At 63.3% G+C, this 56,325-nt stretch carries 53 protein-coding genes and 2 pseudogenes (1 of these 55 only partly in view); 36 read left to right on the top strand and 19 right to left on the bottom strand.

Going from position 1 to position 56,325, the window contains the following annotated elements; translation table 11 throughout:
* The first annotated feature begins 163 nt into the window (after positions 1 to 163).
* From gatC to FJ940_RS24270, 4 genes are read left to right on the top strand one after another with little or no spacing between them, the layout of a single operon-like run.
* Entirely contained in the window at positions 164 to 451 is a 288-nt protein-coding gene (gene gatC / locus FJ940_RS24255) for an Asp-tRNA(Asn)/Glu-tRNA(Gln) amidotransferase subunit GatC (RefSeq protein WP_140498745.1), read from the top strand.
* Positions 452 to 458: 7 nt separating this feature from the next.
* Complete coding sequence (locus FJ940_RS24260; protein WP_140525253.1) at positions 459 to 917, top strand: GNAT family N-acetyltransferase; 459 nt, start codon at positions 459 to 461, stop codon at positions 915 to 917.
* The gene (locus FJ940_RS24265; RefSeq protein ID WP_140525252.1) at positions 917 to 2,482 is read left to right on the top strand and encodes an amidase family protein; all 1,566 of its coding nucleotides are present in this window, start codon (positions 917 to 919) and stop codon (positions 2,480 to 2,482) included. Before FJ940_RS24260 ends, FJ940_RS24265 begins: the two co-directional genes overlap by 1 nt.
* Before the next feature lie 27 nt (positions 2,483 to 2,509).
* Positions 2,510 to 3,307, top strand: coding sequence for a YdcF family protein (locus FJ940_RS24270; RefSeq protein WP_140525251.1), 798 nt, complete (start codon positions 2,510 to 2,512; stop codon positions 3,305 to 3,307).
* Here FJ940_RS24270 and FJ940_RS24275 read toward each other — a convergent pair.
* Positions 3,256 to 3,999: a DUF599 domain-containing protein gene (locus FJ940_RS24275; protein ID WP_140525250.1), complete on the bottom strand. Its 744-nt coding sequence runs from the start codon at positions 3,997 to 3,999 to the stop codon at positions 3,256 to 3,258. The two genes, FJ940_RS24270 and FJ940_RS24275, sit on opposite strands and share 52 nt — an antisense overlap.
* A gap of 174 nt (positions 4,000 to 4,173) precedes the next feature.
* Here FJ940_RS24275 and FJ940_RS24280 point away from each other — a divergent pair, with 174 nt between their 5' ends.
* From FJ940_RS24280 to FJ940_RS24290, 3 genes are all read left to right on the top strand, one after another.
* The gene (locus FJ940_RS24280; RefSeq protein WP_140525249.1) at positions 4,174 to 5,577 is read left to right on the top strand and encodes an L-serine ammonia-lyase; all 1,404 of its coding nucleotides are present in this window, start codon (positions 4,174 to 4,176) and stop codon (positions 5,575 to 5,577) included.
* A gap of 69 nt (positions 5,578 to 5,646) precedes the next feature.
* Positions 5,647 to 6,084 (top strand): DUF1489 family protein, encoded by a 438-nt coding sequence (locus FJ940_RS24285; RefSeq protein ID WP_140498734.1) that lies wholly within the window; start codon positions 5,647 to 5,649, stop codon positions 6,082 to 6,084.
* A 376-nt stretch (positions 6,085 to 6,460) separates the two neighbouring features.
* Positions 6,461 to 7,159 carry a DnaJ domain-containing protein gene (locus FJ940_RS24290; RefSeq protein ID WP_181169991.1) on the top strand — a complete coding sequence of 233 codons (699 nt, stop codon included), beginning with the start codon at positions 6,461 to 6,463 and terminating at the stop codon, positions 7,157 to 7,159.
* 47 nt (positions 7,160 to 7,206) lie between these two features.
* Here FJ940_RS24290 and FJ940_RS24295 read toward each other — a convergent pair whose 3' ends face one another.
* Entirely contained in the window at positions 7,207 to 8,640 is a 1,434-nt protein-coding gene (locus tag FJ940_RS24295) for a D-alanyl-D-alanine carboxypeptidase (RefSeq protein WP_140658166.1), read from the bottom strand.
* A 283-nt stretch (positions 8,641 to 8,923) separates the two neighbouring features.
* Here FJ940_RS24295 and FJ940_RS24300 point away from each other — a divergent pair, with 283 nt between their 5' ends.
* From FJ940_RS24300 to clpA, 3 genes are all read left to right on the top strand, one after another.
* Positions 8,924 to 9,253 carry a phasin family protein gene (locus tag FJ940_RS24300; RefSeq protein ID WP_140498728.1) on the top strand — a complete coding sequence of 110 codons (330 nt, stop codon included), beginning with the start codon at positions 8,924 to 8,926 and terminating at the stop codon, positions 9,251 to 9,253.
* A gap of 270 nt (positions 9,254 to 9,523) precedes the next feature.
* Positions 9,524 to 9,853, top strand: a complete 330-nt coding sequence (clpS, locus tag FJ940_RS24305; protein ID WP_027051901.1) for an ATP-dependent Clp protease adapter ClpS — start codon at positions 9,524 to 9,526, stop codon at positions 9,851 to 9,853.
* Between the two features lie 6 nt (positions 9,854 to 9,859).
* Entirely contained in the window at positions 9,860 to 12,328 is a 2,469-nt protein-coding gene (gene clpA / locus FJ940_RS24310; protein WP_140525247.1) for an ATP-dependent Clp protease ATP-binding subunit ClpA, read from the top strand.
* A 59-nt stretch (positions 12,329 to 12,387) separates the two neighbouring features.
* Here the strand turns inward: clpA and FJ940_RS28565 are convergent.
* Positions 12,388 to 12,684, bottom strand: a pseudogene (locus FJ940_RS28565) (hypothetical protein); the annotation flags it as partial.
* A gap of 26 nt (positions 12,685 to 12,710) precedes the next feature.
* Positions 12,711 to 13,175, bottom strand: a pseudogene (locus FJ940_RS24315) (response regulator); the annotation flags it as partial.
* A gap of 115 nt (positions 13,176 to 13,290) precedes the next feature.
* Here FJ940_RS24315 and FJ940_RS24320 point away from each other — a divergent pair.
* Positions 13,291 to 13,932, top strand: a complete 642-nt coding sequence (locus FJ940_RS24320) for a chloramphenicol phosphotransferase (protein ID WP_140584615.1) — start codon at positions 13,291 to 13,293, stop codon at positions 13,930 to 13,932.
* Between the two features lie 199 nt (positions 13,933 to 14,131).
* Here the strand turns inward: FJ940_RS24320 and FJ940_RS24325 are convergent, their stop codons facing one another.
* From FJ940_RS24325 to FJ940_RS24340, 4 genes are all read right to left on the bottom strand, one after another.
* A complete protein-coding gene (locus FJ940_RS24325) occupies positions 14,132 to 14,566 on the bottom strand; it encodes an HIT family protein (RefSeq protein WP_140498719.1) in 435 nt (144 codons plus the stop codon).
* A gap of 158 nt (positions 14,567 to 14,724) precedes the next feature.
* Positions 14,725 to 15,939 carry a GNAT family N-acetyltransferase gene (locus FJ940_RS24330; protein ID WP_140633226.1) on the bottom strand — a complete coding sequence of 405 codons (1,215 nt, stop codon included), beginning with the start codon at positions 15,937 to 15,939 and terminating at the stop codon, positions 14,725 to 14,727.
* Between the two features lie 55 nt (positions 15,940 to 15,994).
* Positions 15,995 to 16,723: a glycerophosphodiester phosphodiesterase gene (locus FJ940_RS24335; protein WP_140515351.1), complete on the bottom strand. Its 729-nt coding sequence runs from the start codon at positions 16,721 to 16,723 to the stop codon at positions 15,995 to 15,997.
* A gap of 11 nt (positions 16,724 to 16,734) precedes the next feature.
* Entirely contained in the window at positions 16,735 to 17,199 is a 465-nt protein-coding gene (locus FJ940_RS24340) for a RidA family protein (RefSeq protein ID WP_140515352.1), read from the bottom strand.
* A 138-nt stretch (positions 17,200 to 17,337) separates the two neighbouring features.
* Between FJ940_RS24340 and FJ940_RS24345 the strand changes: the two genes are divergently transcribed.
* The 4 genes from FJ940_RS24345 to tsf all read left to right on the top strand — a co-directional run bounded on the left by FJ940_RS24345 (position 17,338) and on the right by tsf (position 20,622).
* Positions 17,338 to 18,165, top strand: coding sequence for a cell envelope integrity EipB family protein (locus FJ940_RS24345; RefSeq protein ID WP_140557709.1), 828 nt, complete (start codon positions 17,338 to 17,340; stop codon positions 18,163 to 18,165).
* 165 nt (positions 18,166 to 18,330) lie between these two features.
* A complete protein-coding gene (locus tag FJ940_RS24350; protein ID WP_140584613.1) occupies positions 18,331 to 18,609 on the top strand; it encodes a DUF4031 domain-containing protein in 279 nt (92 codons plus the stop codon).
* A 202-nt stretch (positions 18,610 to 18,811) separates the two neighbouring features.
* The gene (gene rpsB / locus FJ940_RS24355; protein WP_140498708.1) at positions 18,812 to 19,594 is read left to right on the top strand and encodes a 30S ribosomal protein S2; all 783 of its coding nucleotides are present in this window, start codon (positions 18,812 to 18,814) and stop codon (positions 19,592 to 19,594) included.
* Between the two features lie 107 nt (positions 19,595 to 19,701).
* Positions 19,702 to 20,622: a translation elongation factor Ts gene (gene tsf / locus FJ940_RS24360; protein WP_140498706.1), complete on the top strand. Its 921-nt coding sequence runs from the start codon at positions 19,702 to 19,704 to the stop codon at positions 20,620 to 20,622.
* Positions 20,623 to 20,649: 27 nt separating this feature from the next.
* On the opposite strand, the gene FJ940_RS24365 is transcribed toward tsf, so the two are convergent.
* The gene (locus tag FJ940_RS24365; protein ID WP_140498704.1) at positions 20,650 to 21,576 is read right to left on the bottom strand and encodes a LysR family transcriptional regulator; all 927 of its coding nucleotides are present in this window, start codon (positions 21,574 to 21,576) and stop codon (positions 20,650 to 20,652) included.
* Positions 21,577 to 21,687: 111 nt separating this feature from the next.
* On the opposite strand from FJ940_RS24365, the gene FJ940_RS24370 reads away from it, so the two are divergent.
* From FJ940_RS24370 to lpxB, 13 genes are all read left to right on the top strand, one after another.
* Complete coding sequence (locus FJ940_RS24370) at positions 21,688 to 22,215, top strand: nuclear transport factor 2 family protein (protein WP_140658168.1); 528 nt, start codon at positions 21,688 to 21,690, stop codon at positions 22,213 to 22,215.
* Positions 22,216 to 22,244: 29 nt separating this feature from the next.
* Entirely contained in the window at positions 22,245 to 23,354 is a 1,110-nt protein-coding gene (locus FJ940_RS24375) for an aldo/keto reductase (protein ID WP_140498700.1), read from the top strand.
* A 147-nt stretch (positions 23,355 to 23,501) separates the two neighbouring features.
* Positions 23,502 to 24,224, top strand: coding sequence for a UMP kinase (pyrH, locus tag FJ940_RS24380; protein ID WP_140498986.1), 723 nt, complete (start codon positions 23,502 to 23,504; stop codon positions 24,222 to 24,224).
* A gap of 110 nt (positions 24,225 to 24,334) precedes the next feature.
* On the top strand, positions 24,335 to 24,889 hold the full coding sequence (gene frr, locus FJ940_RS24385; protein ID WP_140498698.1) for a ribosome recycling factor: 555 nt from the start codon (positions 24,335 to 24,337) through the stop codon (positions 24,887 to 24,889).
* Between the two features lie 33 nt (positions 24,890 to 24,922).
* The gene (locus FJ940_RS24390) at positions 24,923 to 25,657 is read left to right on the top strand and encodes an isoprenyl transferase (protein WP_140498696.1); all 735 of its coding nucleotides are present in this window, start codon (positions 24,923 to 24,925) and stop codon (positions 25,655 to 25,657) included.
* Positions 25,654 to 26,469 (top strand): phosphatidate cytidylyltransferase, encoded by an 816-nt coding sequence (locus FJ940_RS24395; RefSeq protein ID WP_140498694.1) that lies wholly within the window; start codon positions 25,654 to 25,656, stop codon positions 26,467 to 26,469. The genes FJ940_RS24390 and FJ940_RS24395 overlap by 4 nt, the downstream gene beginning before the upstream one ends.
* A gap of 100 nt (positions 26,470 to 26,569) precedes the next feature.
* A complete protein-coding gene (gene rseP, locus FJ940_RS24400; RefSeq protein WP_140498692.1) occupies positions 26,570 to 27,712 on the top strand; it encodes an RIP metalloprotease RseP in 1,143 nt (380 codons plus the stop codon).
* Between the two features lie 217 nt (positions 27,713 to 27,929).
* On the top strand, positions 27,930 to 30,302 hold the full coding sequence (bamA, locus tag FJ940_RS24405) for an outer membrane protein assembly factor BamA (protein ID WP_140560947.1): 2,373 nt from the start codon (positions 27,930 to 27,932) through the stop codon (positions 30,300 to 30,302).
* Positions 30,303 to 30,378: 76 nt separating this feature from the next.
* Complete coding sequence (gene lpxD / locus FJ940_RS24410) at positions 30,379 to 31,437, top strand: UDP-3-O-(3-hydroxymyristoyl)glucosamine N-acyltransferase (RefSeq protein ID WP_140498688.1); 1,059 nt, start codon at positions 30,379 to 30,381, stop codon at positions 31,435 to 31,437.
* Complete coding sequence (fabZ, locus tag FJ940_RS24415) at positions 31,430 to 31,894, top strand: 3-hydroxyacyl-ACP dehydratase FabZ (RefSeq protein ID WP_140498686.1); 465 nt, start codon at positions 31,430 to 31,432, stop codon at positions 31,892 to 31,894. The genes lpxD and fabZ overlap by 8 nt, the downstream gene beginning before the upstream one ends.
* A gap of 13 nt (positions 31,895 to 31,907) precedes the next feature.
* Complete coding sequence (lpxA, locus tag FJ940_RS24420; RefSeq protein ID WP_140498684.1) at positions 31,908 to 32,741, top strand: acyl-ACP--UDP-N-acetylglucosamine O-acyltransferase; 834 nt, start codon at positions 31,908 to 31,910, stop codon at positions 32,739 to 32,741.
* Positions 32,713 to 33,627 (top strand): LpxI family protein, encoded by a 915-nt coding sequence (locus FJ940_RS24425; RefSeq protein ID WP_140658170.1) that lies wholly within the window; start codon positions 32,713 to 32,715, stop codon positions 33,625 to 33,627. The genes lpxA and FJ940_RS24425 overlap by 29 nt, the downstream gene beginning before the upstream one ends.
* Positions 33,620 to 34,798 carry a lipid-A-disaccharide synthase gene (gene lpxB, locus FJ940_RS24430; RefSeq protein ID WP_140515357.1) on the top strand — a complete coding sequence of 393 codons (1,179 nt, stop codon included), beginning with the start codon at positions 33,620 to 33,622 and terminating at the stop codon, positions 34,796 to 34,798. The genes FJ940_RS24425 and lpxB overlap by 8 nt, the downstream gene beginning before the upstream one ends.
* A gap of 77 nt (positions 34,799 to 34,875) precedes the next feature.
* Here lpxB and gltA read toward each other — a convergent pair whose 3' ends face one another.
* Positions 34,876 to 36,204, bottom strand: coding sequence for a citrate synthase (gene gltA, locus FJ940_RS24435; RefSeq protein ID WP_140498678.1), 1,329 nt, complete (start codon positions 36,202 to 36,204; stop codon positions 34,876 to 34,878).
* Positions 36,205 to 36,386: 182 nt separating this feature from the next.
* The gene (gltX, locus tag FJ940_RS24440; protein WP_140515358.1) at positions 36,387 to 37,811 is read right to left on the bottom strand and encodes a glutamate--tRNA ligase; all 1,425 of its coding nucleotides are present in this window, start codon (positions 37,809 to 37,811) and stop codon (positions 36,387 to 36,389) included.
* A gap of 103 nt (positions 37,812 to 37,914) precedes the next feature.
* Here gltX and FJ940_RS24445 point away from each other — a divergent pair, with 103 nt between their 5' ends.
* The gene (locus tag FJ940_RS24445) at positions 37,915 to 40,365 is read left to right on the top strand and encodes a ComEC/Rec2 family competence protein (RefSeq protein ID WP_140658172.1); all 2,451 of its coding nucleotides are present in this window, start codon (positions 37,915 to 37,917) and stop codon (positions 40,363 to 40,365) included.
* On the opposite strand, the gene lexA is transcribed toward FJ940_RS24445, so the two are convergent.
* On the bottom strand, positions 40,359 to 41,102 hold the full coding sequence (gene lexA / locus FJ940_RS24450; protein WP_140498674.1) for a transcriptional repressor LexA: 744 nt from the start codon (positions 41,100 to 41,102) through the stop codon (positions 40,359 to 40,361). The genes FJ940_RS24445 and lexA overlap by 7 nt on opposite strands.
* 452 nt (positions 41,103 to 41,554) lie before the next feature.
* Between lexA and FJ940_RS24455 the strand changes: the two genes are divergently transcribed.
* Positions 41,555 to 42,232: a TetR/AcrR family transcriptional regulator C-terminal domain-containing protein gene (locus tag FJ940_RS24455; RefSeq protein WP_181171810.1), complete on the top strand. Its 678-nt coding sequence runs from the start codon at positions 41,555 to 41,557 to the stop codon at positions 42,230 to 42,232.
* Complete coding sequence (gene kynU / locus FJ940_RS24460; protein WP_140658176.1) at positions 42,229 to 43,476, top strand: kynureninase; 1,248 nt, start codon at positions 42,229 to 42,231, stop codon at positions 43,474 to 43,476. Before FJ940_RS24455 ends, kynU begins: the two co-directional genes overlap by 4 nt.
* Positions 43,477 to 43,539: 63 nt before the next feature.
* Here the strand turns inward: kynU and kynA are convergent, their stop codons facing one another.
* Together kynA and FJ940_RS24470 are read right to left on the bottom strand one after the other, a co-directional pair.
* Entirely contained in the window at positions 43,540 to 44,376 is an 837-nt protein-coding gene (gene kynA / locus FJ940_RS24465) for a tryptophan 2,3-dioxygenase (RefSeq protein ID WP_140498668.1), read from the bottom strand.
* Positions 44,373 to 45,998, bottom strand: coding sequence for an AMP-binding protein (locus FJ940_RS24470; protein ID WP_140658178.1), 1,626 nt, complete (start codon positions 45,996 to 45,998; stop codon positions 44,373 to 44,375). The genes kynA and FJ940_RS24470 overlap by 4 nt, the downstream gene beginning before the upstream one ends.
* Positions 45,999 to 46,165: 167 nt before the next feature.
* Between FJ940_RS24470 and FJ940_RS24475 the strand changes: the two genes are divergently transcribed.
* The gene (locus FJ940_RS24475; protein ID WP_140625115.1) at positions 46,166 to 46,996 is read left to right on the top strand and encodes an alpha/beta hydrolase; all 831 of its coding nucleotides are present in this window, start codon (positions 46,166 to 46,168) and stop codon (positions 46,994 to 46,996) included.
* A gap of 15 nt (positions 46,997 to 47,011) precedes the next feature.
* Here the strand turns inward: FJ940_RS24475 and glp are convergent, their stop codons facing one another.
* From glp to FJ940_RS24500, 5 genes are read right to left on the bottom strand one after another with little or no spacing between them, the layout of a single operon-like run.
* Positions 47,012 to 48,217: a gephyrin-like molybdotransferase Glp gene (gene glp / locus FJ940_RS24480; protein ID WP_140658180.1), complete on the bottom strand. Its 1,206-nt coding sequence runs from the start codon at positions 48,215 to 48,217 to the stop codon at positions 47,012 to 47,014.
* The gene (gene moaC, locus FJ940_RS24485) at positions 48,217 to 48,717 is read right to left on the bottom strand and encodes a cyclic pyranopterin monophosphate synthase MoaC (protein ID WP_140498660.1); all 501 of its coding nucleotides are present in this window, start codon (positions 48,715 to 48,717) and stop codon (positions 48,217 to 48,219) included. The genes glp and moaC overlap by 1 nt, the downstream gene beginning before the upstream one ends.
* Positions 48,718 to 48,719: 2 nt before the next feature.
* Positions 48,720 to 49,532: an indole-3-glycerol phosphate synthase TrpC gene (gene trpC, locus FJ940_RS24490; protein ID WP_140515366.1), complete on the bottom strand. Its 813-nt coding sequence runs from the start codon at positions 49,530 to 49,532 to the stop codon at positions 48,720 to 48,722.
* A gap of 4 nt (positions 49,533 to 49,536) precedes the next feature.
* A complete protein-coding gene (trpD, locus tag FJ940_RS24495; protein ID WP_140515367.1) occupies positions 49,537 to 50,547 on the bottom strand; it encodes an anthranilate phosphoribosyltransferase in 1,011 nt (336 codons plus the stop codon).
* Positions 50,544 to 52,436, bottom strand: a complete 1,893-nt coding sequence (locus tag FJ940_RS24500; protein ID WP_140658182.1) for a SurA N-terminal domain-containing protein — start codon at positions 52,434 to 52,436, stop codon at positions 50,544 to 50,546. The genes trpD and FJ940_RS24500 overlap by 4 nt, the downstream gene beginning before the upstream one ends.
* Before the next feature lie 143 nt (positions 52,437 to 52,579).
* Between FJ940_RS24500 and tpiA the strand changes: the two genes are divergently transcribed.
* The 4 genes from tpiA to FJ940_RS24520 all read left to right on the top strand — a co-directional run.
* The gene (gene tpiA, locus FJ940_RS24505; RefSeq protein ID WP_140498652.1) at positions 52,580 to 53,347 is read left to right on the top strand and encodes a triose-phosphate isomerase; all 768 of its coding nucleotides are present in this window, start codon (positions 52,580 to 52,582) and stop codon (positions 53,345 to 53,347) included.
* Between the two features lie 171 nt (positions 53,348 to 53,518).
* A complete protein-coding gene (gene secG / locus FJ940_RS24510; RefSeq protein ID WP_140658184.1) occupies positions 53,519 to 53,995 on the top strand; it encodes a preprotein translocase subunit SecG in 477 nt (158 codons plus the stop codon).
* 330 nt (positions 53,996 to 54,325) lie between these two features.
* Positions 54,326 to 55,450, top strand: coding sequence for a L,D-transpeptidase (locus tag FJ940_RS24515; RefSeq protein ID WP_140560957.1), 1,125 nt, complete (start codon positions 54,326 to 54,328; stop codon positions 55,448 to 55,450).
* Between the two features lie 212 nt (positions 55,451 to 55,662).
* Positions 55,663 to 56,325, top strand: partial view of a CTP synthase gene (locus FJ940_RS24520; protein ID WP_140498648.1) — the start only. The gene runs 975 nt beyond the window's last position; only the first 663 of its 1,638 coding nucleotides appear in the window; its start codon is at positions 55,663 to 55,665; its stop codon lies off the right edge, out of view.

The raw sequence follows: 56,325 nt of genomic DNA on the forward strand, positions 1-56,325 counted from the left end.
GTCCGCTTCATCCCCAGCCTCCATCCGCTGGCGATAAAACCGGACAACTCACGTGCTACCTAATCCGGACAACTCATGTGCTTACGACATTGTGGGCATGCACATGTTGCGCGCCGCGCGCGGCGCCGCTATAGGCCGGGGCTGGTTTTCCCGAGGCACAAACATGTCCGTTGACGTCAAGACAGTGAAGCGCGTCGCGCGTCTCGCCCGCATTGCGGTGAGCGAGGAAGATGCCGAACGCATGACCGGCGAGCTGAATGCCATACTGGGCTTCGTCGAACAGCTGAACGAGGTCGATGTTTCCGGGGTCGAGCCGATGACTTCGGTAACTCCGATGGGGATGAAGAAGCGCCAGGACGTCGTCACCGACGGCAACAAGGCTGCCGACATCGTCGCCAACGCGCCTGCCACGGAAGAGAACTTCTTCCTCGTGCCGAAGGTCGTGGAGTAACAGGCCGATGGCCATCGAAATCGCCATCGAGACGCCGCTGCAGGACGATGTGCGCGGCTTGGTCGCGGAGCTCAACGAGACGCTGCTCGAACTGACGCCGCCGGAACACTGCTATCACCTGACCGTCGAGCAGATGGCCGGCCCGGACACCACGGTCTTCGTCGTCCGCGACGACGGTTTTGCAATCGGTTGCGGGGCGCTGAAGCGCCATGACGGCGCCGTCGGCGAGGTCAAGCGCATGTACACGCGGCCCACGCATCGCGGCCAGAAAATCGGCGCCAGGATCGTGGAGCGTGTCGAAGCGCTGGCGCGCGAGGAAGGATTGAAGCGTCTGGTGCTGGAGACGGGCGATCGCCATCCTGCCGCCTGGGCTGTCTATGAACGTTCCGGCTTCTCGCGTTGCGGTCCGGTGCTGGATTATCCCGATTCCGAGTGGTCGGTGTTTTACGAAAAGAGCCTTGCCTGATGAGCGACCTGACCCGACTGACGATTTCGCAGGCCCGCGCCAAGCTGCGCGCCAAGGAAATCACCGCGACCGAGATCGCCGACGCCTATCTTGCTGCGATCGAGCGCGCCAATCCGGCGCTCAACGCCTACGTCGTGGTGACCGGCGACAAGGCGCGCGACATGGCCAAGGCCTCCGACGCCAGGCTGGTCAAAGGCGAGGGCGGTGCGCTGGAAGGCATTCCGCTCGGCATTAAGGACCTGTTCGGCACCGAGGGCGTGCACACCCAGGCCTGCAGCCATGTGCTCGACGGTTTCAAGCCGCATTACGAATCGACCGTCACCTCCAATCTGTGGGCTGACGGGGCGGTCATGCTGGGCAAGCTCAACATGGACGAGTTCGCCATGGGCTCGTCCAACGAGACGTCCTATTACGGGCCGGTGGTCAACCCGTGGCGGCGTTCGCGCGTCGATACGATGGTGATGCCGACCACGCATCAGGGCGATGGCGGCTTCGTTTCGGCCGGCGGCACCAGGACCGCGCGCACCCTGGACAATGCGCAGCTGGTGCCGGGTGGCTCGTCGGGCGGCTCGGCCTCCGCCGTCTCGGCTTTCCTGTGCGCGGGCGCCACGGCCACCGACACTGGCGGCTCGATCCGCCAGCCGGCCGCGTTCACCGGCACGGTCGGCATCAAGCCGACCTATGGCCGCTGCTCGCGCTGGGGTATCGTCGCCTTCGCCTCGTCGCTCGACCAGGCCGGGCCGATCGCGCGCGACGTGCGCGATGCCGCGATCCTGCTCAGATCGATGGCCTCCGTCGATCCGAAGGATACGACCTCGGTGGACCGGCCGGTGCCGGACTACGAGGCGGCGATCGGCAAGCCGATCAAGGGCATGAAGGTTGGGATTCCCCGGGAATACCGCGTCGACGGCATGCCGGAGGAGATCGAGGCCCTTTGGCAGAAGGGCATTGCCTGGCTCAGGGATGCTGGCGCCGAGATCGTCGACATCTCCTTGCCGCACACCAAATACGCGCTACCGGCCTATTACATCGTGGCGCCCGCCGAAGCCTCGTCCAACCTTGCGCGCTATGACGGCGTCCGCTACGGCCTTCGCGTGCCGGGCAAGGACATCGTCGAGATGTATGAGAAGACCCGCGCCGCCGGCTTTGGCCGCGAGGTCAAGCGCCGGATCATGATCGGCACCTATGTGCTGTCGGCGGGCTATTACGACGCCTACTATCTGCAGGCGCAGAAGGTGCGCAATCTGATCAAGCGGGACTTCGAGAACGTCTTTGCCGCCGGCGTTGATGTCATCCTGACACCGGCGACGCCATCTGCCGCCTTCGGCATTGCAGACGAGGACATGGCTTCCGATCCGGTGAAGATGTACCTGAACGACATCTTCACCGTCACCGTGAACATGGCGGGCCTGCCGGGCATTGCGGTGCCCGCCGGCCTAGACCCCAAGGGCTTGCCGCTCGGCCTGCAACTGATCGGCAGGCCGTTCGAAGAAGAGACGCTGTTCCAGACCGCTGCCGTCATCGAGCAGGCGGCCGGAACGTTCCAGCCGGAGAAGTGGTGGTAGGATCGTTTCTCATCTAAGGGGTGAGGGATGTTCTTTTATCTTTCGAAAATCTTCTGGTTCTTTATCCAGCCGCTCAACCTGACGATCTTCCTGCTGCTGGCGGGGCTGGTCTCGGCATTTTTCGGCCGCCCGCGGCTGGCAGCCACCGGCGGCGTGCTGGCGTTTTTGGTTCTGGCGCTTTCGGCCTGGACCTCGCTCGGCGCATTGCTGCTCAACCCGCTGGAGGAACGCTTTCCGCGCCCGCCGCTGCCGCAAAAAGTCGATGGCATCGTCGTGCTCGGCGGCGGCTTCGAGGGCGGCATCAATCTGGTGCGCGGCGGTTATGAGCTGAACAGCGGCGGCGACCGGATGGTCGAGACGGCCGTGCTGGCGCGGCGCTTTCCCGACGCCAAGGTGGTCGTCTCCGGCGGCAATGGCGAATTGTTCCTCGACGGCGAGGGCGATGCCGCCACCGCGCCGCGCCTGCTTGGCGCGCTTGGCGTGACGCCGGAGCGCCTGATCCTCGAGGGCAAATCGCGCAACACCTATGAGAATGCCGTCTTCACCAAGGCCTTGATAGCGCCGAAGCCGGGCGAAACCTGGCTGCTGGTCACCTCTGCCTACCATATGCCGCGCGCCAAGGCGCTGTTCGACAAGGCCGGCTTCGCGACCGTCCCCTGGCCGGTCGACTATCGAACGTCGGGAGACGAAGGCATCGGCCTGTTCCGCGACAATCCGGCCGATGCGCTGCAGGCGGCCACCATGGCGATCCGCGAATGGATAGGGCTGTTCGCCTATTGGCTGTCCGGCCGCATCGATCGGCCTTTTTCCGCACCTGGCGGCTGACCGATCACGGCGCGGCGCGCCGCCGAGAAGAACTGGCGCCGCACCAGAACGGCCAGGAGCAGAAGCGTCGACAGCACGAACACCACCGGATCGACGAACCAGCCGAGATAGCCGATCGAAAAGAACACGCCGCGCAGGCCGGAGTTGAAATGCTTGCCTGCCAGCATGTTCATCTGCGCCGCCCTCCACACCGCCGTTTCGGTGACCGGGTTGCGCGAGGCTTCGCCATGTGGGATCGGCACAGCACCGATCAGGATCGAGCAATAGTTGAACAGACGGTAGGCCCAGCCGAACTTGAAGAACGAAAACGCCAGGATCAGCACCAGTCCCAGCACCTTGATCTGAAAAGCCGGGCGCGACGGGGCGCCGCCCAGAGGCAGGGTGCTCAACACCTCGAGGACGCGGTCGGAGGCACCGAGCAAGGCAAAGCAGCCGCCAAGCGCGATCAGGGAGCTGGAGGCGAAGAAGGCGGTGCCTTGCTGCAGGCCACCCATGATGGCTGTGTCGACGATGCGGATCTCACGCTCGGCCATCCGGTGCATCCAGGCTTGCCGCTGCGCATTCATCGCCGTTGTCAGGGACATGCGGCTGACCAGCACACCGTCCGAGGCGAGCGTATGCAAAACCCACGCAATGAGGAAGAACGCCAACGCCGCGAGATCGGCTGTCGAAAGATCGAGGGAATCGCCCATTGGCGAATCCTATCACATCCAGTGCGATTGCTTCGATCGTCCGCGGCAGCGACGGATATGTCGCTGCCGGAGCAAACAAGGTCGGCAGGCGCTGCGCCGCGCCGTTCAAAACAGCGGAAACATCGCAGGAGTTCCTATATGTAGTCCCAGAGCGGCTTCGGGAGATTGTGGCGCGTGTTCCTTTCGGTTTTCGACCTGTTCAAGATCGGCATCGGACCATCGAGTTCGCACACGATGGGACCGATGACGGCCGCCCGCCGTTTCCTCGACGAGATCGCCGGAGACGACTGGCCGCGTCCGGCCGGCGCCAAGGTTGCTCGCATCGGCGCCAGCCTGCACGGCTCGCTCGCCTATACCGGCATCGGCCATGGCAGTGACCGTGCCGTCATTCTCGGCCTTGCCGGGCAGACGCCGCAGACGGTCGACCCTGACCAGGCGGACGGCATTGTCGCTCGTATCACCGCCGACAAGCTGGTTTCACCGCCCGGCCACCCCTCCTACCGTTTCGATACGGCCGGCGACCTGGTGCTCGACCGCAAGACGCCGCTCACCGGCCACGCCAACGGCATGGCGTTTTATGCCTATGATGCCGGCGACCGCCTGCTGCTCAAGCGCATCTATTATTCGATCGGCGGCGGCTTCGTGGTTTCGGAAGAAGAGCTGCAGCGCATGAAAGCCAAGGGTTCGGTGACGACCGAAGGCAAAAAAGTCCCTTATCCCTTCAAGAACGCCCTCGAGATGCTGAAGATGGCTGGCAAGAGCGGCCTTTCCATTGCCGAGATGAAGCGGGTCAACGAGGAAACACAAATGTCGCGCGATGAGCTCGACGCCGGCCTCGACGCCATCTGGGGTGCCATGAAGAGTTGCATCGAGCGTGGCCTGTCGCAGGACGGCATCATGCCGGGCGGGCTGAAGGTGCGCCGCCGGGCCAGGCAATTGCACGACAAGCTGCAGGAGCAGTGGCAGCAGAACCGGCCCAATCCGCTGCTCGCCAATGACTGGCTGTCGATCTATGCCATGGCCGTCAACGAGGAGAATGCGGCCGGCGGGCGCGTCGTCACCGCGCCGACCAACGGCGCGGCCGGCACCTTGCCGGCGGTGCTGCGCTACTGGCTGCATTTCCATCCCGAGGCCGACCAGCCCAGCATTCGCGATTTCCTGCTCACGGCAGCCGCCGTCGGCGGCATCATCAAGTCCAATGCGTCCATCTCCGGCGCCGAGGTCGGCTGCCAGGGCGAAGTCGGCTCGGCTTCGGCCATGGCAGCGGCCGGCCTGTGCGCCGTCATGGGCGGCACGCCCGAACAGGTCGAGAACGCCGCCGAGATCGCGCTGGAGCACCATCTGGGCATGACCTGCGATCCGGTCGGCGGGCTGGTGCAGGTGCCTTGCATCGAGCGCAACGCGCTGGGCGCGGTCAAGGCGGTGACGGCCGCCTCGCTTGCCATCAAAGGTGACGGCACCCATTTCGTGCCGCTGGATGCGGCGATCGAGACGATGCGCCAGACCGGCCTCGACATGAACGAGAAGTACAAGGAGACCAGCCTCGGCGGACTGGCGGTAAATGTGGTGGAGTGTTGAGCCCGCTGGCACTGTGGAGAACTTGCTCAGGCCGTTGACGCATCCGTGCGACGGATTAAATCTTGGGCGATGGCTCTCAACCTCCTAAAGCTCTGCGTCGGCTGCGACAGCGTCGAGGATCTCGAAGAATGGATCGCGTTCCGCCTCGACGAGCGGCGCCGTGCCGGCGAACCGGCCGAGCATTGGCACACCACCCGCATGGTGCCGACGCGCGCCGATGAGGTTACCGACGGCGGCTCGCTCTACTGGGTGATCAAGGGAAGTGTGCAATGCCGGCAGTTGATCACCGAGATCCGGCCATTCACTGATGACGAGGGCATCGGCCGCTGCCATCTGATGCTGGATCCGCAAGTGGTGCGCACCGACTGGCAGCCGCGCCGCGCCTTTCAGGGCTGGCGCTATCTAAAGCCATCGGATGCACCTGCCGATCTCGGCAAGGGCAAGCCGGGGCAGGTCGAAATGCCGCCGAAACTCCGGCGCGAGCTCGCCGATCTCGGCCTGCTCTAAGTCACAATCGGCTTGTTCCGAGCCGCCCATTGGCTTTCTCCGAGCCGCCAGTTGGCTTGCTCCGGGGCAATCTGGCGGCATGGTCGGCCCGTATAGGCGGACTGCGGTTGCTGGCCCTCAATGTTGCTGTCCGTTGGACTTGCAAGCGTCGCGACAACGCCACATCTTGAAAATCATGAGCGATAGGAACCATCCGGTTTCGATATCTGACGCATTCGCGCCGACCACATCGCGCCGCGGCGTGGTGGGATGCGGACCATGTGTCGCGCAAGGTCATGATTTGCGGCTCAGAAATAACACCCGGTGGCGGCATGCTCGTGTTCAGGAATAGTCTGGAAAACCGGCCGATCGCCGGGCACTCACGGGGCAGTGGAATATGATAGGCGCGATCATCGCTGTCGTCGCATTGCTGCTGGTGCTGATGGGCCTGGCAACGGCTTTCGTGCAGGCCGACCCGAGCAGGCTGGCAGGCGACATGAGGAAGGTTGGGCCGGTTTTGCTGGCATTGGTCGGCGGCGCCGTGCTGCTGGTCGGGCGCGGAGGTCTCGGCGGTATCATCCTGCTCGCAGCGATCGCCTGGTACGGCTCGATGCGGCTGAACCGGCGAGCCGTGATGCCGGCGCGGAGACGCTCGACCGTACGCACGGCGGCGCTGGAAATGGACCTCGATCACGATACAGGAGGCCTTGAAGGCCTTGTCCTGGCAGGCCGCCATGAAGGCAAGATGCTTGGTGCGATGGGCAAAGCCGAATTGCTGCAGCTGTTTCGCGAACTCTCCGGTGACCCGGAGAGCCGGCAACTGCTAGAGACGTATCTTGACGGCAGATTTCCCGTCTGGCGCAAAAACGCTGAGGCGCACAGTGGCGAAGGGCTGGGTATTGCGCCAGGTCCGGGCGCCATGACTAAGGAGGAGGCCTACAAGGTCCTTGGTCTTGAAGCGGGGGCCGCCGCGGCGGATGTCCGCAAGGCGCACCGCCGCCTGATGCAACGCCTGCACCCCGATATCGGCGGCACGTCTTTCCTGGCGGCGCGGATCAACGAAGCCAAGGACGTCTTGCTCTCCAATCACAACTAGTCTCCTTCGACGCAGAAATTTTCCGGGAGATATCTTCTACGCCGTCCCTACTGCTGGACGGCGTAGCACTCGATTTTCTTCTTCTTGAGGGCGGTGCAGGCCTTCCAGGCCGCGGTCTTGGAACCGAAGCCGCCGAAGCGGGCGCGGTAGTACGTGACGCCGTCCTTGTCGAAGGCGACGGTGAAGCCGGAGGCATCTGCCAGCACCTTGGGCGCCTGCTTGGTGGTCTTGTCGAGGAAGGCCTGGGCTTCGGACTGTTTCGGCGACGAGGCGACCTGAATGGCCCAACCCGACGGCACCGACGCGGTATTGACCGGGTCGACGGCCGGCGCGGGCTCGGCATAAGCGGACACCACCTGTGCCGTGGCGACCTTGGGGGCGGAGACGATAACCGTCTTCACCTTCTTTGCCGGAACAACCACTTTGGTTTCTTCTGCTGCGTTATCGTCGGCGTCCTCGCTGTCGCCCTGGGCTACCGTCGCGTCGTCGGCAACGGCCTCGTCCGCGTCATCGGCGCTGGCCACCGCCATCGGCTTCTCATCCGGAGTCGGTGCGTCGTGCTTGGGCAACAGCACCTTGGCCAATGCCGTCACCGGGTTGCCGCTATCGGCCTTGGCGACCAGATCGCCGCCGCCTCGGGTCGATGCCCGCGGCAGATAGGTGTTGATCAGGGCCGCCATCTGATTGTCGCGGCTGCTGCCCGAGGTGCCGCCCATGACTACGCCGACAATGCGACGGTTGCCGTCCGAAACCGATGAAACCAGGTTGAAGCCCGAAGCGCGGGTGTAACCGGTCTTGATGCCGTCGACGCCCTTGATGCGTCCAAGCAGGCGGTTGTGGCCGTTGATGCGCTGGCGGCCATAGAGGAAGGAGCGCTGCGAGAAATAGCCGTAATATTGCGGGAAATGTTCGCGCAGCGCGATGCCGAGCGTTGCCATGTCGCGCGCAGTGGTGAACTGGCCGGGATCGGGCAAGCCGTTGGCGTTGCGGAACACGGTGCCGTTCATACCGAGCTGCCGCGCCTTGGCAGTCATCATGCGGGCGAAGTTGGTCTCGTTGCCGCCGAGCATTTCGCCGAGCGCGGTGGCCGAATCATTGGCCGATTTGGTCACCATCGACAGGATGGCGGTCTCGACCGCCACCGATCCGCCCGGCTTCACGCCGAGCTTCGTCGGCGGCTCTGCCGCGGCATGAGCCGAGAAGACGACCGGCGAGTTCCGGCTGATCTTGCCCTTGGCCAGAGCCTCGAAAGTCAAATAAAGCGTCATCATCTTGGTGAGCGAGGCGGGATAACGCCGGGCGTTGGCATCCGAGGAGTAGAGCACCTTGCCGGTCTTGGCGTCGACCACGATGGCCGCGGACTTCGCGGCGAGCGACGAGGCCGCACTTGCAACGACGATGGTCATCGCCACGGCGATGATCATGACCGTTTTGAAAGGGGACGCGGATTTGGAAACGATGCCCGACAACGCCTGACGCACTGATAGTTCCTTTGAATTTCTTGTTGCGCTGGAGGCGGCAAAGGGATCCTGCCTCACTTCCGGGCAAGCTATCGGGGCAGCGTTACCAATCCGTTTATGGTAACCGCCGCGTTCACCATTTTCTGGTGGTTTGAGCCTCTGTTTATTCGAATTTTAGCCATTGCCCACACCGGCTAGGACGGAAGCTGGCGATTTCTTGACTTTTGTGCGTCGCACAATATATTCGAGTGCATTGCACAAGGCGCTCGGGGCAGGGCGCATCAACCGTCCAGGGAGAATTGAAATGACGCAGACCTATGAGGACTTCAGCAAATACGGCAAAGAGTTCGCCGACACCGGCTTGAAGAGCTTCGCCTCCTTGTCCAAGGGCGCGCAGGCAATTGCGGCCGAGGCCGGCGAATACACCAAGAAGAGCTTCGAAGCCGGCAGCGCCGCTTTCGAGAAGATTGTCTCGGCCAAGTCGCTCGACAAGGCGATCGAGGTCCAGTCCGACTATGCCAAGCAGTCCTATGAGGCGTTCGTCGCCGAGGCCACCAAGATCGGCGACCTCTATGCCGAACTCGCCAAGGAAGCCTACAAGCCGTTCGAATCGATCGTTGCCAAGGCGAAGTAATTTCGTTCGGCAGTACGAGATCTGGGCCCATTGGGCCAAGACAGAGCCCGGCCGCGCCAGCGTGGCCGGGTTTTTTCATGTCAATTTCCGATCAGGGGCCTGGCTCGCCTTCACGATTGCGAAAATCCGCCAAGTTGGGCACCTAGCCATATTGTCAGCTAACCAGAAGGGCTTAAAATCGTCCATCGAACACCTACATGTCGAACTCGCATGAGGATTCGAAAGAGGCAGGATTACGTGACGATCGGTTTGACTGCCACCAGGGCACGGATGCAGAACGGCAGCGGCGACGGCAATGAGGCCGGCCGCGGCACGGCGGTCATCACGCGCACAAAGACCAAGACCAAGAAACCCAGCCTCTATCGGGTCCTCATCCTGAACGACGACTACACACCGATGGAGTTCGTGGTTCACGTGCTGGAGCGTTTTTTCCAGAAGGACCGCGAAGCCGCCACACGCATCATGCTTCATGTTCACAATCATGGAGTGGGCGAGTGCGGGGTCTATACATTCGAGGTGGCCGAGACCAAAGTGTCCCAGGTCATGGATTTCGCCCGACAAAATCAGCATCCGCTGCAATGCGTGATGGAGAAGAAGTGAGGTAACATGCCGGCTTTCTCCCAAGGCCTGGAAAAGGCGCTTCACCAAGCGCTGACGCTCGCCAACGAGCGGCACCATGAATATGCAACCCTTGAACATCTGCTGCTCGCCCTGATCGACGACACCGAGGCGGCCGCCGTCATGCGCGCCTGCAATGTCGATCTCGACGAGTTGAAGCACACTGTTCTCACCTATATCGACACCGAGCTCGACAATCTGGTTACCGGCTATGACGAGGATTCCAAGCCGACCGCCGGCTTCCAGCGCGTCATTCAGCGTGCGGTGATCCATGTGCAGTCGTCCGGCCGCGAAGAGGTCTCCGGCGCCAACGTGCTCGTCGCCATCTTCGCCGAGCGCGAGAGCCATGCCGCCTATTTCCTGCAGGAACAGCAGATGACCCGTTACGACGCGGTCAACTACATCTCGCACGGCATCGCCAAGCGTCCGGGCGCGTCGGAGACGCGTTCGCCGCGCGGCGCCGATGACGAGCAGGGTGGCGCGAACGGCGCCGAGCCGCAAGAGGAAGGCGGCAAGAAGAAGCAGCAGCAGGACGCGCTGACCGCTTATTGCGTCAATCTCAACAACAAGGCCAAGGCCGGCAAGATCGATCCGCTGATCGGGCGCGAGTCCGAGATCAACCGCACCATCCAGGTGCTGTGCCGCCGTTCCAAGAACAATCCGCTCTATGTCGGCGATCCCGGCGTCGGCAAGACGGCGATCGCCGAGGGCCTCGCCAAGCGCATCGTCGAGGGTGATGTTCCGGAAGTCTTGCACAACGCCACCATCTTCGCGCTCGACATGGGCACGCTTTTGGCCGGCACGCGCTATCGCGGCGATTTCGAGGAGCGGCTGAAGCAGGTCGTCAAGGAGCTCGAGGATTATCCGGGCGCTGTGCTGTTCATCGACGAGATCCACACCGTCATTGGCGCCGGCGCGACGTCGGGCGGCGCCATGGATGCGTCCAACCTGTTGAAGCCGGCACTGTCTTCGGGTGCGATCCGCTGCATCGGTTCGACAACCTACAAGGAGTTCCGCCAGTTCTTTGAGAAGGACCGCGCGCTCGTACGTCGCTTCCAGAAGATCGACGTCAACGAGCCGACCATCGAGGACGCCATCGAGATCATGAAGGGCCTGAAGCCCTATTTCGAGGAGTTCCACAAGGTCCGCTACACGACGGAAGCCATCAAGGCTTCGGTTGAGCTGTCGGCGCGCTACATCAACGACCGCAAGCTGCCGGATAAGGCGATCGACGTGATCGACGAGACCGGCGCCTCGCAGATGCTGGTGCCGGAGGCCAAGCGCAAGAAGACCATCGGCATCAAGGAGATCGAAGCGACGATCGCCACCATGGCGCGCATCCCGCCGAAGACTGTTTCGGCCGATGACGAGAAGGTGCTGCAGGGTCTCGACATCGAGCTGAAGCGCGTCGTCTACGGCCAGGACACTGCGATCACCGCGCTGACCTCGGCGATCAAGCTGGCGCGTGCCGGCCTGCGCGAACCGGAGAAGCCGATCGGCTCCTATCTGTTCTCGGGTCCGACCGGCGTCGGCAAGACCGAAGTCGCCAAGCAATTGGCCGCTTCGCTCGGCGTCGAGCTGATCCGTTTCGACATGTCGGAATATATGGAACGCCACACGGTCTCTCGGTTGATCGGCGCGCCTCCCGGCTATGTCGGTTTCGATCAGGGCGGCCTTTTGACCGACGGCGTCGACCAGCATCCGCATTGCGTGCTGCTGCTGGACGAAGTCGAGAAGGCGCATCCGGACCTGTTCAACATCCTGTTGCAGGTGATGGACCATGGCAAGCTGACCGACCACAACGGCAAGCAGATCGACTTCCGCAATGTGATCCTGATCATGACCACCAATGCGGGCGCGTCGGATGCGCAGCGCGCGGCGATCGGTTTCGGGTCGACCAAGCGCGAAGGCGACGATGTCGAGGCGATCAACCGGCTGTTCACGCCGGAGTTCCGCAATCGTCTCGATGCGATCATCCCGTTCGGCTCGCTGCCGGTGCCGGTTATCCATCAGGTGGTGCAGAAGTTCGTCATGCAGCTGGAGGCCCAGCTCTCCGAGCGTGGCGTCACCTTCGACCTGTCGCCGGATGCGATCGCCTGGCTCGCCGACAAGGGCTATGACGAGCGCATGGGTGCGCGTCCGCTCGGCCGCGTGATCCAGGAGCACATCAAGAAGCCGCTGGCAGACGAAGTGCTGTTCGGAAAGCTCAAGAAGGGCGGCACGGTGCGCGTCAGCGTCGAGAAGAAGGAAACCGGCGAGACCGGCCTGAAGCTCGAATCGCTCGCCGACGAGGCACCGGTGAAGCCCAAGAAGGAAGAACCGGAAGACGCCCCCAAGCCGCGCAAGGCAGTGGCCAAGAAGCCGGCGGCCAAGAAGGCCGTCGCGCAGAAGCCCGAGCCCAAGGGCAAGGACGGTGGCAAGCGCAGCCTGGTGCCGCAACTGCCGCGCAAGAGCTGATAGTCACTCCCTCGAAAAAGCCCCGGAGACGGGGCTTTTTCATTGGCACAAAGCGACGATCACTGAAGCGCTGCTGTCGGCCCCTGGACAGCAAGCGGCGTTGGGCGGGTTTTGGCTGATTTGTCCGTCCAGGACGGTGGTGCTCCCACGTTGGCGCCGACCATGCCGAACAGGCCGGGCGCGCGGCCAAAGACCTCGCAGGCCGCGTATTTCGGCTTGCCGCCGAGGAACGATTTTATGCGTTGGCCTGACGGTATCGAGATATGCAATCCCGACGGCGCCTTGCCGGTGACGAGCATGCGCGAAAAGTCGTTTCCGAAAGTAGCGCCCAGACTGTACGCATCGCCGATCTCGGATGACGGTCTTTCCGCGCCGCTTGCCAGGCGAGCAGGACGGACAGTTCGCGTCTCGGTATATCGACGGAGCTGGACCCGACCGTCACGCTGAAATTCAGCGGGTCGATGGTGACCATGCCAACGGTAATCCGCGGCTCCTGCGCAACACCGCCCGCAGCCGCGCCATCAGTTCATCGATCAGGAAGGGTTTGCCCAGATAGTCGTCGGTGCCGGCATCGAGCCCCTCAATGCGCTCTTTCGGCTCGTTGCGGGCCGTCAGGACGATTACCGGCGCATCGACACCTGCCGCCCGCAGCCTGGGAATGAAGCTCAGTCCCTCTCCATCCGGCAATGTTCGGTCGAGCAGGATTGCCCTCATAGACGTGCTGGCACGACAGTTCGATAGCATCGCCAAGCAGCATGGTGTGATCGACAACGACGCCTTGTTTGCCAAGCGCCCTGGTGAGCGCGTCAGCCATTTCTCTTTCGTCCTCGATCAACAGAACCCGCATTGCACGTCCACGTCTCGCCGGTGCCTTGTCATCCGTCAGGATTACAGCAGCATTGCGAACAACAGCCGTTCGCCAGATGGCTGCGTGCGTTCATTTCCATGGGATGGGGAATTTTATGTCCGGACCAGGCCAGATCATCATCCTCAACGGCGCACCGCGATCGGGGAAATCGAGCATCGTCCAGGCAGTTCAGGAGAGCTTCGAGGGCCCATGGATGAACCTGGGGGTCGACACCTATGAGCAGGTCACGCCGCTGCGCTGTCGCCCGGGGATAGGTTTGCGGCCCGGCGGCGAGCGCCCGGATATCGAGGGTCTCGTGCCGAGGTTCTACGCCGCGCTCTACGAATCGATCGCCGCCCACAGCCGAGTGGGGTTGAATGTCGTGGCCGATCTCGGTCATCACGACAGCTATTCGCGACCCCTTGATTGCCTTGTCGATTGCGCCCGGCGCCTCGCAGGCCTGCCGGTTCTGTTTGTCGGTGTCCGCTGCCCGATCGAAATCATCATGCAGAGGCGCGCCGACAGTCCGGCGGGGAGGGGATATGTGACGGGATCGCCTGACGACCCTGTACCGTTGGCGGTGCGTCTGTGGCAGGAGGAGGTACACCGGCCTGGCGTGTATGATCTGGAAGTGGACACATCGCTGCTGACGCCGGCACAATGTGCGGATGCGATCCGCGGGCGGCTCAGGCAAAATGTAGAGCCTCCGACGGCGTTTGAGAGGCTTTTGGCGTTCTCCGCAAACAAGCTGTCCTGATCGCGCGCTCAGCGGCGATGAGAATGAATCTCAGCCGCGCGGCCCGCTCCTCATCTACGGCGGGCATAATCTGATTGATGTGCTCGGCGGAATGGCGATCACGCTGATGTCCCGGCGGCTCGGATCCATGATTTTCGATGCGCAACCGCGTAACCTTCCCAGACGGCCGCAGCTGCTGGGAACCACTGAAAGCCAGGCGTCAGGATAGTGGCATGGCCGCCTTTATCCGGCCGGCATTCTCGGCCAGCACCTCGGGTTTCTCCATCTGGCCCGTATGCGGCTTCAGCGCGATGCCTTCGAAGCGCGGAATGACGTGGACGTGAAGGTGATAGACGGTCTGCCCGGAAGCCGGCTCGTTGAACTGCATCACGGTGACACCATCGGCCTTGAATGCCTCGCGGACGGCGAGCGCCACCTTCTGCACGACCGTGAAAAGCGGGCCGAACGTTGCCGGATCGGCGTCGAGCAGATTGCGCGACGGCGCCTTCGGCACCACCAGCGTATGGCCCGTTCCCTGCGGCATCACATCCATGAAGGCAACGACCGCTTCGTCCTCGTAGACGCGGTGCGAGGGAATTTCACCGCGCAGGATCTTGGCAAAGATGTTGTCGGTGTCATAGGCGGTTTCGGCCATGGCGAACGCTCCGGATTGTGCCTCGCTAATTGGTGTAGCGAAGCCTCTCGTGAGCGGCAAGACGATCGGGCGAGATCGATGAAGCCGATCTCGACAGGCGTGCACTGCCAACCCAGGGATGCCGAACCTGACATATGCTCCTGCCCTGCAGGATGGGCCTACTCCTCGAGATCCTTGCGGAACGGTGTGTGCTCTTCCAGGTATTCGCCCATGCGTTCAACCTCGCGCCGTTCGCGCCTGAGATAATCGGCGACGGCGTTGCGCAGGCCGGGATGGGCGATGTAATGCGCGGAATGCATGGTCACCGGCCGGTAGCCTCGCGCCAGCTTGTGTTCGCCCTGTGCGCCCGCCTCGACCACCTTCAGCTTGCGTTCGATGGCGAAGTCGATGGCCTGGTGATAGCAGACCTCGAAATGCAGGAACGGATGATCCTCGATGCAGCCCCAGTTGCGGCCGTAGAGCGCATCGGAGCCGATGAAGTTGATAGCGCCGGCAATGTAGCGGCCGTTGCGCCTGGCCATCACCAGCAGGATGTCCTCGGCCATGCGCTCGCCGATCAGCGAGAAGAATTCGCGGTTCAGATAGGGCCGGCCCCATTTGCGGCTGCCGGTGTCCATGTAGAAGGCGAAGAAGTCGTCCCAGGCCCGTTCGGTGAGGTCCTTGCCGGTAAGCCAGTCGATGGAGATGCCGTCGGCAAGCGCCTCGCGGCGCTCCTTCTTCATGGCCTTGCGCTTGCGGGAGGCCAGCGTGGCGAGGAAATCGTCATAGGTCGAGAAGCCCTCGTTGACGAAGTGGAACTGCTGGTCGGTGCGATGCAGGAAGCCCGCCGCCTCCAGCACGTCCACGTCGCTCTCCTGCGCGAAGGTGACATGCGCGGAAGAGACGCCGAGCTTTTCCGCCACCGCCTTCAATCCCGCGGCGAGCCCGGCCTTGACGGTGCCGGAATGCTGGCCCCTGCTCACCAGCAGGCGAGGGCCGGTGACCGGCGTGAACGGTACCGAGCATTGCAGCTTGGGATAATAACGGCCGCCGGCGCGCTCGAAGGCATCCGACCAGCCGTGATCGAACACATATTCGCCCTGGCTGTGTGACTTGAGATAGCAAGGGACCGCGCCGAGCAGCGTGCCTTGACCATTCTCCAGCCTGAGATGATGACCTTGCCAGCCAGTGCGCCGCACGGCGCAGCCGGAATCCTCGAGTGCGCTCAGGAAAGCATATGAAACGAGGGGGTTATAACCGTTTTCGGCATCACTGCGCGTAGTCCCGGCGAAACCGTCCCACTCTTCGCAGGTGAAGGCGCCGATGCCCGCCGCAATGCGGATCGCATACTCCGCATCAACCGTTTGCCCGTCGCCGTCGTCGCCCTGATCCATGAGGCTTATTTAAGCTCCATCCGGACCGCTACAAGTCACGTTCTAGGCACCCATATCAAGCGACCTTGACCAGATCGGGCTCGAACCCTTCGAACGTCATCTGGTCCGCATATTTGAATGTAAGATCGACCGCCGGCTGGTCATGCACCGTCCAGGTGATGACCGGCATTTTGAGCCGTTCACGGACAAAGCTGACGAATGGATTCGGCAGGTCGCCCGCTGCGTAGGAGGTGAAGGCGATCTGATGCGCCAGCATGGCGAAATGCGCTTCAATCAGCCTGTCGTCCTTGCCATAGGCGGTCAATCCAGCCGGGATGCCCGGCGCATCCCTGGCGAAATCGCGGATCAGCCAGTGGTCGAACGACATGATCGCCACCTTGCCTTTGTAGCGCTTGAGCAGCCTACCGACGCTCGCCACAAGGCCATTGTCGTATCCAGCCACGCCTTTTAGTTCGACCACCAGCGGCACCCGCCCGTCGATCAGATCGAGCGCCTCGCGCAGCGTCGGCACATGATCAGACGTGCCGCCGACCTTGAGCGCTGCCAGTTCGGCCGCCGTGCGCTGCCAGACGAAACCGTCGTGCCCAGTCAGCCGCTGCAAGTCGCCATCATGGATAATGACGGGAACTCCGTCCGACGACAGGTGCACGTCGCATTCGATGGCATAGCCGCGTTCGGCCGCGGCGGCAAAGGCGGAGAGGGTGTTTTCCCAGCGCGTCTTGTTCATGTCGTGAAAGCCGCGATGGGCGACAGGCCGGGCAATCAGCCAGGAAAGGTCGGTCATGTCAGGCTCGCTCACTCGACTTCGAAGATCGCTTCGATTTCCACCGCGGCATTAAGCGGCAGCGAAGCCGTGCCGACGGCGGAACGGGCATGCTTGCCGCGCTCGCCGAGCGCCGCCACCAGGAAATCGGAGGCGCCGTTTGCGACCAGATGCTGCTCGAGGAAATCCGGCGCCGAGGCGACGAAGACGGTGATCTTGACCAGCCGGCGTATCTTCTCGAGATCGCCAAGTGCCGCCTTGGCCTGCGCCAGAATGTTGATCGCGCAGTATTTTGCCGCTTCCTTGCCGGTTGCTGTGTCGACGTCCAGGCCAAGCAGTCCGCTCGCCTGCAGCTTGCCGTCCTTGAGCGGCAACTGTCCGGCGGTGAAAAGCAGGTTTCCGGTCCTGCAATAGGGCACGTAGTTGGCGGCAGGCGCCGCGGCCGCGGGAATGGTGACCCCGAGGTCGCTTAGCCGCTTTTCGATTGTTTCACTCATTGCTTTTCCCTATTGCTGGAAGGTGCCGCGCCGGCCGGGCCGAAATTGCTATTTTTGCCTCGCTTCCGCCACGACTTTTTTTAAGCTGGACCATCTTTCCCTGCGGCCTGCCATCAGCCGCGATGATCGGAGCCTCTCATGCGCGCAACGCGCCTTGTATTCCATGCCGTCCTGTTGTCGGCGGTCTTTTCGATAGGTCCCGCTTTCGCCGTGCCGGCGCTGCAGGCGCATCGCGCCGTTTACGACCTTACGCTCAAGAAGGCGGACGACCGCTCCGGGATCACCGGCATTACCGGCCGCATGGTCTATGAATTCAACGGCTCGGCCTGCGAAGGCTATACGGTGAAATTCCGCTTTGTCACCCAGATTGCCACCAGCGACAACACCAAGCTGACCGACCAGCAGACGACGACGTTCGAAGACGCCGAAGGCAAGACCTTCTCGTTCGTGACCAAATCCTTCGTCGACCAGAACCTCGACAAGGAGGTCAAGGGTGTCGCCACGAAAGAAACGCAAGGGCTAAAGGTCGACATCGACAAGCCCGAGAAGAGCAGCCTGGAACTTGCCGCCACCCAGTTTCCGACCCAGCATCTGGTCGAATTGATAGACAAGGCCGAGAAAGGTGAAAACTTCTATCAAACCAATCTGTTCGACGGCTCCGAGGACGCCAACAAGGTGATGTCCACCACCGTCGTCGTCGGCAAGAGGACCGATGCCGACAAGGCCGATCCGGAAGCACCGGCGCTGGCCAAGCTTGCCACCGACAAATACTGGCCGGTCGACATCGCCTATTTCGACGACAGTGCCAAGAACGGAGAAGAAACGCCGGAATACCGGATCAGCTTCAAGCTGCACGAGAACGGCATCACCCGCGATCTAACCATGGACTATGGCGATTTCTCCATGACCGGCAAGCTGGTCAATCTGTCGCTGTTCGACCAGACGAAGGCCTGCCCGACGAAATAAGCTCCGATTTGCCTCGACGCAGCGCCGTCGTGTCCACGGCTTGACGGCGCCGAGGCGGCTTCTCATCTTCTCGAGGCCGCCGGCCGCTTCATCTTCTGTGCGAATCCCTTCTATCATCGCTCGTCGCGGGCACCTGTCGGCGAAAGAAGGAATGCGGCGAGCCTCATGGCGGTCTATGTCGACGCGGCGATCTGGAAATGGGTTGGCCATCGCTGGTGCCATCTGATGGCCGACGACACCGATGAACTGCATCGTTTCGCCACGCAACTCGGTATCAAGCGCTCATCCTACCAGGGGCCGCCGAAGACATCGGCGCCGCATTATGACATAACCGGTTTCGAGCGCGACCGCGCGGTGCGGCTCGGCGCCATCGAGTGCAGCCGCGAGGAGATCGTCGCGATCTTCCGGCGGGTGAGGGTGCCAAAGGGTAAGATAAAGCGTTGAGGGCACGCGCGGATCGCCGCAGGCGCACCGCAATGCGTCGTTGCGCTTGCGTTTGGAGCACTTCCCCTCTATATGCGCGCTCATTCCACACACGGACTTTGGTGTCTGCCCGGGAGAAATCCGGCTGAAACCTCCGGTGGCGTCGAGGACTTCGTCCGAAAATGCCTGTGTCCGTGGAGGCTAACCGGAAAGGAAAATGAGAATGGCTCTGCCTGATTTCAGCATGCGCCAGCTTTTGGAAGCTGGCATTCACTTCGGCCACCAGACCCACCGCTGGAACCCGAAGATGGCGCCCTATATCTACGGCGCCCGCAACAACATCCACATCATCGACCTCAGCCAAACGGTGCCGTTGCTGCACCAGGCGCTGAAGCAGGTTTCCGACACCGTCGCCAAGGGCGGCCGCGTGCTGTTCGTCGGCACCAAGCGCCAGGCGTCCGACATCGTCGCCGATGCCGCGCAGCGTTCGGCCCAGTACTATGTCAACTCGCGTTGGCTGGGCGGCATGCTGACCAACTGGAAGACGATCTCGAACTCGATCCAGCGCCTGCGCAAGCTCGACGAGATGCTGGCCGGCGAGGCGCAAGGGTTGACCAAGAAGGAGCGTCTCAATCTCGACCGCGAGCGCGAGAAGCTCGACAAGGCTCTCGGCGGCATCAAGGACATGGGCTCGACGCCCGACCTGATGTTCGTGATCGACACCAACAAGGAAGCGATCGCCATCCTCGAGGCCAAGCGCCTTGGCATTCCGGTCGTCGCCATCATCGATTCGAACTGCGATCCGGACAAGATCGACTTCCCGATCCCCGGCAATGACGACGCCGCGCGCGCCATCCAGCTCTATTGCGACCTCATCGCGAAGGCTGCCATCGACGGCATCGCCCGCCAGCAGGGCGCGCTGGGTGTCGACATCGGCGCTTCGGTGGAAGCTCCGGTCGAGCCGGTGCTCGGCGAAACTCCGGCGGCGGAAACTCCGGAAGCGTGATAGCGAGGGCCGGTCACGGCCTTCATCTTTCTAATATTTTGACGCGTTAAACGGACGCACCGTCGAGATTCGATGGTGCGTCGGCGCATTTGAACAAAGAGGCGACAATGAGCATTTCGGCTGCACAGGTCAAAGAACTCCGCGACTTGACCGGCGCGGGCATGATGGACTGCAAGGCGGCGTTGAACGAGACCAACGGCAACATGGAAGAAGCCGTCGACTGGCTGCGCAAGAAGGGTATCTCCAAGGCCGACAAGAAGGCAGGCCGCACCGCGGCCGAGGGCCTGATCGGCGTCGATTCCGGCGTGCGCGAGGCCGCGGTCGTCGAGGTCAATTCCGAGACCGACTTCGTCGCCCGCAACGCCGCCTTCCAGGAGATCGTCGCCAACGTCGCCAAGGTGGCACTGGCCTATGGCACGAGCGAGGCCGTGGCTGCCGCGAAGTACCCGGGTTCGGACAAGTCGGTCACCGACACCATCAAGGACGCCGTCGGTACCATCGGCGAGAACATGGGCTTCCGCCGTTCGGCCAAGCTCACCGTTCCGCACGGCGCCGTCGCGACCTATGTTCACAACGCGGTTGCCGACGGCCTTGGCAAGCTGGGCGTCCTGGTCGCTATCGAGACCACGGGCAACGAGCACGCGGCCAATGCATTCGCCCGCCAGGTCGCCATGCATGTCGCCGCCACCAACCCGATGGCGCTGACCACCGAGGAACTCGATCCCGCGGCAGTCGAGCGCGAGAAGGCGATCTTCGCCGACCAGGCGCGCCAGTCCGGCAAGCCGGAGGCGATCATCGAGAAGATGGTCGAGGGTCGGCTGCGCAAGTTCTACGAGGAAGTCGTGCTTCTGAAGCAGGCCTTCGTGCTCAATCCCGACATTACCGTCGAGAAGGCGCTGAAGGATGCCGAGAAGGAGATCGGCGCTCCGGCCAAGATCTCGGCCTATCTGCGTTTCGCGCTCGGCGAAGGCATCGAGAAGGAAGCGACCGATTTCGCGGCGGAAGTCGCGGCGGCGGTCAAGAAATAGCCCGAAGAACAAGTAAGGCTAAACGGCTCAGGCAACTCGGCCGGGTGTCCGCATGGATGCCCGGCCGATTTCTTGTGCGGCGTCGATGAAGGCCCTCAGCTTCGGCGCCATCGAAGCCCGGCGCGGAAAGTAAAGGAAAAGGCCGGGCTCCTCGATTGCCGTCTTTGGCAGGACCTGGACGAGGCGTCCTGCGGCAAGATCGGCGCGTACAAGCGGCTCGAACACATAGGCGAGCCCGACCCCTGCAAGCGCAAGATCGATCGCCGCCAGCGAATCGGTCACGACGGCCGTGCCACGCGTCTCGACGACGACCTCCTTGCCATTGTCGTTCAGATCCCAGCGATAGAACGCGCCGGAGCGGAGAAGCCTGTAGCCTATGCAATTATGGTTCGCGAGGTCGGCCACGTCGCAGGGACGGCCGTGCCTTCCGATATAGTCCGGCGAGGCGACGAGCACGGCCTTGAAGGGCTGCGTCAGCCGTATGGCGGTCATGTCCTGCGCGATCATCTCGCCCAGCCTAATGCCGGCGTCAAAACCTTCCCCGACGATATCGACCAGGGCTTGATCGGCGAAAACCTCGACCGTCACATCCGGATAGCGATCGGCCATGGCTGCGATCACAGGCGTCACCGCCAAAGGGATCGCGATGTTGGAGGCATTGATCCTGAGCAGGCCAGAGGGCCGCCCCTTGACGCCGCGGATGCGGTCCATCCGCTCCGCGATGTCCTGGAGGGCAGGGCCCGTTGTCTCCACCAGTGCCTTGCCGGCTTCGGTCAGCGAGACGCTGCGCGTCGTGCGTGCAAACAGCGGCTGGCCGATGCGCTCTTCCACCAGCCGCACAGCATGGCTGACCGCCGACGGGCTCATGCCGAGCTCGGCCGCGGCAAGCGCGAAGCCGCCCCGTCGCGCCACGGCAACGATGACGGGCAGGTGGGTAAGCAGGTCCCGGTCCATTCATGAATGATATCGCATAGTCTTTGCGAACAATGCAATCTTATCGATGGCGGCCCGTTGACCCACATTGTCCTCGACACAGCGGGCGGGCTGATTTCCTGGAGACGAGACATGAACGCTTTGAAACACGTTCCCTTCGCCGCAGGATTGGCGCTGGCGCCGATCGATGCCGGTGGCGCCGAACCGGCCAGATGGCAGGTGCTTGCCGACGAGCGCGCGGTCATCCGCATCGCCGATGCCATCGACCGCGCCGTCGATGCACAGGACTGGAAACTTGCCCGCAGCTATTTCGCGGATCGGGTTACCGCAGATTTCAGCAGCCTGTCCGGACAGCCGGCGGCCAACATTGCCTCCGACGACCTGATCGGCGCCTGGGCCGGCAACCTCAAGGGCAGCAAGACCAGCCTGCATCTGCGCACCAATTACCAGGTCGTTCTCGAAGCGGACACGGCGACCGTCCTGTCGAACGGCTATGCCTGGAACCGGATGGAAGGCGATGGCGACCCGCTTTGGGAAGTCTGGGGCACATATGAGCACCACCTGACCCGCTCCGGCGCGGGTTGGAAGGTCGACGGCTTCACCTTCCGCGTGACCCATGAGCGCGGCAATCCCTGGGTCAAGACGACACCCGGCCAATAACCCAACATCAAACTCGATCGGAGAATATCATGACCATGAACTACTACACGCTTGGCAATAGCGGCTTGCGCGTCAGCCGGTTGGCGCTGGGCACCATGACCTTCGGCACCGAATTGGGCTGGGGCACTGATAGGGATACAGCCCGCGCAATCTTCGACGAATATGTCGAGGCGGGCGGCAATTTCTTCGACACGGCCGATCTCTATACCGGCGGCACCGCCGAGACCTGGCTCGGCGAATTCGTCGCCGAGCGCGGATTGCGCGACAAGGCGGTGATCGCCACTAAATTCACCTTCAATTCAGAACCGGGCAATCCGAACGCCGGCGGCAATGGCCGCAAGAACATAATGCGCGCCGTGGACGCCTCTCTGAAGCGGCTCGGAACCGACTATATCGACCTCTATCTCATGCATGTGTGGGACAGGCTGACGCCGGCCGAGGAGGTGCTGCGCACGCTGGACGACCTGGTGCGCGCGGGCAAGGTGCGCCACGTCGGCCTTTCCGATGTGCCGGCCTGGTATGCGGGGCGGGCGCAGGCGATCGCAGAATTGCGCTGCTATGAGCCGATCTCGGCCCTGCAGCTCGAATATTCGCTGGCCGAACGCTCGATCGAGCATGAGTTCGTGCCTTTCGCCACGCATCATGGCGCCGGCGTCATGGTTTGGAGCCCGCTGGCCAGCGGCTTGCTCAGCGGCAAATATCGCCCGACGCAAGCCGGCAATGCCGGCCGGCTCGACGGTTTCCGCAACACCACGCATCCGAGCTTCCGGAAATTCAGCGACCGCAATTGGGCGATCGTGGCCGAGCTCGAAAAGGTGGCCGCCGAACTCGGCCGCAGCATGGCCCAGGTGGCACTCAACTGGGTGGCGACGCAGCCCGGCGTCGCAACCGTCATCCTGGGCGCGACCAAGCTCGCGCAACTGCAGGACAACCTCGCGGCGCTGGATTTTTCGATTGCCCCCGAACTCCGCAAGCGGCTGGATTCGGTGAGCAGCATGCCGGCGCCGTTCCCGCATTCCTATTTCGGGCCCGAGATCCAGGTCAGGGTGGCCGGCGGTGTCGTGACCGGCGACAAGCCCTCCGGCTATTCGCCGCAGGTTCTGGTGGAAGGCGAGGCGGTCAGCATCAGCAGCAACTGATCGAAAAAGCCTGGGATTTTGCGCAAGGGCGCGGCGTGACATCGCCGCGCCCTTCGTGTATCGGGTCGAACCATCATGCCAGCGCCGCCAGGCGAAGCGGGGCAGTTTCGCCTCCTGATTTGCCGCGCCGAGATTTTCGAGGACCAGATGACGGTGAAGCCCCTCTACCGACGTGTCTTGCTGAAAGCGTCTGGTGAAGCGTTGATGGGCGAACAGCATTTCGGCATCGACGTCTCGGTCGTCGACCGCATCGCCGGCGACATCGCCGAAGCCCGCGCGCTCGGCATCGAGGTTGGCGTCGTCATCGGCGGCGGCAATATCTTTCGCGGTGTGGCGGTTGCCTCCAAGGGTGGCGACCGCGTCACCGGCGACCATATGGGTATGCTCGCCACCGTCATCAATTCGCTAGCGCTGCGCACCTCGCTGAACAAGATCGGCGTCGATGCGGTGGTTCTTTCCGCGATCGCCATGCCTGAGCTTTGCGAGAGCTTTTCGCAGCGCCAGGCAACCGCCTACATGAACCAGGGCAAGGTGGTGATCTTTGCCGGCGGCACCGGCAATCCGTTCTTCACCACTGATTCGGCCGCGGCACTTCGCGCCGCTGAAATCGGCGCCGACGCGCTGTTCAAGGGCACACAGGTCGACGGCGTCTATTCTGCCGACCCGAAGAAGGACCCGAACGCGACGCGTTTCGAGCGCATCAGCCATGCCGAAGTGATAAATCGCGGCCTTTCCATCATGGATACGGCAGCGATTGCACTTGCGCGCGAAAACAACATTCCGATAATCGTCTATTCGATCCACGAAAAAGGTGGTTTCGGCGATATTCTAAGGGGCGGCGGCCGCTGCACGGTCGTCGCGGACGATTGATCCGGGGCCTGATCGCGGAAAAGGCGAAAACCGGTTTCGAAATCAGGCTCGAACACGGGGCCTTGCCCCGAAAGCAGTGAACCCGCGTCAGACGGGTCGAGGAGACTAAGATGAGTGGTGAGTACGACGATCTCAAGCGGCGCATGGATGGGGCAATCGCCGCGTTCAAGCATGACCTGGCTTCGCTGCGGACCGGTCGCGCTTCCAGCAACCTGCTCGACGCTATCCAGGTGCAGGCCTATGGCACCAGCATGCCGATCAACCAGGTGGCCAATGTCACGGTGCCTGAGCCGCGCATGATTTCGGTGTCGGTCTGGGACAAGTCGATGGTGGGCGCGGTCGATCGCGCCATCCGCGAATCCAATCTGGGCTTCAACCCTATCGTGGACGGCACCAATCTCAGGATTCCGCTTCCGGAACTCAACGAGCAGCGCCGTAAGGAACTCGTCAAGATCTCGCATGGCTACGCCGAGAACGCCCGTGTCGCAGCGCGCCATGTGCGCCGCGACGGCATGGACTTCCTGAAGAAGGCGGAGAAGGACGGCGTCATCAGCGAGGACGATCAGCGCAAGCGCTCCGACCAGGTCCAGAAGCTTACCGACGAAACGATCAGCACCATCGACCACCTGCTTTCCGACAAGGAAGCTGAAATCATGCAGGTTTAGGGTCTGGCCGGCGGCTGGCCCGAAAGCGAGATCATGGCAACGCCCGCGCATGTCGCGATCATCATGGATGGAAACGGACGCTGGGCCAAGGCGCGCGGCATGCCGCGGCTCGCCGGCCATCGCGCGGGCGTAGAAGCACTGCGCAAGACGGTGCGCGCCGCGCCCGATCTCGGCATTTCCTACCTGACTGTCTATGCCTTCTCTTCGGAAAACTGGTCGCGGCCGAAATCCGAAGTCAGCGACCTGATGGGCCTGTTGAAGCTGTTCATTCGCCGCGATCTCGCCGAACTGCACCGCAGCGGCGTGCGCGTCAGGATCATCGGCGACAGGGCAGGGCTGCAGCCCGATATCAGGCTCCTGCTCGAAGAAGCCGAAGCGCTGACGTCGGCCAACGAGGCGCTGACGCTGATCATCGCCTTCAACTACGGCGGACGCGACGAGATCGTGCGCACGGCGCGCAAGCTTGCCTCGGCCGTCGCGCGCGGCGAGCTCGACAGCGAGGCGATCACCGCCGAATCCTTTGCCGGCTGCCTCGACACGCAAGGCGTTCCCGATCCCGAACTGGTCATACGCACCAGCGGTGAGCTTCGCCTTTCCAATTTTCTTCTGTGGCAGGCTGCCTATAGCGAGCTTGTGTTCCTGCCCTGCTATTGGCCCGATTTCAGCCGAGAGCATCTAGCCGAGGCCTTGCGCGAGTTCGCCGGGCGCGAACGCCGTTTTGGCGGGCTGGATCCGCAAGATGTCGCTTCGCGGCCGGCCGCGGGATGAGCAATCTCCAGCTTCGCGTTCTTTCGGCGGTCGTGCTTGCCATCGCGACGCTTGGCCTGACCTGGTTCGGCGGCCTGCCGTTCCGGCTGCTTTCAGCCGCGATTTCGGCGGTGATCTTCTACGAATGGACGCGCATGTCTCGCCCTTCCGGGACGACCGGGCTCGGTTTTTTGCCGGAAGCGCTGCTGCTGGTGTTTCTCGGCGCCCTGATCACCGGCCTGCCTGCCTTGTGGCTGCTGCTTCTAGTGGCTGCACTGGTCGCCGTCACGGCCATCGCTGCCCAACTGCGCGGGGCCGGGCAGTGGGATGCCTCCGGCCTTGCCTATGCAGCCGTCTCGGGTCTTTCCCTTGCGCTTCTGCGTGACGGCGACCATTCCGGCCTCGTCGCCATCCTGTTCCTGTTCGCGGTGGTCTGGGCGACCGACATCTTTGCCTATTTCGTCGGCCGGGCCGTCGGTGGCCCGAGGCTGGCGCCGTCCATCTCTCCCGGCAAGACGCGAAGTGGCGCGCTCGGCGGCGCCGTGGGCGGGGTCGTTGCGGGGCTCATCCTGGCCGTCGCCGCCGGTGCGGGCAACCTGCCAATGCTCGGTCTCGTCGCGCTCGCGCTTTCAATCGTCTCCCAGGCTGGCGACCTCCTGGAATCCTGGGTCAAGCGCCGCCACGGCCGCAAGGATTCGGGCGCGCTCATTCCGGGCCATGGCGGCGTCATGGACCGCGTCGACGGGCTTGTCGCGGCGGCTTTCGCCCTATACGTCATCGGCTGGATTTCGGCGGGCGCCGATCAGCCGGCACAGGGGCTGTTTCCCATTTGAGCGGCATCGTTCCACGATCGATGCGGGCGCGCCTTGGATTCGCCTGGATTGATGTCACAGTCGCGGCGCAACGGTGTCGCGGAAGAACTGAGGATTTGAGTTGAACGAGATTCTTCACGCGATCTTCGGCATGGAAGGCTTCCTTCTCGGCACGCTCGTGCCCTTCCTGTTCGTGCTGACCGTGGTCGTGTTCGTCCACGAGATGGGCCACTATCTCGTTGGCCGCTGGTGCGGCATCGGCGTCAGGGCCTTTTCGATCGGTTTCGGCCCGGAACTCTTCGGCTTCAACGACAGGCACGGCACGCGCTGGAAGCTCTGCGCCATACCGCTTGGCGGCTATGTCAAATTCGTCGGCGACATGAACGCCACCTCCAGCCAGCCGTCGACGGAAGAGATCGAAACGCTGACCGACGAGGAACGCAAGGTCGCCTTTCACACCCAGCCGATCTGGAAGCGGGCGGCGACGGTGGTGGCCGGGCCGCTGTTCAATTTCCTGCTGACGATCGTCGTCTTTTCGGTGCTGTTTTCAGCCTATGGCCGCTATGTCGCGGAACCCATGGTGGCCGAGGTGACCGCCGGCAGCCCGGCGGCGAAAGCCGGCATCCTGCCCGGCGACCGATTCGTCAGCGTCGACGGCAGCAAGATCGAAACCTTCGGTGACGTCCAACGCCTGGTTTCGGGCCGGGCCGGCGACAGCATCACCTTCGTCATGCTGCGCGACGGCAAGGAAGTGACCGTGACCGCCACGCCGCAGCTGATGGAGCAGCAGGACGCGCTCGGCAACAAGGTCAAGGTGGCCGTGATCGGCGTCGTCAACAACCAGGAACTCGGCCAGCCCAGGCTGATCACCTACAGCCCCGCCGGCGCGTTGGCCGCGGCGGTGGAGGAAACCGGGCACGTCATCCAGCGCACCGGCCAGTTCCTGCAGCGTTTCGTCGTCGGGCGCGAGGACAAGTGCCAGCTCGGCGGCCCGGTGAAGATCGCGGACATGGCCGGCAAGGCGGCGAAGCTCGGCTTCGAATGGCTCGTGCAGCTCGTTGCGCTGCTGTCCGTGGGCATCGGCATCCTCAATCTTTTGCCGATTCCCCCCCTCGACGGCGGCCATCTCCTGTTCTACGGCGTGGAGGCCGTCATCCGCCGCCCGGTGTCGGAACGGATGATGGAAATGGCCTATCGGGCCGGTCTGCTTCTGGTTTTGGGCTTCATGGGTTTCGTATTCTGGAACGATCTGTTTGGATGCTGAAATCATGAAGAAATTTGGCTTCGGCATGGTCGATGTTGAGACGCCGTTTACCATGCACGGGGATATGAGTGACGCGAAAGCCACGCACCAGGGTTAAGTAAATACAAATTAACCAGAAGCCTTGCGTGTAGGGAAAATCCGGTTAATACGGTACGAGAAATTACCGCACGTCCGGTTTTCTCGCCGTGGGGACTACGAGAAAAGGTTATTAAGCCCGATGAAGGCAGCATCCAAGTTTTTGAGCGCCGCTTCCGCGGCAGCCCTGTCCGCGGCTTTGGTCGTGCCAGGTGCGCTCGCAGTGCAGTTCGTTGCCACATCGGCGGCCGAAGCCGCTGTCGTCAGCAGGGTGGAGGTGAGCGGCAACCAACGTGTCGACGCCGATACCATCCGCAATTACATCACCATCAAGCCGGGCAAATCCTTCTCCAGCTCCGACATCGACAGCGCGGTCAAGGCGCTGTTCGGAACCGGGTTGTTCTCGGATGTGCAGATCAATCAGGTCGGTTCGACGTTGGTGGTCAAGGTTTCCGAGTACCAGGTCGTCAACCAGGTGCTGTTCCAGGGCAACAAGAAGCTCAAGGACAACGCGCTTGCGGCTGCCGTGCAGTTGAAGCCGCGCGGCACGTTCTCGCAGGCGGCGCTCGACGCCGATGTAGAGTCGGTCAAGGCCGCCTACAGACGTATCGGCCGTGACGATGCCGCCGTGACCACCGAGGTCATGCAGCTCGGCGACAACCGCGTGAACGTGGTCTTCCATGTCAATGAAGGTGATCGCACGCAGATCGCGGCGATCAATTTCGTCGGCAACAGCGCCTATTCGAGCCGCCGCCTCTCGGATGTGATCACGACCAAGCGCTCGTCCTGGGTTTCGTTCATCCTGCGCGACGACGTCTACGACGACGACAAGCTGCGCGCCGACCAGGAGCTGCTACGGCGCTTCTACTACAATCACGGCTATGCCGACTTCCAGGTCGTGTCCGCCGTCGGTGAGCTCGACAACGCGACCAACAAGTACACGGTCACCATCACCGTGCAGGAAGGCGAGCGTTATACGTTCGGCGACATCAGCGTCGAAAGCACGATTCCGGAAGTCGACTCGAAGGCGCTGGAATCGGTGGTCGAGACCCACAAGGGCGACGTCTACAACGCCAAGAACGTCGAGGACACCATCATTGCCCTGACCGAGAAGGTGGCCGGCTCCGGCTACGCCTTCGCGCAGGTCACGCCGCGTGGCGACCGCAATTTCGAGAATCATACGATTTCGGTGGTCTACACCATCGACCAGGGCACCAAGGCCTATGTCGAGCGCATCGAGATCCGCGGCAATGACCGCACGCGCGACTATGTCATCCGCCGCGAGTTCGACGTCAGCGAAGGCGACGCGTTCAACCAGGTGCTGATCCAGCGCGCGAAGAAGCGGCTGGAAGATCTCAATTACTTTGACAAAGTCGAGGTTTCGACGGTCCCCGGGTCGGCGCCGGACCAGGTCGTGCTGGTGGTCGACGTGGTCGAAAAGTCGACCGGTGAATTCTCTGTCGGCGCCGGCTATTCGACCGGTGGCGACACCGCCGGTCCGTCCGTCGAAGGATCGATCACAGAGCGCAACTTCCTCGGCCGCGGCCAGTTCATCAAGGTGTCGGCGGGTGGCGGCAAGAACTCGCGCGATTACAGCCTTTCGTTCACCGAGCCCTATTTCCTCGGGCGCCGTATCGCCGCCGGCTTCGACATCTACAAGCGGACCAGGGAATACGACGACTACGACAGCGATACTGTGGGCGCGACGGTGCGCTTCGGCCTGCCGATCACAGACAGCATCTCGACCCAGCTGGCCTACAATATCTCCCGGGAGAAGTATGAGGTAGACGACGGTTGCGATGCCACCGATGTAGATCCCAGCGGCACCTGCGACATTTCCAGAGCCGTGTTGGATGGCATCGAGCAAAGCCCTTGGATCAAGTCGTCGGTCAGTCTGGGACTGGTTTATAACACCATCGACGACATGAAGAACCCGCATGAGGGTATCTATGCCACCTCCACGGTTGAAGTGGCCGGCCTCGGTGGCGACGCCAAGTTCGTGAAGGTCACCGGACGCGGCAGCGTCTATCAGACGCTGTCCGAGCAGTTCGATCTTGTCGGCCTCATTTCGGGCGGCGCCGGCCATGTCGAAGGCTACGGCGGCGACGGCGATCTGCGCATCTTCGATCACTTCCAGAGCACCGATCGCATGATCCGCGGTTTCGCTTATGGCGGCATCGGCCCAGTCGACAGCGACGGTGCGGGTGACCACCTTGGCGGCACCACTTATTTCAACGCGTCGGCAGAGGCTCAATTCCCGCTGCCGGTCGTTCCAGAAAGCTTCGGTCTGCGCGGCGCGGTCTTTGCAGACGCGGCAACACTCTATGGCAGCAAGGTTGCCAATGATTTGGTTGACCAATCATCCGTGGGCATGAAATGGCGCGCCTCGGTCGGTGTCGGCCTGATGTGGGCTTCGCCGTTCGGTCCGATCCGTATCGACTATGCGATCCCGGTCAAGAAGGAAGCGAGGGACGACGTGCAGGAATTCAACTTCGGCATATCGACCCGCTTCTGACCGGCGGATGACGATGCTCCCGGGTCGTTGAGATCCGGGAGAAAATGTTCCGATCTAGCTGGATATAGCTTCTGGAATGACCGATCCGGTGTTCTTCGCGCCATCACGCCGGTATACGGCGGGCGAAGTCGCGAATCTGACCGGCTCGGTGCTTGTCGATTCCGGCCAGTCCGGCGTTTTCATCGACGCGCTGGCGCCTGCCAACGAAGGCGGCGAGAATGCGCTCGTTTTCGTCGATGGCAAACGCAATTCCGTGCTGATGCCGTCGCTGCGGGCTGCCGCTGTGCTGTGCCCGGCGGAGTTCGCCGGCAAGGCGCCTGCCGCCATCGCCGTCCTTGTACATCCCCGTCCGCAACAGGCATTCGCGCTGGTCGGACGACTGCTGTTTCCGACGGCGGCGACCCCGGGGCCAATGACCGGTGAAACCGGTATCTCGCCGCATGCCCATATCGATCCGAGCGCACATGTCGAGGAAGGTGCCGTCGTCGAAGCCGGCGCGGTGATCGGTCCTGCGGTGTCCATAGGCGCCGGCACCGTCATCGCGCCTCACGCCGTCGTCGGCCGTTCCTGCCAGATCGGGCGTGACGGCTATATCGGCCCGGGCGCCAGCGTCCAATATGCCTTGATCGGCAACCGCGTCATCATCCATGGCGGCGCCCGGATCGGCCAGGACGGCTTTGGCTTCGTTGCCGGCGCCAAGGGGCCGGAACGTGTTCCGCAGATCGGCCGCGTCATCATCCAGGACGACGTCGAGATCGGTTCCAATTCCACGGTCGACCGCGGCGCCATGTCCGATACGATCATCGGCCAGGGCACCAAGATCGACAATCTCGTGCAGATCGCGCATAACGTCCGCATCGGCCGCAACTGCATCGTGGCCGGACTTTCGGGTATCTCCGGTTCCGTCGTCGTGGGCGACAATGTCACCATGGGCGGCGGCGTCGGGCTTGCGGATCACCTGACCATAGGGTCGGGCGCGAAGCTTGCCGCGAGAAGCGGATTCATGAGCAATGTGCCCGCGGGCGAGATCTGGGGCGGCTATCCGGCACAGCCGATGGCGGAAGCCATGCGCGAGATAGCCATGCTGCGCAAGCTCGCCAGGACCCGCAAACAGGGCGAGGGGAGCAATGGCTGACATCACCGGGACGACGCTGGAAGCAGTCGACATATTGGGGCTGATGAAGCTCCTGCCGCATCGCTATCCGTTCCTGATGATCGACCGCATCGTCGACATTGATGGCGACGAATCCGCCACCGGCATCAAGAACGTGACCATAAACGAGCCGCATTTTCAGGGTCACTTCCCCGAGCAGCCGGTCATGCCGGGCGTGCTCATCGTCGAGGCGATGGCACAGACTGCCGGGGCCATCTGCATCCGCAGTCTTCGCACTGAAAAGCCGTCGCTGGTCTATTTCCTGACCATCGACAACGCCAAGTTCCGCAAACCGGTCGTTCCCGGCGATCAGTTGAAGATCCATGTCAAGAAAATCAAGAAACGCGGCAACCTGCTCAAATTCGCCTGTGAAGCCCTGGTCGACGGCAACAAGGCCGCCGAGGCTGAGATCTCAGCCATGATGGTCACCGGCGACTGACAATCGAATGCTTATGAAAATCAAGACATCCATCCATCCTTCCTCCGTCGTGGAGGAAGGCGCTCAAATCGGCCAAGGCGTCCGCATAGGACCGCTCTGTTATGTCGGCGCAGATGCCGTGATTGGCGACGGCGTTGAACTGGTCAGCCATGTCTCGGTGATAGGCGCGACGACGATCGGCGCGTCGACCAAGGTCTATCCGATGGCGATACTGGGCGGGCCGCCGCAGAACACCAAGCACAAGGGCGGCCGCACCACGCTCGTCATCGGCGAGAACTGCACGATCCGCGAAGGCGTCACCATGCATGTCGGCACCGATACCAGCCGCGGCGAAACGACGGTCGGCGACAATGGGAATTTTCTCGCCTACGCCCACATCGCCCATGACTGCGTCGTCGGCAAGAACGCCACCTTCGCCAACGGCGCGACGCTGGGCGGACACTGCGAAATCGGCGACAACGTCTATATCGGCGGTCTCAGCGCCGTTCATCAATTCGTGCGGGTAGGCGACAACGCTTTTCTTGGCGGGTGCTCGGCTTTTGTGGGTGATGTCATTCCCTATGCCATGGCGGCGGGAAATCGGGCCAGCCTGCGCGGCCTCAACATCATCGGGCTCAAGCGCTCCGGTCTGCCAAGATCCGAGATCTATCTGCTGCGCAGGGTCTATAAGACAATATTCGACCGCTCGCGCACCGTTGGCGAGAACATCGAATTCGCCAAGGCGGAATTCGCCACGTCACCGACCGCCATGAAGATCATCGATTTCATCTCCAGTCGCGGCAAGCGGCACTATGCTGTGCCATCGCTCAAGGGGAGCGATGGCGATGACGGCGATGACGAAGACTGAGGCGGCGGCAGCGGATTTCGTTCTCTCGCCGGGGGCCAGGGTCGGCATCGTCGCCGGCGGTGGCAGCCTGCCGGTGGAAGTCGCGCAAGGCCTGGCCGCGCATGGCTACCCGCCCTTCATCCTCTTGATGGAAGGTGAGGCCGACCGCCGGCAGGAGTTGCTCCGATACGAACACGACAGCCTCGCCCTTGAGCAGATCGGTTCACTGGTGGCGACGCTGAAGCGCCACGGCATCACTCATGTGGTCCTTGCCGGCGAAATCAGACGCAGGCCCCGGCTGACCGACATCCGTCCGAGCCTCGGCTTGCTGGCGATCGTGCCGTCGGTGATCATGGCGCTGGCGCGCGGCGATGACGGACTTTTGAAGGTGGTGACACGCGGCCTGGAGAAGCGGGGCATCAAAGTGGTCGGCGCGCATGAAGTCGTTCCCGAACTGGCCGCCGGCGAAGGCACGCTGACCGCTGCGAAACCAAAGCAATCGGACTGGCGCGACATCGAGGCGGCCAGGCTGGCCGCCAAGGCCATCGGCGCGCTTGATATCGGGCAGGCGGCGATTGCGATCGGAGGCCGGGCCATCGCGCTGGAAGGCATCGAAGGCACGAGCGGCCTGCTCGAAAGAGCGCGCGCGCTGCGCGGCCATGGCAGGCTTGCCGGAAAGACCCGCGGAGTGCTGGTCAAATGCGCCAAACCCGGCCAGGAGCTGCGGGCCGACCTGCCGTCGATAGGGCCGCAAACGGTGGAAGCAGCGTATGCGGCGGGGCTTGCCGGCATTGCCGTCGAAGCGGGGCGCTCGCTGATCCTGGAAGGGCCGGCAACGCTGTCGCGGGCGAACGCGCTCGGTCTGTTCATCGTCGGCCTGCCAGCGGCGGAGCCGGCGCATGGCTGACAAGGCGCTGAAGATCGCAATCGTGGCCGGCGAGGAATCCGGCGACCTGCTTGGCGCCGACATCGTGCGCTCGATCAAGCAGTCGACGGGGCGCGAGGTGCAGATCGTCGGTCTCGGCGGCCGCCATCTGCAGGCGCTCGGCCTGGTTTCGCCGTTCGACGCCGGAGAGATCGCCCTCATGGGCTTCAGCGCCATCTTGCGTGACCTGCCGCGGCTGATGCGGCGGATCGGCCAGCTGGCCAGCACGGTCGCGGATGCGAAGCCCGACTGCCTCATCACCATCGACAGCCCCGACTTTTCGCTGCGCGTGGCCAGGAAAGTGCGCGCGGCCAACCCGTCCATCCCGATTATCCACTATGTCTGTCCCAGCGTCTGGGCATGGCGGCCGGGCAGGGCGGTGGCGATGAAGCCCTATGTCGACCACATCCTCTGCATCCTGCCCTTCGAGGTGAAGGAGCTAGGCAGGCTCGGCGGACCGCCAGGGACCTATGTCGGACATCGCCTCACCCATGACGCGGGCGTGCTCTCGGCAGCCAGGACGCAGGCCCAACCGCGGGATCTTTCGCCGGATCGCCTGAAGACGCTGCTCGTCCTGCCCGGCTCGCGACGCAGCGAAGTGCGGCGGCTGCTCGAGCCGTTTGGGGAGACCGTGTCGATGCTGCGGGCACGCGGGCATCGCCTGCGGCTGATGTTGCCGACCGTGCCGCATGTCGCCGATGTCGTGCGCTCGGCGGTCGCTCGCTGGGACGAGAAGCCCGAGATCATCCTCGACCCTGAGCGAAAGTGGCAGGCCTTCGGCAAGGCTGACGCGGCGCTGATCGCGTCCGGCACGGTTTCGCTTGAACTGGCGCTGTCTGACGTGCCGATGATCTCCTGCTACAGGCTGGACCCGGTTGCGCGCATCGTGGCGCCATATCTCGTTTCGGTCTGGTCGGCGCTGCTGCCCAATTTGATATCGGATCGGGCGCTGATCCCGGAATTCTACAACGAGTATGTCAAGCCGAACAATCTGGCCCGCCAGCTCGAAGCGCTGTTCGCCGACACAGGCATGCGCAGATGGCAGAAGGACGGGTTCGCCGAGATCGCCCGGCGCATGACAACCGCCAAGTCGTCAGGCGACATCGCCGCGCAGGTGGTGATGGGGTATATCAAGAGAGTGAGTAGTGAGTAGTGAGTAGTGAGTAGTGAGTAGGATTACCGCTCTTTCCCTACTGACTACTGACTACTCACTTATTCACTTCTTCCTTTTTACCGCTTCGCGATCGGCACATAGTCTCGCTCCGGCGCGCCGGTGTAGAGCTGGCGGGGGCGGCCGATCTTCTGGCGCGGATCCTCGATCATCTCCTTCCACTGCGCGATCCAGCCGACGGTGCGGGCGACGGCGAACAGCACGGTGAACATGGTGGTGGGGAAGCCCAGCGCCTTCAGCGTGATGCCGGAGTAGAAGTCGACATTGGGGTAGAGCTTCTTCTCGATGAAATAGGGATCGGTGAGCGCGATCTTCTCCAGTTCCATGGCGATGTCGAGCAGCGGATCGTCCTTGATGCCGAGTTCGCCCAGCACCTCATGCGCGGTCTTCTGCATGATCTTGGCGCGCGGATCGTAGTTCTTGTAGACGCGGTGGCCAAAGCCCATCAGCCGGAACGGATCGTCCTTGTCCTTGGCGCGGGCGATGAATTCCGGAATGTGATCGACATGGCCGATCTCGCCCAGCATGTTCAGCGCCGCTTCGTTGGCGCCGCCATGCGCCGGGCCCCACAGGCAGGCGATGCCGGCGGCGATGCAGGCGAACGGATTGGCGCCAGACGAGCCGGCGAGCCGAACGGTAGAGGTCGAAGCGTTCTGCTCGTGGTCGGCGTGCAGGATGAAGATGCGCTCCATGGCGCGCGCCAGGACCGGGTTGATCTTGTATTCCTCGCACGGCACGGCAAAGCACATGTGCAGGAAGTTGGCGGCGAAATTCAGTTCGTTCTTCGGGTAAATGAAGGGCTGGCCGATATGGTATTTGTAGGCCATGGCCGCGATCGTCGGCATCTTGGCGATCAGCCGCATCGACGCCACCATGCGCTGGTAAGGATCCGAGATGTCGGTGGAGTCGTGATAGAAGGCCGACAGCGCGCCGACCACGCCGCACATCACCGCCATCGGATGCGCGTCGCGGCGGAAGCCGGTGAAGAAGCGCGACATCTGCTCATGCACCATGGTGTGGCGCGTCACGCGGTAGTCGAAATCGTCCTTCTGCGCCTTGGTCGGCAGTTCGCCGTAGAGCAGGAGATAGCAGACTTCGAGGAAGTCGCCATGTTCGGCCAACTGATCGATCGGATATCCGCGATGCAGGAGAATGCCGGCGTCGCCATCGATGAACGTGATCTCGGACTCGCAGCTTGCCGTCGAAGTGAAGCCGGGATCGTAGGTAAAGGCGCCGGTGGTGCTGTACAGCGTGGCGATGTCGATGACGTCAGGCCCGACCGAACCACTTCGCACCTTGAATTCGTGCGTCTTGCCGGCGAATTCCAGCTTTGCCGTGGCTTCCTGGGTCTTGCCGCCCAGTTCCCGTCTTGTCGCAGCTTCGGTCATTGCAAACTCCTTCTTGTTTCCTCATGCCGGCAAAGGCAAATTCTGCAAAGCGACACGTCGAAGTCACCGAATGCGCGTATTCGCGACCGCATTTTAGGAAGTGCGTGCCAGATTGGGCCAAGGCTCAATGTTGCACTGCGAAACGCGCCTTTCAATGCCAATCTTCTTGGGCCAGATTGCTCCTAATCGATTTGATCCGCGATGCGCGCCAGGCTCTCCTCGCGACCAAGCACGGCGAGAACGTCGAACACGCCGGGCGAGGTGCTCTTGCCGGTCAAGGCGGCGCGCAAGGGCTGGGCGACGGCGCCGAGCTTGTGGCCGCCGGCCGTCGCATAGTCCCGGATCGCGGCTTCAGTCGAGGCCGCCGTCCAGTCGCCTGAAACCGCCTCGAGGGCGTCGTGAGCGCCACGCAGGACCTTGCGCGCATCGTCATTGAGCAGCAGGGCTGCCTTCTCGTCGATCGGCAGTGGCCGCGCGGCAAACAGGAAGGCGGCGCCATCGACAAGCTCGACCAGCGTCTTGGCGCGCTCCTTCAGCCCTGGCAACGCTGCCAGCAACTGTGCCCTGTTCCGGTCGTCGAGGCGTGCGGCCATTGCCGGGCCGCCCTCGAGATAGGGCAAGGTGGCGATGAAGATGTCGAACAGCTCGGCATCGCCCATGCGGCGCATGTGGACGCCGTTTAGCGCCTCCAGCTTGGCGAAATCGAAGCGGGCGGCGCCCTTGTTCACATCGCCGATATCGAACCAGGCGATCATGTCCTGGATCGACATGATCTCGTCGTCGCCGTGGCTCCAGCCGAGCCGAGCCAGGTAGTTGAGCAGCGCTTCGGGCAGGTAGCCCATGGCGCGGTAGGCCTCCACGCCCAGCGCGCCGTGCCGCTTCGACAGCTTGGCGCCGTCGGCGCCGTGGATCAGCGGTATGTGCGACATTGAAGGCACATCCCAGCCCATGGCGTTGTAGATCACGGTCTGGCGGGCGGCATTGGTCAGGTGGTCGTCGCCACGGATGATGTGGGTGACGCCCATGTCGTGGTCGTCAACGACGACGGCATGCATGTAGGTCGGATTGCCGTCCGAGCGCAGGATGATGAAGTCGTCCAGATCCTTGTTGGGAAAGCGCACGTCGCCCTGGACACGGTCATGCACCACCGTCTCGCCTTTGGTCGGCGCCTTGATGCGGATCGCGCCCTTGACGCCAGGAGGCGCCTGCGAAGGGTCGCGGTCACGCCAGCTTCCGTCATAGCGCGGCGGCAAGCCCTTGGCCCGCGCCGCGTCGCGCATTGCCTCAAGCTCGGCAGGGGTCTCGTAGCTGTAGTAAGCCTTGCCCATGCGCACCAGCTCCTCGGCCACCTCGCGATGGCGCGGCGCGCGCTCGAACTGCGAGACGGCGTCGCCGTCCCAGGTGAGGCCGAGCCAAGTCAGTCCTTCGAGAATGGCTGCTGTCGCCGCATCGGTGGAGCGCTCGCGGTCGGTGTCCTCGATGCGCAGCAGCATCGTACCGCCGGTGTGCTTGGCGTAGAGCCAGTTGAAGAGCGCCGTACGCGCGCCGCCGATGTGCAGGTAGCCGGTGGGCGAGGGGGCAAAACGGGTGACAACCTTGTCGGACATACAACTCTCGGGAAACGTCTGGAGCGGGGTGCGGATCACACGCACTTTCGCGCGTCGCGCGTTCATGTAGCATAGGGTGTCGAGGGCGCAAGGGGCAGACCCGATGGCTGGAGCGGGCAGGGGCGCGGAGGAAGGCGAGGACGTCGTTGCCGGCGTCAGCGAACGCTCTTTTTTTGCCACGCCCGCGCCCGCCTCATTGCCGCTGGCGTTGTCGCCCCTACAGCAGCCGAGCAAGTCGCCGCCGGCGGATGTTTCCACGCCGCCCGGCATTCCCGCAGCCGGCGCGGCCGTGCGTCTGCGCCGTGAGTTCGGCCGTGCTTCATGGCCTCGTCTGCGCAACGGCGTGGCCAGAGCGTCCGAGCTCGAACTCGATCGGGGCATAGCCTTCCTGCTCGTGCCGGTGTTCCTGGCATGCGGATCGATCGCCTATTTTTCGCTGGCGGCGGAGCCGGGCTTTGCCAAGCCTGTCGCGGTCGCGATCCTGATGTCGCTGTGCGCGCTCGTTTCACGCTCATGGCCGAAAACGCATCTGTGCTTCATGGCGGCGCTGTTGTGCGCGCTCGGCATGCTCGCCGGCAAAGTCGAGACGTGGCGAGCGGGAACGCGGATGCTGGGCTCGGAAATCTCCACGCAAATCACCGGCCGCGTCGTTTCGGTCGACCAGATGGAGACCGGGCGCATCCGGCTGACCATCGATGTGACATCGACCGCGCGGCCGAAACTACTCTACGCGCCGGAGCGCGTTCGCCTTTCGGCACGCAAGGTGCCGGCTGAAGTGACGGCCGGTTCGCTCGTGACCGGCTATGCCAGGCTGTTGCCGCCGACCGGACCGGTGCGGCCGGACAGCTACGACTTTTCCTTCGACAGCTACTTCGCCGGCATAGGCGCCAGCGGCTTCTTTCTCGGCAACCCCAAAATCGTCTCAGCCGATGACAGGCCGCTGTGGGCCGCCCTTTCAGCCGCCATCGAGAGTGCTCGCGAAAGCATTGCCGACCATATCAGGGGCAGCATCGGCGGCGCCGAGGGCGAGATCGCCGCGGCGCTGATCGTGGGTGTGCGCGCCGGGATTCCCGACGAGATCAATGAAGCGATGCGACGCACCGGCATCTACCACATCATCTCAATTTCCGGGCTGCACATGGCGCTGGTCGCCGGCACGGTCATGGGTCTGCTGCGTGGCGGCTTCGCGCTGTTCCCGAATTTTTCCTCCCGCCGGCCGGTCAAGAAATACGCGGCCGCGGCGGCACTTTTCTCCATCGCCGCCTACCTCGTCATTTCGGGCGTCGTTGTCGCCGCCGAACGCAGCTTCATCATGCTGGCGGTGATGCTGATCGCCGTTCTGTTCGATCGGGCGGCACTCACCATGCGCAATCTGGCTATTTCGGCGATCGCCGTCATCGTGGTGTCGCCGCACGAGGTGGTAGGGCCGAGCTTCCAGATGTCCTTCGCCGCCACCGCGGCCCTGGTCGGCGCCTATGCCGGCTGGTCGGATCGCAAAGCCGACAAAGCGCGGACCCCGCCGCCGCAACGGACCTTGCCTAGCCTGCTGACGCGAAAATTGCTGCTGGCGACAGGTGGGCTGGCGATGACCTCGATTATCGCGGGAAGCGCCACGGCGCTTTTCGCCATCTGGCATTTCCAGCGCGTGTCGCCGCTCAGCCTGTTCGCCAATCTTGCCGTCATGCCGATCGTTTCGGTCGTGATGTTCCTTGCGGTTGCCAGCGCGCTGCTGATGCCGTTCGGGTTCGATGGACCATCCCTTTATCTGATGGGCAAGGGACTGACCGCGATGATCGCCATATCAGGATGGATCTCGCAACGCTCGCCGGTCGACGCGGTCGGGTTGATTTCGCAGCAATCCGTCCTTCTGGTGGCGATCGCCCTGGTCATCGCGACGATGGCCACGACATGGCTGCGGCTGGCGGCACTTCCCTTCGCGCTCGCCGGCCTGTTGACCGTCTCGGACACGCGCACGCCGGACGTGCTGATTTCGGAGGATGCCCGCCTGGTGGCGTTGCCGATCGGCGGCGGCGAGCTCGCGATCAACCGGGCGCGCCCGAACGAATTCACCGTCGATAATTGGAAACGCGCGCTGAAGTCCGAAACCATCGTTGCGCCGGAACTGTTCGACAGCGGAGACCGACAGTTCGACATCTTCGATCCCGCGCAACTTCCGGCGGGAGCGCCTTTCTATTGCTTCACGGGCCTGTGCATGGCCCGGCATACCTCGGGGGCGATCATCGCGCAGGTGGAGGATCGCAAGGACGCCTGGAGGGCCTGCTCCTATGCGGATCTGATCGTCATCAACGACCCCGCGGGCTACGATCCCTGCCACAATCCGCTGGTTCTCGTCATCACCAAGCGGCAGCTCGCTCGCAAGGGAAGTGCCGCCGTCTTCTTCGACCAGCAATCGGCGACGGCACCGGCACGGGTCAGCTTTGCCGTCGACAGGCCATATCGGCCCTGGCACGAACAGCGGAAATTCTCACGCGAGGCAAGGGGACTGCCGCCTTACCGTAAACCCGAAAAGCCCATCGCCGACCCCGCTCAGTAGCGCCTGATCAGGCCGACCAGCTTGCCTTGCACCTTGACCCTGTCCGGTCCGAAAATACGTGTTTCATAGGCCGGATTGGCAGCCTCGAGCGCAATCGAAGCACCCTTTCGGCGGAAGCGCTTCAGCGTTGCTTCCTCCTCGTCCACCAGGGCCACGATGATCTCGCCGGGACTTGCGGTGTCGGCATTGCGGATGATGACCGTGTCGCCGTCGAAAATGCCGGCCTCGATCATCGAATCGCCCTTGACCTCCAGCGCATAGTGTTCGCCGCCCATGATCATGTCAGGCGGCACTGAAATGGAATGCGTCTGATGCTGGATGGCGTCGATCGGCACACCCGCTGCGATGCGACCCATGACCGGGATCGACACCGCTGAAACCGCGTCGTCGTCATTGCCGGCAGCGGGCAGACGCGAAGACGTCGCCGGCTTGATCTGCCGGCTAGGGCTGCTGCCCTGTCCGAGGCTGCCCTGGATGACGCTCGGGGAGAACTTCTTTGCCGCGTTAAGACCCGGCGCGATCGAGTCCGGCAGGCGCAGCACCTCCAGCGCGCGCGCCCGGTTGGGCAGGCGGCGAATGAAGCCGCGCTCCTCCAACGCCGTGATCAGCCGATGAATTCCCGACTTGGAGGCGAGGTCCAGCGCTTCCTTCATCTCGTCGAAGGACGGCGGAATGCCGCTTTCCTTCAGCCGTTCATGGATGAACATCAAGAGTTCATGTTGCTTGCGCGTGAGCATGGCGGCCCCCAAAGGCATTGCACGAAGGGTCTGGAACCAGAATCAGAAAACAAACCCAGAACAAACACTATCTGTTCCAGTTGTGTTCCGCAACCATTTAAAGTTTAATGAATTTGTTAAGGCGACGGAAACGAAATGCCCTCCCGCAGCCAGCATCCTGCCAGCGCGGTCCGTCGTCAATGCGCTCCCGGGCCCTTTGAAACTATTTTGGTTAATGGCCTGTGGCCCGACCGGTCTCCACTCTTGGCACAAGCCTGCAAGCTGGGTGACCGGCAGGTGCGGGGTGCGTTTGGGCGGATTAGAAACCCCTGCGGCTCGTGAACGAAACGAAACCAAAATGCCAACTTCCGCCGGAAAACGGCCAGACACCACCACTGGTCGCGACGGGCTGCGTTCGTTCGTTCGCTTGACGAAACCGTATAATAATGTACGGTTTTCGAAGAGGAACACCAATGACCACGCCGAAGCAGGCCGCGCGACGCGAACGGATAGAGGAGGCCGCCTATGCGGTGCTCCGGGAAGCCGGCTACAAGAGCGCCTCCCTGCTTGCTATCGCCAAGCGGGCATCGGCCTCGAACGAAACCCTCTACAACTGGTACGGCAACAAGCAGACCCTGTTTCGATCCTTGATCGAAGCCAATGCGGGAGAGGCAAGGAAGCTGCTGGAGGACGCCCTTCACCAGGCGCGCGATCCGCTCGAAACCCTGAACTTGCTCGGGCCAGTCCTGCTGACCCTCGTGACGGGCGACAAGGCGGTGGCGCTCAATCGCGCCGCGGCCGGCGACGTCAACGATACAGGCACGCTTGGCCAATCGATCGCGCAATTCGGCCGCAATACCATAATGCCGCTTGTTGGCGACCTGCTTCGAACCGCAAGTCGGGCCGGCCTGATCGCCTGTGACGATCCTGCCGAAGCCGCCGACATCTACATCAGTCTTTTGATCGGCGATCTCCAGGTTCGCCGGATCGTTGGGGTGCTCGAGGAACTGCCTCGGGCGGAAATCGAGCAAAGATCGAACCGGGCGTTCACCCTGTTCTTGCGCCTCTATGCGGCCAGCCCTTGCCCGGGCGGCAAAACAGCCGGCCCGTTTCCAGGGCGCTCTTCTCACCGAGGAACATCGCGACCATGAGCAAAATTCCCGATCTCGCAGCGATCGAGGCAATGGACACCGCGGATCCGCTGCGTGCCATGCGTGACCGCTTCACCTTGCCCCAGGGGGTGATCTATCTCGACGGCAATTCGCTGGGCGCCGCTTCGCCAGCCGTGTTCGGCGAGCTGCAGAAGGCCGCCACGCAGGAGTGGGCGCAGGATCTCATCCGCGCCTGGAACACCGCCGGCTGGTTCGACATGCCGGTCGAACTCGGCGACCAACTCGGGCGCCTGATCGGGGCCGCCGCCGGCCAGACGGTGGTCTGCGATACCACCTCGATCAACATCTACAAGGTGCTGCATGCGGCACTCGGGATGCGGCCGGACAGGTCAGTCATCATCGCCGAGGGGGACAGCTTTCCGACCGATCTCTATATGGCCGAAGGCGTTGCCTCGACGCGGCCGGGCACGGTGCTGCGGCTCGAGGGTGTCGATGCGCCGACCATAGAAGAACTGATCGACGAGCGGGTCGCGGTCATCCTGGTCAACCACGTCAACTACAAATCCGGGCAGTTACGCGACATGGCCGCGCTGACGCGGACGGCACATGATGCCGGCGCGCTGATTGTCTGGGATCTCTGCCATACCGCCGGCGCCTTGCCCGTCGAGCTCGACCGTTCGAATGCCGATTTCGCCGTTGGCTGCACCTACAAATATCTCAATGGCGGCCCGGGTGCCCCGGCCTTCATCTACGCGGCCGAGCGCCACCATGGCGATGTCCGCCAGCCGCTCAGCGGCTGGTGGGGCCATGCGCGGCCATTCGCCTTCGAACAGGGTTTTGCTGCCGGCACAGGCATCCGCCGGTTTCTCTGCGGCACGCAGCCTGTGCTGTCGATGCGCGCGCTCAAAGGGGCGCTCGATGTCTGGGCCGAGGTCGACATGGCAGAGGTGCGCAGGAAGAGCATGGCGTTGACCGATCTGTTCATCCAACTGGTCGAGGCAAAATGCGGCGCCTACGGCCTCGAACTCGAAAGCCCGCGCGATGGCAATGAGCGCGGCAGCCAGGTTTCGTTCCTCCACCCGCATGGCTATCAGGTGATGCGGGCCTTGATCGAGCGCGGCGTGATCGGCGATTTCCGCGCGCCATCCACGATTCGCTTCGGCTTTACGCCGCTTTATGTCGGCTATGTCGATGTCTGGCAGGCTGTCGAGGTGCTGGAAGACATTTTGCGCACGGACGCGTGGCAGGAGGCGCGTTTCGCCGTCAAGGCGGCGGTGACTTAAGAGCCTGTCGCTCAGAAAAGCGCAGTGGGTTCGGGATAACGATATGCAGTCGGCAAAGCTACGTCAGAGCCGGGTGCGGACCTTCCACAGCTCCGGGAACAACTCCACCTCCAGCATCTTCTTCAGGTAGGACGCGCCCGATGTGCCGCCGGTGCCGCGCTTCATGCCGATGATGCGCTCGACCGTGGTGACGTGGTTGAAGCGCCAACGGCGGAAATAATCCTCGAAATCGACCAGCTTCTCGGCGAGTTCGTAGAACATCCAGTAGCGCTGCGGGTCGCGGTAGATGATCTGCCAGGCGACAAGGACCTCTTCGTTCTCGGTCCGCGTTTCGCGCCAGTCCGTACGCCTTGCGTCGGCACCGATGTCGAAGCCGTTACGGGCGAGCAGCAGCAGCGCCTCGTCGTAGAGCGACGGTTGCGCCAGGATCGCCTCCAGTTTCTCGCTGAGGTCCGGCCGGTGCTTGTGCGGTCCGAGCATTGCGAGATTGCGGTTGCCGGCCATGAACTCGATGGCACGGTACTGCCACGACTGGAAGCCCGAGGACTGGCCAAGCGCGTCGCGGAACTCGGTGTATTCGCTGGGCGTCATCGTGCGCAGCACGTCCCAGGCATTGTTGAGCTGCTCGAAGATGCGGGCGACGCGCGAAAGCATCTTGAAGCTCGGTTCGAGACGGTCGGCGCGGATGGAGCGGATTGCGGCGCCGATTTCGTGCAGCGCGAGCTTCATCCAGAGTTCCGATGTCTGGTGCTGGATGATGAACAGCATCTCGTCATGGGCTGACGAAAGCGGCTCCTGCGCCTCGAGCACCTTTTCCAGATGCAGATAGTCGCTGTAGGACATGCGCTCCTTGAACGACATTTCCGCGCCCTCGGCGGACGGGTCGTAGGGCTTGCTCAATTGATCTTCTCCGCACGCAGCCGGAAGCGCTGGATCTTGCCGGTCTGCGTCTTGGGCAAAGCGGCGATGAATTTTACCGAGCGCGGATATTTGTAGGGCGCGATCGTGGCCTTGACGTGATCCTGCAGACGCTTGACGGTCATTGCGTCTGGCGCCACGCCTTGCACGAGCACCACATGAGCCTCGACGATCTGGCCGCGCTCGGCATCCTCGGCGCCGACCACCGCGCATTCGGCGACATCGGCATGCGCCAGCAGCGCCGCTTCGACCTCAGGGCCGGCGATGTTGTAGCCGGCACTGACAATCATGTCGTCGGAGCGCGCTGCGAAGTGGAAGAAACCGTCCTCGTCCTGCCAGAACGTGTCGCCGGTGAGGTTCCACCCGTCGCGGACATAGTCGCTCTGCCTGGCATCGGCCATGTAGCGGCAGCCGGTCGGTCCCCGCACCGCGAGCCTGCCCGCGGTGCCGCGCGGCACTTCGCGCATTTCGTCGTCGACGACGCGCGCCTCATAGCCGCCAACGGCCTTGCCGGTGGAGGCAGGCTTCATGTCATCGAAGCGGTTGGAGATGAAAATATGCAGCATTTCCGTGGCGCCGATGCCGTCAAGGATCGGCTTTCCGGTTTTCTCAGTCCATTCCTCGAAGACCGGCGCGGGCAAGGTCTCGCCGGCCGAAACGGCGACGCGCAGCGACGATAAATCGGCCCCTTCGTCCATGGCCTTGAGCATTGCGCGATAGGCGGTGGGCGCGGTGAAGGAGATCGTCGCTTTGTAGGTTTCGATGATGTGGACCATGTTGGGTGGCGTGGCCTGTTCCAGCAGCGTCGCCGCGGCGCCGAAACGCAGCGGAAAGATGGCGAGCCCGCCAAGGCCGAAGGTGAAGGCCAGCGGCGGCGAGCCGACGAAGATGTCGTCAGGCGTCACCTGCAGGATCTCGCGGGCGTAGGCGTCGGCGATGATCAGGAGGTCGCGGTGAAAATGCATCGTCGCCTTCGGCACGCCTGTCGTGCCTGAGGTGAAGCCGAGCAGGGCGACGTCGTCACGCCCGGTCTGCACCGCGGTAAACGTCACGGGCTTGTCGAGGGCGGCGCGATCGAGTTCGGCGTCGTGGTTGGCGGTGCCGTCGAAGCCGATGACCTGCTTGAGGAACGCGCTGTCCTTGGCGCAGGCGGTCATCTCGTCCATCAGCCTGGTGTCGCACAGCGCTGTGGTGATTTCGGCCTTGTCGACGATCTTGGCGAGTTCGCCGGCGCGCAGCATCGGCATCGTGTTGACCACGACGGCGCCGACCTTGGTGGCGGCCAGCCAGCAGGCCACCATTGCGGGGTTGTTGGCCGAGCGGATCAGCACCCGGTTGCCTGGCTTGACGCCGTAATTCTCGACCAGCGCATGCGCCAGCCTGTTCGTCCAGTCGGATAATTCCTTGTAGGTGCGGCGGCGGCCGTTGCCGATCAGCGCGGTGTGGTCGCCCAACCCTTTCTCGACCAGCCTGTCGGTCAGTTCGACGCCGGCATTGAGCCGTTCGGGATAGTCGAAGCCGTCGAGCAGGAAGTCCGGCCATTGATCCGGCGGCGGCAGGTTATCGCGCGTGAACGTGTCGATATGCGCTGATGGCCCAAGCATTTTCGGCTGCCCCTGTCTGCCTCACGCCCATCGCTGAACAAGGCACAGGATCGCACCAGTCGAAATTTGTTTCAAGCCTAAAATGTTTTGCCCCCGGAGCATTGACGTTGCCGCTGTCGATCGCCATTGCTAGCGGCTGAAACGATGCCGTCCGGGGGAGGGTGCCGATGCTCGAACATCGCATTGCCGATTGGGACAATGCCTACGCCAACGGCGCCAACATCGCCGGCAGCGATCGCTGGCCGGCCGCATGGGTCGAACCGGCGCAGGCATTTCGCGATGCGCTTGCGGCAAAGGGCAGGGCTCAGCTCGACATCGCCTATGGCGACAGGCCGCGCAACCGGCTCGATCTCTTCCTTCCCGCCGCCAAGCCCAAAGGGCTCGTCGTGTTCATCCATGGCGGCTACTGGCTGGAGTCCGACAAGGATAGCTGGTCGCATCTCGCCAAGGGCTCGGTTGACAGCGGCTTTGCCGTGGCGATGCCGTCCTATACGCTCTGCCCCGCCATACGCATCGCCGGCATCTCCCACGAGATCGGCGCGGCGATCGGCAAGGCGGCGGCGATGGTCGGGGGACCGCTTATGCTGACCGGGCATTCGGCCGGCGGCCATCTCGCCAGCCGCATGGCGACGACATCAACGCCCCTGGCGGCCGGCGTGGCAAGGCGCGTACGCCACGTCGTTTCGATTTCGGGCCTGCATGACCTGCGTCCGCTTATGCGCACCGGCATGAACGCGGCGCTGAAAATCGATGAAGCCGAGGCGCTGACGGAAAGCCCGGCGCTGCTGCGGCCCATGGATGGCGCTCGCGTCACGTGCTGGGCCGGAGGCGGCGAGCGGTCCGAGTTCTTGCGCCAGAACGCCTTGCTGGCCAATATCTGGACAGGGCTTGGTGCCGTCACGAGCGCGGTGGTCGAGCCGGACCGACATCATTACGACATTGTCGAAGGCCTGGCTGATCCGGTCCATCCGCTGACACGAACTTTGCTTGCGGAGTAGAAAAACGGCGAAACGTCACCTCAGCATTATAACGCTGCAGGCATTTCCTACAGCCGCGGGGGACGCAGACGGTTCGCGCACGATCAGTCCGTTGGCGTCGGCCAGTATCCTCAGCATCGAGGAATCCTGGATGCTGAAAGGGGTTGCCACCAGCATGCCGGCCTCTTGCCTGACCACCGCCCGCACATAGTCCTGGCGCAGATCATTGGCCTGCATGGCGGCGCCCAGCCTTGCCTGACGAATATCTTGCCGGAAATCGCGGCCGCCGAGGCGTGCCAGGAGCGGTTTCAGGAACAGTTGCGAGCAGACGAGGCTCGCCACCGGATTGCCGGGCAGGCCGATGCACCTGATGTCGCCGAGGCGGCCGAACATCAGCGGCTTGCCGGGACGCATGGCGATCTTCCAGAAACCGAGCGTCATGCCTTCGCCGGTCAGCACGTCATGGATCAGATCGTGGTCGCCGACCGAGGCGCCGCCAAGCGTGACGACGACATCAGCGCCGGCCGCGACCGCTTTCCTGACCAGCGCCGCGATGGCTTCCTCGCGATCAGCGGCAATGCCGAGATCAAGCGCATGCGCGCCGACCGATTGCGCGGCGGCGGCGACGCCATAGGCGTTTGACGAAATGATCTGGTCGGGGCCGAGTTCGCTGCCGGGCGGCAGCAGCTCGTCGCCGGTGGCGATGATGGCAACCAGCGGCCGCTTTACGACGCCCACCCGGGGATGGTTGGCCGAGGCGACAAGCGACAGTGCTGCCGGATCGAGCACGCGGCCTTTTTCCAGCAGGATGTCGCCCTCGGAGAAATCGAGCCCGAAGCGGCGGATGTTGCGCCCCTCGGCCGTCGGTTCGACCACCTCGATGCTGCCGCCGCCGAGGTCACGAACGTTTTCCTGGATGACGATGGTGTCTGCGCCTTGCGGCAGCGGAGCACCGGTGAAGATGCGCACGGCCTGCGCCTTGCCGACGGCGCCGTCAAAGCCGCGCCCGGCCGCCGCCACGCCCATCACCGAAAGCCGGGACGGCACGGACGCGACATCGACAGCGCGGACCGCGTATCCGTCCATGGCAGAGGCGTTGAAGGGCGGTTGGGTGCGCAACGCCACCACCGGTTCCGCGAGAACGCGATCCACGGCCTCGAGGAGCGAAACGCTTTCGCTCGCAAGCGGCGCAGCACCCTCCAGCAGGCGTTCGAGCGCTGCTGCGACCGGAAGCAGCGCCATCAGGCGACCGCCCCATCTTCGCCAGCGGCTTTGTAGTCGCCCGACTTGCCGCCGGTCTTTTCGACCAACCGGATGCCGGTGATGACCATGGCACGGTCGACCGCCTTGGCCATGTCGTAAATGGTCAGGCAGGCAACCGAAGCCGCGGTGAGCGCTTCCATCTCGACGCCGGTCTTGCCGGTGACGCGCGCCAGCGCAACGATCTTCAGTCCGGGCAGGGCAGGATCGGGCTCAATGTCGACGGAGACCTTGGTCAAGAGCAGCGGATGGCAGAGCGGGATCAGCTCATGCGTCTTCTTCGCTGCCATGATGCCGGCTATGCGCGCGGTGCCCAGCACATCGCCTTTCTTGGCATTGCCGGCCAGGATCATCTTCAGCGTCTCGGGCCGCATCGAGACGAAACCCTCGGCGACAGCGGTGCGCGTCGTTTCGTCCTTGCCGCCGACATCGACCATGTTGGCCTGGCCCTGCGGGCCGAGATGGGTGAGGGCGGCCGTCATCGTCAGACGGCCTCGGCCGCTGCCTTGCCGGTGAGCAGCGCGCGCGTTGCCGCGGTCACATCCTGCTGGCGCATCAAACTTTCGCCGACCAGGAAGGTGCCGATGTCGCTCTTCTGCAATCTGAGGCAGTCGTCATGAGAGAAGATGCCGCTTTCGCTGACCAGCAAGTAACCGCCCGGAATCATCGCCCGCAGTCGTTCCGAGGTTTCGAGACGGGTCTCGAATGTCCGCAGATTACGGTTGTTGATGCCGATTAATTGCGACGACAGCTTCAGTGCGCGCTCCGTCTCGGCCTCGTCGTGGACCTCGATCAGCGCATCCATGCCGAGTTCGAATGCCGTCGCTTCAAGCTCGCTCGCCAAATCATCATCTACGCTGGCCATGATGATCAGGATGGCGTCCGCCCCCCAGGCGCGAGCTTCATGGACCTGATAAGGATCGAACAGAAAATCCTTGCGCAGCGCGGGCAGGGTGACGGCGGCTCTTGCCTTGGTGAGAAATTCCGGCGCGCCCTGGAAAGACGGTGCGTCGGTCAGCACCGAAAGACAGGCGGCGCCGCCCTTTGCATAGGCCCGCGCGAGCGCTGGCGGATCGAAGTCGGCGCGGATCAAGCCCTTGGACGGGCTTGCCTTCTTGATCTCGGCAATCAGAGCGAAGCCGCCGGATCTGCGCTTCGCCTCAAGCGCCGTGAGAAAGCCGCGCGGCGCGTCAGTGTCTTTCGCCCGCGCCTTGATCTCGGCCAGCGGCACGCGCGCCTTGGCCGTCGCGATCTCGTCGCGCTTGTAGGCCTCGATCTTGCGCAGGATGTCCGACATCTGTCTAACCGTTCGAAATCTCGACCAGCCGGTCGAGCACCTGCAGCGCCCGGCCGCTGTCGATGGCTTGCACCGCCGTCGCCATGCCGTCGGCGAGCGTCGTCGCCTTGCCCGCCACCACCAAGCCGCCGCCGGCGTTCATCAGCACGGTGTCGCGAAAAGCGCCCACGGCGCCACCCAGCATAGCGCGCAACGCCTCGGCGTTGTAGGCAGCGTCGCCGCCGCGCAGTTCTTCCTTGGTGTGACGGGTCAGGCCAACCGCTTCGGGCGTCAAGGTGAAGGTGCGGATCTCGCCGCCGATCAGTTCGGCGACATGCGTTTCACCCGTGGTGGTGATCTCGTCGTAGCCGTCACCATGAACGACCCAGGCATGCTCGGTGCCCAGCGCCTTCAGCGTCTGGGCCACCGGTATGATCCATTCCGGCATGAATACGCCGACCATCTGCCGGCGCACGTCGGCCGGGTTGGAGAGCGGACCGAGCAAGTTGAAGATGGTCCTGGTGCCGAGCTCCACGCGGGTCGGGCCGACATGCTTCATCGCCGGGTGATGTGCCGGCGCGAACATGAAGCCGACACCAGCCTCGTGGATGCAGCGGCCGATGGCCTGCGGCGTGAGGTCGATCTTGACGCCGAGCGCGGTCAGGACGTCGGCCGCACCGGTCAGCGAAGACAACCCGCGATTGCCATGCTTGGCGACCGGAACCCCGCTGGCGGCGATGACGAAAGCGGATGCCGTCGAGATGTTGACGGAGTGCGAATTGTCGCCGCCGGTGCCAACGATGTCGATGGCGCCGACAGGTGCGTCGACGCGAAGCATCTTGGCGCGCATGGTGGCGACGGCGCCCGAAATCTCGTCCACCGTCTCGCCGCGCACACGCAACGCCATCAGGAAGCCGCCGATCTGGCCGGGCGTAGCATCGCCCGACATGATGATGTCGAAGGCCTCGCGCGCCTCGTCGAAGGACAGGGCGGTGCCGGTCGCGACCTTGGCGATATGGGTTTTCAGCGCGCTCATCTTGTCGAGGCTTGGGCAACGGCAGCCTGGTCGACGCGGACGCCGTACTGCGTCTGCAACTGCGCCACCAACTGGTCGAGCAGATCGTCCGACATGCCGGAGGTGAAGGACTTGCGCGCGTCCTCGGGCACCGAACTGGCATCGGCCCCGGCGGGTTCGAACACCTCGGCGACCTTGAACAGGATTTGCGCGTCGCTGGTGGGAGAGGGGATCAAGCCGGTGCCGCCTTCGCCGACGCCGAACATCACCGCTGCACCTTCCTTGCCGAAATCGGCGTCGTCGGCTTCGCGCTTCAGGCCACGCTTGGTCTGCTTTTCCAGCTTGAGCTCGCCGGCAATGACGTCGAGCGTTGCGCCGGCCTTGAGCCGCTTTTCCAGCTCCTGCGCCTTGGCGGTCAGCCGCTTGGCCGTCTCGGCCGCGGTCCAGTCGGCAACGACCTTCTGGCGAACTTCGTCCAGCGTGCGGTCGCGGGCCGGCGTGATCGAAGCCACTTCATAGAAAATGAAGCCGTTATCGGCCGTGGTCAGCGCCTCGTTTTCAGTATTCGGTTCGGCATCGAAGGCAGCCTTGATCAGGGCCGGCGATTCCGGCAGATCCTTGACGATGGAGCCATCGGGCCGCAGGCCACTGCGATCGATCGCGTCGACAGTGACGACCTTCAGCTTCAGCTTGGCGGCGGCGTCGGCCAGCGAACTGCCGGCGGCGCGACTGTCCTCGTAATTATCATGCACGTCCAGAAGGATGCGGTTTGCCTCGCCCAGCGCCAGGTCCTTGCGGATCTGGTCCGACACTTCGGCCAGCGGCTTCACGACTTCGGGCTTGATCTCGGTGACGCGCAGCAGCACGGGACCAAAGGCACCCTGCACGACAGGGCTGACCTCATTGACGTTGAGCGCAAAAGCAGCGTCGGCGACCGCCTTGTCGGCGATCTTGTCCTTGGCGAGCGTTCCGAGCAGCGTGTCGGCCGGGGTCTTGCCTTCCGCAGTGACGAGCTTGTCGAAGGTTGCGCCGGACTTCAACGAATCGAGCGCGGCCTTGGCCTCGTCCGGCGTCTTGAACACAAGCTGCTCTATGGTGCGCATCTCGGGAGTGGTGTAGCGCGCCTTGTTCTTGTTGTAGTCGTCGCTGACCTGGGCGTCGGTCACCGAGCTCGTGTCCATGATGTCCTGCGGCTCGAGCCTGACATAGGAAAACTTGCGGTATTCGGGCGCGGCATAGGTCTTCTTGTTGGCCTCGAAATAGGCCTGCAGCGCGCTGTCGCTCGGCGCCTCGATGGGTTCGACCAGCGTCTTCGGCAAGGTCAGATAGTCGACCGTACGATCCTCGCCACGGTACAGGGCCACCGCCTTGAAGAAGGTGTCAGGCGCCTTGAGGCCGTCCGAAACCGCCTCGACGATCTGCTGGCGCACCGCGACCTGGGCACGATTCTTCAAATAATCCTCCGGGCGCATGCCGACCTCACGCAGCCTGTATTCGAAGGCTCTCCGGTCGAACTGTCCGCCGGGGCCCTTGAACGCCGGATCCTCGCGGGTGAGTTCCGCCAGCCGGTCCTTGGACAGGCCAAGGCCGAGCTTGCGAGCCTGTTCGTCGAGGACCGCGCCCGAAACAAGCTGCGCCAACACCTGGTTGTCGACGCCGAGCGCCTTTGCCTGTTCGTGGGTGAGGCGCTGACCGAACTGCTGCGACATGACGGCGAGCTGGCGGTCATAGGCGAGGCGGTATTCGTTGATCGACACCTTGGTGCCGCCGGCCGTGATGACGGAATCGTGGCCGGCAAGGCCACCCATCAGCCGTCCCGATACGCCCCAGACCGCAAAACTGACCACCAGCAGCGAAAGCAGTAACTTCGCGACCCAGGTGCCCGCCGCGCTTCTCAATATACCAAGCATCGTTACTTCCGATTTATGCGCATTTTCGGATGCGCCGAGTCTGAAACAAGCGCAATAGCGCCCTTCCGGTCCACTGTCGATTGCTTTGTGGCTTGATTTTGGTAGTGAGAACGCCAGCCGAATGTCACCCGGAGAAGCAAACGATGACGCCAGGAATTCGCCCGCTCGTCGCAGGCAACTGGAAAATGAACGGTACCAGCGCCTCGCTCAACGAACTCAGGATGATCGGCAACGGTTTCATGAGCGGGCTCGACGCAGACACCGAGGCGCTGGTCTGCGTTCCCGCGACCTTACTCGCCCATGCCGCCGAGATTCTGTCGCGTACGCCGGTTCATGCCGGCGGTGAGGATTGCCACGCCAAGGAGAGCGGCGCCTATACCGGGTGCATCTCCGCGGAGATGCTGAAGGATGCGGGCGCGACCCACGTCATCGTCGGCCATTCCGAATGCCGCGAACAGCGCGGCGAGGATGATGCGACAGTTCAGGCCAAGGCCTCCGCAGCCTGGCGCGCCGGGCTTGTGGCCATTGTCTGCATCGGCGAGACGCGGCAGGAGCGCGAAGCGGGCGCGACGCTGGACGTGCTGTCACGCCAAGTTGCCGGTTCGGTGCCGGCAAGCGCTACCGCGTCCAACACGATCGTTGCCTATGAGCCGGTGTGGGCGATCGGCACCGGCCTGACCCCGACCGTCGCCGATGTAGCCGAAGCGCATGCGCATATTCGCGAAAAACTGTCGGAGAAGCTCGGCGCCGCCGCGGGCAAGATGCGCATTCTCTATGGCGGTTCGGTCAAGCCGTCCAATGCAGTGGAACTGCTTGGGGTCAGGAATGTCGACGGCGCGCTGGTTGGCGGGGCCAGCCTGAAAGCGGCCGACTTCCTGGGCATCGCGGAAGCCTATCGCAGCATCTCCTGATGACTTCGCGCGGCGCCGAAGCGGGCGCGGCGCACGGGAAATCGTTGTAAAGGACGCCTTGCTTCCCATATTCCGGCCACGGGCTTGGAAATGCCGTGAAAGCATTGTATTGAGCCGCCTCCAATTCCCCGGTCGTGTCCGCGGCCGGGCAGGGCATTGCCAGGATAAACTATGCAAACCGTACTGATCGTCATCCATCTCATGGTCGTTCTGGCCCTTGTCGGCGTTGTGCTGCTGCAGCGCTCCGAAGGCGGCGGCCTTGGCATTGGTGGCGGATCCGGCTTCATGACGGCGCGCGGCGCCGCCAATGCGCTGACCCGGGCGACGGCGATTCTGGCGGCCGCTTTCTTCGTGACGTCGCTGACCTTGTCGATCATTGCCCGCTACGGCGAGAAGCCGATCGACATTCTCGACCGCGTTCCCGCAACATCGGACGGCGCCGGCAAGGGCGTACTCAACCAATTGCCTGGCACGACCACCCCGACGCCGCCTTCAGGCAACGCGGCGCCGACGCCGCCTTCCGGCAACGGAGCCGCGACAACGCCGCCAGCCAATGCTCCGGCCGCGCCGCCCGCCGCCGGCTCGACGTCGCCGGCGACCAACGGCGTCAGCACCGCGCCCGCGGCCCCGCAGGTGCCGAACCAGTAATCCGGGTTCGTTCAAGGGCTATCTGACAGGGAGCGCCGGCGTGCGAACGCCGGCATTCTGCGTCGTTACAACCGAACTGCGCTCGGTTCCGGCTCTCGCTGCCGGGCCCTCGGCCCGCTCTGATCTCTTACACTCAGCCGATCTGTTGTCGTTTGACCACAGTCGCGGCAAATGCGGCGGCATCACGAAGATTCGACGGGAAGTGCAGCGGCCTCGCGCTTGAGGCGCCCGCGCTTATTCGACTATAGATTGCGCGCGGCATTTTCGGTGTCCTTGGGGGACGCCGGGCGACGCCGTGGGCAACAAATATTGAACGATCGGATCTTCGCCATGCAGCTTCGCAGCTTCATCTTCCTGGGACTTTGCGCCGCACTCGGCATGAGCTCCCCGGCTTTCGCCGGCGTGCCAGCCAATTTGGCCGCCAATCAGTCGGTCGGCAAGACCGACGCCATCAACGTCGCAGCCAAGAGCGATGCGGCGCAGTTGAGGCTTCTCAAGAAGAAGAAAAATCCGACACCGGACGATCTCGCCCAGATCAAAAAGATCGAGGCCAAGATCGTTGCCGACAAGGAAGCCGCCAAGGCCAAGGCGCTGGAAGCCAGGAAGATGGCGATGCGCGAAGCGGCGAAAGCGAAGGCCGAGGCGGAACGGCAGGCGTTCCTGGCCAAGAGAGGCAAGACTGCCCCGGCGACCGAAGTGGCCGCGGCCAAGCCGGCCAAGAATGTCACGAAGATCATCGAGCCGTTGACGCCGATCGAGCCGATTCCTTCGGCCGAACCGGAATCGGCCGAGGTGATGAACGTTGCGCTGACCGGCAATAATGGCGAATTGCGCAGCGAGCTGCCTGGCCAGAAGCAGCGCACCGGCGGCGGCCTGTTCGCCGGACTGTTTGGCGGCCAGATGGCATCGTCCTCGATCAACTATCTGCCTGAGACCCGTGCGCTGGATTCGGCGCTCGCCAGGAAAAACGCCAAGAAGCCGTTCAAGGTAAAGCCGGAGTTCGTGCCACAGGACGTGGAATTCACCGGTTACGAGGCCGGCACGATCGTCATCGATACCAGTGCCCGCCGGCTCTATCTGGTGGAATCATCGTCCACCGCCCGCCGCTACGCCATCGCGGTCGGCCGCGAAGGATTGCAGTTCAAGGGCACCGTGGCGGTCGGCGACAAGCAGGAGTGGCCACGCTGGATCCCGACGCTGGACATGCAGAAGCGCGAGCCCAAGCATTATGCCCAGTACAAGGACGGCATGCCCGGCGGCGGCCAGAATCCGCTCGGCGCCCGCGCCATCTACCTCTATGACGGCAAGAAGGACACGCATCTGCGCATCCACGGCACCATCGCGCCGCAGTCGATCGGAACCAGCGCTTCCAATGGCTGTTTCCGCATGATGAACGAGCACGTCATGGACCTCTACAGCCGCGTCAAGGTCGGCACCAAGGTCGTCATCATCTGACGTTTGCAGCAGCTTGCCAAAAGGGCCGGTTCAGCCGGCCCTTTTGTTTTGCCTCGCTCTCGGTCGCGTTCCAGTGGAACGGGCCAGCCCGTTCGACATGGGCCTATCCGAAAACCGGATCCCATTTTCGGATCACGGTTCGAGCGCCTTGTTGGGAAAAAGCCTTAGCGGCGGTTTTTTCTCTGGCGGAATCAATCCGGCCGCGTTAAGCGATGACTCCCATGGCGCGATATGTATTCATCACAGGCGGCGTGGTTTCCTCACTTGGAAAAGGCATTGCCGCAGCGGCCCTCGGGGCTCTCTTGCAGGCGCGGGGCTATCGCGCACGCATAAAAAAACTCGATCCCTACCTCAATGTCGATCCAGGCACGATGTCGCCGTATCAGCATGGCGAGGTGTTCGTCACAGATGACGGCGCGGAGACCGATCTCGATCTTGGCCATTACGAGCGGTTCACTGGCCGTTCCGCCAACCAGCAGGACAACATCACCACCGGCCGCATCTACAAGAACATCATCGAGCGCGAGCGGCGCGGCGACTACCTCGGCGCCACCGTGCAGGTCATCCCGCACGTCACCGACGAGATCAAGAATTTCGTCCTCGACGGCAATGACGACTATGATTTCGTGCTGTGCGAAATCGGCGGCACCGTGGGCGACATCGAGGCGATGCCGTTCCTGGAGGCAATCCGCCAGCTCGGCAACGACCTGCCGCGCAACAACGCCGTCTATGTGCATCTGACGCTGATGCCCTATATCCCGACCGCGGGCGAATTGAAGACCAAGCCGACCCAGCATTCGGTCAAGGAGCTGCGCGGCATCGGCATCGCGCCCGACATCCTGCTCGTCCGCGCCGACCGGGCCATTCCCAAGGAA

Source organism: Mesorhizobium sp. B2-3-7 (assembly GCF_006442695.1).
Classification (GTDB): domain Bacteria; phylum Pseudomonadota; class Alphaproteobacteria; order Rhizobiales; family Rhizobiaceae; genus Mesorhizobium.

Bases quoted from the DNA above. Each gene is read 5' to 3' on its own strand.
- gatC (WP_140498745.1), top strand. From the start codon at position 164: ATGTCCGTTGACGTCAAGACAGTGAAGCGCGTCGCGCGTCTCGCCCGC.
- FJ940_RS24260 (WP_140525253.1), top strand. From the start codon at position 459: ATGGCCATCGAAATCGCCATCGAGACGCCGCTGCAGGACGATGTGCGC.
- FJ940_RS24265 (WP_140525252.1), top strand. From the start codon at position 917: ATGAGCGACCTGACCCGACTGACGATTTCGCAGGCCCGCGCCAAGCTG.
- FJ940_RS24270 (WP_140525251.1), top strand. From the start codon at position 2,510: ATGTTCTTTTATCTTTCGAAAATCTTCTGGTTCTTTATCCAGCCGCTC.
- FJ940_RS24275 (WP_140525250.1), bottom strand. From the start codon at position 3,999: ATGGGCGATTCCCTCGATCTTTCGACAGCCGATCTCGCGGCGTTGGCG.
- FJ940_RS24285 (WP_140498734.1), top strand. From the start codon at position 5,647: ATGGCTCTCAACCTCCTAAAGCTCTGCGTCGGCTGCGACAGCGTCGAG.
- FJ940_RS24290 (WP_181169991.1), top strand. From the start codon at position 6,461: ATGATAGGCGCGATCATCGCTGTCGTCGCATTGCTGCTGGTGCTGATG.
- FJ940_RS24300 (WP_140498728.1), top strand. From the start codon at position 8,924: ATGACGCAGACCTATGAGGACTTCAGCAAATACGGCAAAGAGTTCGCC.
- clpS (WP_027051901.1), top strand. From the start codon at position 9,524: ATGCAGAACGGCAGCGGCGACGGCAATGAGGCCGGCCGCGGCACGGCG.
- clpA (WP_140525247.1), top strand. From the start codon at position 9,860: ATGCCGGCTTTCTCCCAAGGCCTGGAAAAGGCGCTTCACCAAGCGCTG.
- FJ940_RS24320 (WP_140584615.1), top strand. From the start codon at position 13,291: ATGTCCGGACCAGGCCAGATCATCATCCTCAACGGCGCACCGCGATCG.
- FJ940_RS24325 (WP_140498719.1), bottom strand. From the start codon at position 14,566: ATGGCCGAAACCGCCTATGACACCGACAACATCTTTGCCAAGATCCTG.
- FJ940_RS24330 (WP_140633226.1), bottom strand. From the start codon at position 15,939: ATGGATCAGGGCGACGACGGCGACGGGCAAACGGTTGATGCGGAGTAT.
- FJ940_RS24335 (WP_140515351.1), bottom strand. From the start codon at position 16,723: ATGACCGACCTTTCCTGGCTGATTGCCCGGCCTGTCGCCCATCGCGGC.
- FJ940_RS24340 (WP_140515352.1), bottom strand. From the start codon at position 17,199: ATGAGTGAAACAATCGAAAAGCGGCTAAGCGACCTCGGGGTCACCATT.
- FJ940_RS24345 (WP_140557709.1), top strand. From the start codon at position 17,338: ATGCGCGCAACGCGCCTTGTATTCCATGCCGTCCTGTTGTCGGCGGTC.
- FJ940_RS24350 (WP_140584613.1), top strand. From the start codon at position 18,331: ATGGCGGTCTATGTCGACGCGGCGATCTGGAAATGGGTTGGCCATCGC.
- rpsB (WP_140498708.1), top strand. From the start codon at position 18,812: ATGGCTCTGCCTGATTTCAGCATGCGCCAGCTTTTGGAAGCTGGCATT.
- tsf (WP_140498706.1), top strand. From the start codon at position 19,702: ATGAGCATTTCGGCTGCACAGGTCAAAGAACTCCGCGACTTGACCGGC.
- FJ940_RS24365 (WP_140498704.1), bottom strand. From the start codon at position 21,576: ATGGACCGGGACCTGCTTACCCACCTGCCCGTCATCGTTGCCGTGGCG.
- FJ940_RS24370 (WP_140658168.1), top strand. From the start codon at position 21,688: ATGAACGCTTTGAAACACGTTCCCTTCGCCGCAGGATTGGCGCTGGCG.
- FJ940_RS24375 (WP_140498700.1), top strand. From the start codon at position 22,245: ATGACCATGAACTACTACACGCTTGGCAATAGCGGCTTGCGCGTCAGC.
- pyrH (WP_140498986.1), top strand. From the start codon at position 23,502: ATGACGGTGAAGCCCCTCTACCGACGTGTCTTGCTGAAAGCGTCTGGT.
- frr (WP_140498698.1), top strand. From the start codon at position 24,335: ATGAGTGGTGAGTACGACGATCTCAAGCGGCGCATGGATGGGGCAATC.
- FJ940_RS24390 (WP_140498696.1), top strand. From the start codon at position 24,923: ATGGCAACGCCCGCGCATGTCGCGATCATCATGGATGGAAACGGACGC.
- FJ940_RS24395 (WP_140498694.1), top strand. From the start codon at position 25,654: ATGAGCAATCTCCAGCTTCGCGTTCTTTCGGCGGTCGTGCTTGCCATC.
- bamA (WP_140560947.1), top strand. From the start codon at position 27,930: ATGAAGGCAGCATCCAAGTTTTTGAGCGCCGCTTCCGCGGCAGCCCTG.
- lpxD (WP_140498688.1), top strand. From the start codon at position 30,379: ATGACCGATCCGGTGTTCTTCGCGCCATCACGCCGGTATACGGCGGGC.
- fabZ (WP_140498686.1), top strand. From the start codon at position 31,430: ATGGCTGACATCACCGGGACGACGCTGGAAGCAGTCGACATATTGGGG.
- lpxA (WP_140498684.1), top strand. From the start codon at position 31,908: ATGAAAATCAAGACATCCATCCATCCTTCCTCCGTCGTGGAGGAAGGC.
- FJ940_RS24425 (WP_140658170.1), top strand. From the start codon at position 32,713: ATGGCGATGACGGCGATGACGAAGACTGAGGCGGCGGCAGCGGATTTC.
- lpxB (WP_140515357.1), top strand. From the start codon at position 33,620: ATGGCTGACAAGGCGCTGAAGATCGCAATCGTGGCCGGCGAGGAATCC.
- gltA (WP_140498678.1), bottom strand. From the start codon at position 36,204: ATGACCGAAGCTGCGACAAGACGGGAACTGGGCGGCAAGACCCAGGAA.
- gltX (WP_140515358.1), bottom strand. From the start codon at position 37,811: ATGTCCGACAAGGTTGTCACCCGTTTTGCCCCCTCGCCCACCGGCTAC.
- FJ940_RS24445 (WP_140658172.1), top strand. From the start codon at position 37,915: ATGGCTGGAGCGGGCAGGGGCGCGGAGGAAGGCGAGGACGTCGTTGCC.
- lexA (WP_140498674.1), bottom strand. From the start codon at position 41,102: ATGCTCACGCGCAAGCAACATGAACTCTTGATGTTCATCCATGAACGG.
- FJ940_RS24455 (WP_181171810.1), top strand. From the start codon at position 41,555: ATGACCACGCCGAAGCAGGCCGCGCGACGCGAACGGATAGAGGAGGCC.
- kynU (WP_140658176.1), top strand. From the start codon at position 42,229: ATGAGCAAAATTCCCGATCTCGCAGCGATCGAGGCAATGGACACCGCG.
- FJ940_RS24470 (WP_140658178.1), bottom strand. From the start codon at position 45,998: ATGCTTGGGCCATCAGCGCATATCGACACGTTCACGCGCGATAACCTG.
- FJ940_RS24475 (WP_140625115.1), top strand. From the start codon at position 46,166: ATGCTCGAACATCGCATTGCCGATTGGGACAATGCCTACGCCAACGGC.
- glp (WP_140658180.1), bottom strand. From the start codon at position 48,217: ATGGCGCTGCTTCCGGTCGCAGCAGCGCTCGAACGCCTGCTGGAGGGT.
- moaC (WP_140498660.1), bottom strand. From the start codon at position 48,717: ATGACGGCCGCCCTCACCCATCTCGGCCCGCAGGGCCAGGCCAACATG.
- trpC (WP_140515366.1), bottom strand. From the start codon at position 49,532: ATGTCGGACATCCTGCGCAAGATCGAGGCCTACAAGCGCGACGAGATC.
- trpD (WP_140515367.1), bottom strand. From the start codon at position 50,547: ATGAGCGCGCTGAAAACCCATATCGCCAAGGTCGCGACCGGCACCGCC.
- FJ940_RS24500 (WP_140658182.1), bottom strand. From the start codon at position 52,436: ATGCTTGGTATATTGAGAAGCGCGGCGGGCACCTGGGTCGCGAAGTTA.
- tpiA (WP_140498652.1), top strand. From the start codon at position 52,580: ATGACGCCAGGAATTCGCCCGCTCGTCGCAGGCAACTGGAAAATGAAC.
- secG (WP_140658184.1), top strand. From the start codon at position 53,519: ATGCAAACCGTACTGATCGTCATCCATCTCATGGTCGTTCTGGCCCTT.
- FJ940_RS24515 (WP_140560957.1), top strand. From the start codon at position 54,326: ATGCAGCTTCGCAGCTTCATCTTCCTGGGACTTTGCGCCGCACTCGGC.